General features: G+C 71.9%; 53 protein-coding genes, 1 pseudogene and 1 riboswitch (1 of these 55 running past the window's edge). Of the genes and pseudogenes, 9 read left to right on the top strand and 45 right to left on the bottom strand.

Going from position 1 to position 57,077, the window contains the following annotated elements; genetic code table 11:
- From J5X86_RS17690 to J5X86_RS17680, 3 genes are all read left to right on the top strand, one after another.
- A protein-coding gene (locus J5X86_RS17690; RefSeq protein WP_208517738.1) for an ABC transporter ATP-binding protein crosses the window boundary here: on the top strand, positions 1–219 show its final stretch. It extends 507 nt beyond the left edge of the window; the window shows 219 of its 726 coding nt (coding positions 508–726); its start codon lies beyond the left edge, outside the window; its stop codon occupies positions 217–219.
- Positions 201–1,454 (top strand): hypothetical protein, encoded by a 1,254-nt coding sequence (locus J5X86_RS17685; RefSeq protein ID WP_208517737.1) that lies wholly within the window; start codon positions 201–203, stop codon positions 1,452–1,454. Before J5X86_RS17690 ends, J5X86_RS17685 begins: the two co-directional genes overlap by 19 nt.
- A 105-nt stretch (positions 1,455–1,559) precedes the next feature.
- Complete coding sequence (locus tag J5X86_RS17680; protein WP_208517736.1) at positions 1,560–2,657, top strand: LOG family protein; 1,098 nt, start codon at positions 1,560–1,562, stop codon at positions 2,655–2,657.
- 133 nt (positions 2,658–2,790) lie between these two features.
- Here the strand turns inward: J5X86_RS17680 and J5X86_RS17675 are convergent, their stop codons facing one another.
- From J5X86_RS17675 to rpsB, 9 genes are all read right to left on the bottom strand, one after another.
- Positions 2,791–3,828 (bottom strand): ABC transporter ATP-binding protein, encoded by a 1,038-nt coding sequence (locus J5X86_RS17675; protein WP_119991641.1) that lies wholly within the window; start codon positions 3,826–3,828, stop codon positions 2,791–2,793.
- The gene (locus J5X86_RS17670) at positions 3,829–5,442 is read right to left on the bottom strand and encodes an iron ABC transporter permease (protein ID WP_208517794.1); all 1,614 of its coding nucleotides are present in this window, start codon (positions 5,440–5,442) and stop codon (positions 3,829–3,831) included.
- Between the two features lie 95 nt (positions 5,443–5,537).
- Positions 5,538–6,611: a thiamine ABC transporter substrate binding subunit gene (locus J5X86_RS17665; protein WP_208517735.1), complete on the bottom strand. Its 1,074-nt coding sequence runs from the start codon at positions 6,609–6,611 to the stop codon at positions 5,538–5,540.
- A riboswitch (TPP riboswitch) is annotated at positions 6,607–6,711 on the bottom strand. Its footprint overlaps the gene before it by 5 nt.
- 73 nt (positions 6,712–6,784) lie before the next feature.
- On the bottom strand, positions 6,785–7,891 hold the full coding sequence (rlmN, locus tag J5X86_RS17660) for a 23S rRNA (adenine(2503)-C(2))-methyltransferase RlmN (RefSeq protein ID WP_208517734.1): 1,107 nt from the start codon (positions 7,889–7,891) through the stop codon (positions 6,785–6,787).
- 71 nt (positions 7,892–7,962) lie between these two features.
- The gene (locus J5X86_RS17655; RefSeq protein ID WP_208517733.1) at positions 7,963–9,141 is read right to left on the bottom strand and encodes a phosphatidate cytidylyltransferase; all 1,179 of its coding nucleotides are present in this window, start codon (positions 9,139–9,141) and stop codon (positions 7,963–7,965) included.
- The gene (frr, locus tag J5X86_RS17650; protein ID WP_059144208.1) at positions 9,141–9,698 is read right to left on the bottom strand and encodes a ribosome recycling factor; all 558 of its coding nucleotides are present in this window, start codon (positions 9,696–9,698) and stop codon (positions 9,141–9,143) included. Before frr ends, J5X86_RS17655 begins: the two co-directional genes overlap by 1 nt.
- 104 nt (positions 9,699–9,802) lie before the next feature.
- Positions 9,803–10,585: a UMP kinase gene (pyrH, locus tag J5X86_RS17645; protein WP_208517732.1), complete on the bottom strand. Its 783-nt coding sequence runs from the start codon at positions 10,583–10,585 to the stop codon at positions 9,803–9,805.
- A 155-nt stretch (positions 10,586–10,740) separates the two neighbouring features.
- On the bottom strand, positions 10,741–11,577 hold the full coding sequence (gene tsf, locus J5X86_RS17640; protein ID WP_014055205.1) for a translation elongation factor Ts: 837 nt from the start codon (positions 11,575–11,577) through the stop codon (positions 10,741–10,743).
- 110 nt (positions 11,578–11,687) lie between these two features.
- Positions 11,688–12,677 carry a 30S ribosomal protein S2 gene (rpsB, locus tag J5X86_RS17635; RefSeq protein ID WP_208517731.1) on the bottom strand — a complete coding sequence of 330 codons (990 nt, stop codon included), beginning with the start codon at positions 12,675–12,677 and terminating at the stop codon, positions 11,688–11,690.
- Positions 12,678–12,991: 314 nt separating this feature from the next.
- Between rpsB and J5X86_RS17630 the strand changes: the two are divergent.
- Positions 12,992–13,474: pseudogene (locus J5X86_RS17630) on the top strand (peptidoglycan DD-metalloendopeptidase family protein); the annotation flags it as partial.
- A gap of 276 nt (positions 13,475–13,750) precedes the next feature.
- Here the strand turns inward: J5X86_RS17630 and J5X86_RS17625 are convergent.
- From J5X86_RS17625 to proS, 18 genes are all read right to left on the bottom strand, one after another.
- The gene (locus J5X86_RS17625) at positions 13,751–14,290 is read right to left on the bottom strand and encodes a TetR/AcrR family transcriptional regulator (protein WP_208517793.1); all 540 of its coding nucleotides are present in this window, start codon (positions 14,288–14,290) and stop codon (positions 13,751–13,753) included.
- 93 nt (positions 14,291–14,383) lie between these two features.
- Positions 14,384–15,217 (bottom strand): RNA polymerase sigma factor WhiG, encoded by an 834-nt coding sequence (whiG, locus tag J5X86_RS17620; protein WP_014055202.1) that lies wholly within the window; start codon positions 15,215–15,217, stop codon positions 14,384–14,386.
- Between the two features lie 129 nt (positions 15,218–15,346).
- Positions 15,347–16,750, bottom strand: a complete 1,404-nt coding sequence (gene dprA, locus J5X86_RS17615) for a DNA-processing protein DprA (RefSeq protein ID WP_208517730.1) — start codon at positions 16,748–16,750, stop codon at positions 15,347–15,349.
- Entirely contained in the window at positions 16,750–18,372 is a 1,623-nt protein-coding gene (locus tag J5X86_RS17610) for a YifB family Mg chelatase-like AAA ATPase (RefSeq protein WP_208517729.1), read from the bottom strand. The genes dprA and J5X86_RS17610 overlap by 1 nt, the downstream gene beginning before the upstream one ends.
- Positions 18,372–18,731: a YraN family protein gene (locus J5X86_RS17605; protein WP_208517728.1), complete on the bottom strand. Its 360-nt coding sequence runs from the start codon at positions 18,729–18,731 to the stop codon at positions 18,372–18,374. The genes J5X86_RS17610 and J5X86_RS17605 overlap by 1 nt, the downstream gene beginning before the upstream one ends.
- 93 nt (positions 18,732–18,824) lie before the next feature.
- A complete protein-coding gene (locus tag J5X86_RS17600; protein WP_004944840.1) occupies positions 18,825–19,133 on the bottom strand; it encodes a DUF2469 domain-containing protein in 309 nt (102 codons plus the stop codon).
- A gap of 39 nt (positions 19,134–19,172) precedes the next feature.
- Positions 19,173–19,703 carry an NUDIX hydrolase gene (locus J5X86_RS17595; protein ID WP_208517727.1) on the bottom strand — a complete coding sequence of 177 codons (531 nt, stop codon included), beginning with the start codon at positions 19,701–19,703 and terminating at the stop codon, positions 19,173–19,175.
- Positions 19,696–20,466 (bottom strand): signal peptidase I, encoded by a 771-nt coding sequence (lepB, locus tag J5X86_RS17590; RefSeq protein WP_208517726.1) that lies wholly within the window; start codon positions 20,464–20,466, stop codon positions 19,696–19,698. The genes J5X86_RS17595 and lepB (J5X86_RS17590) overlap by 8 nt, the downstream gene beginning before the upstream one ends.
- 96 nt (positions 20,467–20,562) lie before the next feature.
- Positions 20,563–21,399, bottom strand: a complete 837-nt coding sequence (gene lepB, locus J5X86_RS17585) for a signal peptidase I (RefSeq protein ID WP_208517725.1) — start codon at positions 21,397–21,399, stop codon at positions 20,563–20,565.
- Between the two features lie 46 nt (positions 21,400–21,445).
- On the bottom strand, positions 21,446–22,636 hold the full coding sequence (gene lepB / locus J5X86_RS17580; RefSeq protein ID WP_208517724.1) for a signal peptidase I: 1,191 nt from the start codon (positions 22,634–22,636) through the stop codon (positions 21,446–21,448).
- Positions 22,629–23,465 (bottom strand): signal peptidase I, encoded by an 837-nt coding sequence (lepB, locus tag J5X86_RS17575; protein ID WP_208517723.1) that lies wholly within the window; start codon positions 23,463–23,465, stop codon positions 22,629–22,631. The genes lepB (J5X86_RS17580) and lepB (J5X86_RS17575) overlap by 8 nt, the downstream gene beginning before the upstream one ends.
- A gap of 72 nt (positions 23,466–23,537) precedes the next feature.
- A complete protein-coding gene (gene rplS / locus J5X86_RS17570) occupies positions 23,538–23,888 on the bottom strand; it encodes a 50S ribosomal protein L19 (protein WP_014055193.1) in 351 nt (116 codons plus the stop codon).
- A gap of 132 nt (positions 23,889–24,020) precedes the next feature.
- Positions 24,021–24,851: a tRNA (guanosine(37)-N1)-methyltransferase TrmD gene (gene trmD / locus J5X86_RS17565; RefSeq protein ID WP_208517722.1), complete on the bottom strand. Its 831-nt coding sequence runs from the start codon at positions 24,849–24,851 to the stop codon at positions 24,021–24,023.
- Positions 24,848–25,495, bottom strand: a complete 648-nt coding sequence (rimM, locus tag J5X86_RS17560; protein ID WP_208517721.1) for a ribosome maturation factor RimM — start codon at positions 25,493–25,495, stop codon at positions 24,848–24,850. The genes trmD and rimM overlap by 4 nt, the downstream gene beginning before the upstream one ends.
- Positions 25,496–25,576: 81 nt before the next feature.
- Positions 25,577–25,816, bottom strand: coding sequence for an RNA-binding protein (locus J5X86_RS17555; RefSeq protein WP_003980229.1), 240 nt, complete (start codon positions 25,814–25,816; stop codon positions 25,577–25,579).
- Positions 25,817–25,818: 2 nt separating this feature from the next.
- Positions 25,819–26,262: a 30S ribosomal protein S16 gene (rpsP, locus tag J5X86_RS17550; RefSeq protein WP_078643988.1), complete on the bottom strand. Its 444-nt coding sequence runs from the start codon at positions 26,260–26,262 to the stop codon at positions 25,819–25,821.
- 155 nt (positions 26,263–26,417) lie between these two features.
- Positions 26,418–27,011 (bottom strand): hypothetical protein, encoded by a 594-nt coding sequence (locus tag J5X86_RS17545; RefSeq protein ID WP_014055189.1) that lies wholly within the window; start codon positions 27,009–27,011, stop codon positions 26,418–26,420.
- A gap of 159 nt (positions 27,012–27,170) precedes the next feature.
- Positions 27,171–28,586 carry a proline--tRNA ligase gene (gene proS, locus J5X86_RS17540; RefSeq protein ID WP_208517720.1) on the bottom strand — a complete coding sequence of 472 codons (1,416 nt, stop codon included), beginning with the start codon at positions 28,584–28,586 and terminating at the stop codon, positions 27,171–27,173.
- A gap of 307 nt (positions 28,587–28,893) precedes the next feature.
- Between proS and J5X86_RS17535 the strand changes: the two genes are divergently transcribed.
- Complete coding sequence (locus tag J5X86_RS17535; protein WP_208517719.1) at positions 28,894–29,802, top strand: methyltransferase domain-containing protein; 909 nt, start codon at positions 28,894–28,896, stop codon at positions 29,800–29,802.
- Between the two features lie 94 nt (positions 29,803–29,896).
- Here J5X86_RS17535 and ffh read toward each other — a convergent pair whose 3' ends face one another.
- From ffh to J5X86_RS17510, 5 genes are all read right to left on the bottom strand, one after another.
- Positions 29,897–31,441: a signal recognition particle protein gene (gene ffh, locus J5X86_RS17530; protein ID WP_208517718.1), complete on the bottom strand. Its 1,545-nt coding sequence runs from the start codon at positions 31,439–31,441 to the stop codon at positions 29,897–29,899.
- Positions 31,442–31,774: 333 nt separating this feature from the next.
- Complete coding sequence (locus tag J5X86_RS17525; protein ID WP_208517717.1) at positions 31,775–34,363, bottom strand: [protein-PII] uridylyltransferase; 2,589 nt, start codon at positions 34,361–34,363, stop codon at positions 31,775–31,777.
- A gap of 98 nt (positions 34,364–34,461) precedes the next feature.
- Positions 34,462–34,800, bottom strand: coding sequence for a P-II family nitrogen regulator (locus tag J5X86_RS17520; RefSeq protein WP_014055184.1), 339 nt, complete (start codon positions 34,798–34,800; stop codon positions 34,462–34,464).
- Positions 34,797–36,083, bottom strand: a complete 1,287-nt coding sequence (locus J5X86_RS17515) for an ammonium transporter (RefSeq protein WP_208517716.1) — start codon at positions 36,081–36,083, stop codon at positions 34,797–34,799. The genes J5X86_RS17520 and J5X86_RS17515 overlap by 4 nt, the downstream gene beginning before the upstream one ends.
- Before the next feature lie 207 nt (positions 36,084–36,290).
- Positions 36,291–37,805, bottom strand: a complete 1,515-nt coding sequence (locus J5X86_RS17510) for a hypothetical protein (protein WP_208517715.1) — start codon at positions 37,803–37,805, stop codon at positions 36,291–36,293.
- A gap of 451 nt (positions 37,806–38,256) precedes the next feature.
- Here J5X86_RS17510 and J5X86_RS17505 point away from each other — a divergent pair, with 451 nt between their 5' ends.
- Positions 38,257–38,928: a bifunctional DNA primase/polymerase gene (locus tag J5X86_RS17505; RefSeq protein ID WP_208517714.1), complete on the top strand. Its 672-nt coding sequence runs from the start codon at positions 38,257–38,259 to the stop codon at positions 38,926–38,928.
- Positions 38,929–39,091: 163 nt separating this feature from the next.
- Here J5X86_RS17505 and ftsY read toward each other — a convergent pair whose 3' ends face one another.
- The 5 genes from ftsY to J5X86_RS17480 all read right to left on the bottom strand — a co-directional run bounded on the left by ftsY (position 39,092) and on the right by J5X86_RS17480 (position 44,233).
- Positions 39,092–40,312: a signal recognition particle-docking protein FtsY gene (gene ftsY, locus J5X86_RS17500; protein ID WP_208517713.1), complete on the bottom strand. Its 1,221-nt coding sequence runs from the start codon at positions 40,310–40,312 to the stop codon at positions 39,092–39,094.
- A gap of 34 nt (positions 40,313–40,346) precedes the next feature.
- Positions 40,347–40,997: a response regulator transcription factor gene (locus J5X86_RS17495; protein ID WP_119991630.1), complete on the bottom strand. Its 651-nt coding sequence runs from the start codon at positions 40,995–40,997 to the stop codon at positions 40,347–40,349.
- A gap of 258 nt (positions 40,998–41,255) precedes the next feature.
- Positions 41,256–43,388 carry a sensor histidine kinase gene (locus J5X86_RS51975; protein ID WP_279595229.1) on the bottom strand — a complete coding sequence of 711 codons (2,133 nt, stop codon included), beginning with the start codon at positions 43,386–43,388 and terminating at the stop codon, positions 41,256–41,258.
- Between the two features lies 1 nt (position 43,389).
- The gene (locus J5X86_RS17485) at positions 43,390–43,698 is read right to left on the bottom strand and encodes a hypothetical protein (RefSeq protein WP_014055177.1); all 309 of its coding nucleotides are present in this window, start codon (positions 43,696–43,698) and stop codon (positions 43,390–43,392) included.
- Between the two features lie 136 nt (positions 43,699–43,834).
- A complete protein-coding gene (locus tag J5X86_RS17480; RefSeq protein WP_208517712.1) occupies positions 43,835–44,233 on the bottom strand; it encodes a hypothetical protein in 399 nt (132 codons plus the stop codon).
- A gap of 203 nt (positions 44,234–44,436) precedes the next feature.
- Here J5X86_RS17480 and J5X86_RS17475 point away from each other — a divergent pair, with 203 nt between their 5' ends.
- Complete coding sequence (locus tag J5X86_RS17475; RefSeq protein ID WP_208517711.1) at positions 44,437–45,423, top strand: LLM class flavin-dependent oxidoreductase; 987 nt, start codon at positions 44,437–44,439, stop codon at positions 45,421–45,423.
- Between the two features lie 42 nt (positions 45,424–45,465).
- On the opposite strand, the gene J5X86_RS17470 is transcribed toward J5X86_RS17475, so the two are convergent.
- From J5X86_RS17470 to J5X86_RS17455, 4 genes are all read right to left on the bottom strand, one after another.
- Positions 45,466–46,884, bottom strand: a complete 1,419-nt coding sequence (locus J5X86_RS17470; RefSeq protein WP_208517710.1) for a sugar porter family MFS transporter — start codon at positions 46,882–46,884, stop codon at positions 45,466–45,468.
- A gap of 217 nt (positions 46,885–47,101) precedes the next feature.
- A complete protein-coding gene (locus J5X86_RS17465) occupies positions 47,102–51,517 on the bottom strand; it encodes an AAA family ATPase (RefSeq protein WP_208517709.1) in 4,416 nt (1,471 codons plus the stop codon).
- Positions 51,518–51,756: 239 nt separating this feature from the next.
- Positions 51,757–51,966 (bottom strand): hypothetical protein, encoded by a 210-nt coding sequence (locus tag J5X86_RS17460; RefSeq protein WP_014055172.1) that lies wholly within the window; start codon positions 51,964–51,966, stop codon positions 51,757–51,759.
- A 372-nt stretch (positions 51,967–52,338) separates the two neighbouring features.
- A complete protein-coding gene (locus J5X86_RS17455) occupies positions 52,339–52,620 on the bottom strand; it encodes an acylphosphatase (RefSeq protein ID WP_208517708.1) in 282 nt (93 codons plus the stop codon).
- 191 nt (positions 52,621–52,811) lie between these two features.
- Here J5X86_RS17455 and J5X86_RS17450 point away from each other — a divergent pair, with 191 nt between their 5' ends.
- Complete coding sequence (locus J5X86_RS17450) at positions 52,812–53,747, top strand: CAP domain-containing protein (protein ID WP_208517707.1); 936 nt, start codon at positions 52,812–52,814, stop codon at positions 53,745–53,747.
- A 146-nt stretch (positions 53,748–53,893) separates the two neighbouring features.
- Positions 53,894–54,367, top strand: coding sequence for a helix-turn-helix domain-containing protein (locus J5X86_RS17445; protein ID WP_208517706.1), 474 nt, complete (start codon positions 53,894–53,896; stop codon positions 54,365–54,367).
- On the opposite strand, the gene mutM is transcribed toward J5X86_RS17445, so the two are convergent.
- The 4 genes from mutM to J5X86_RS17425 all read right to left on the bottom strand — a co-directional run bounded on the left by mutM (position 54,283) and on the right by J5X86_RS17425 (position 56,992).
- The gene (gene mutM / locus J5X86_RS17440; protein WP_208517705.1) at positions 54,283–55,215 is read right to left on the bottom strand and encodes a bifunctional DNA-formamidopyrimidine glycosylase/DNA-(apurinic or apyrimidinic site) lyase; all 933 of its coding nucleotides are present in this window, start codon (positions 55,213–55,215) and stop codon (positions 54,283–54,285) included. The two genes, J5X86_RS17445 and mutM, sit on opposite strands and share 85 nt — an antisense overlap.
- Before the next feature lie 121 nt (positions 55,216–55,336).
- A complete protein-coding gene (gene rnc, locus J5X86_RS17435) occupies positions 55,337–56,173 on the bottom strand; it encodes a ribonuclease III (protein WP_208517704.1) in 837 nt (278 codons plus the stop codon).
- A gap of 19 nt (positions 56,174–56,192) precedes the next feature.
- Positions 56,193–56,366: a 50S ribosomal protein L32 gene (gene rpmF, locus J5X86_RS17430; RefSeq protein WP_009714764.1), complete on the bottom strand. Its 174-nt coding sequence runs from the start codon at positions 56,364–56,366 to the stop codon at positions 56,193–56,195.
- A gap of 2 nt (positions 56,367–56,368) precedes the next feature.
- Positions 56,369–56,992, bottom strand: coding sequence for a DUF177 domain-containing protein (locus J5X86_RS17425; protein WP_208517791.1), 624 nt, complete (start codon positions 56,990–56,992; stop codon positions 56,369–56,371).
- Between the last annotated feature and the right edge of the window lie 85 nt (positions 56,993–57,077).

Raw genomic sequence — 57,077 nt, 5'->3', positions numbered from 1 at the left:
GACGAGCCCACCGCCCCGCTGCACCAGGCCGACCGCGCCCAGGTGCTGCGCACCCTCACCTCGGCGGCCCGCTCCCACGGCATCACGGTCGTCCTCGCGACTCATGACCAGGAGGTGGCCACCCTCGCCGACCGCACCGTCGCCCTGCTCGACGGGCGCCGGGTGGACTCGGACCCCTCCGAGGCGGAAGGCAGGGCCGCGTGCTCAGCCTCCGTCTGACCCGCGGTGCCCGCCCATCGGTGCTGCTGCGGCGGTCGCTGGTCACCGTCGCGGCAGCGGGCGCGAGCTTTCTGCTGCTGAGCGCCCTCGGGTTCGCCTCGGGCCATCCGGCCGACTCGCAGGGCGCGGTGGGGCGGCTGCTGTGGTGCCTCGTGCCACTGGCCGCGACCGTCCATCTGGCCGTCGCCGTGGGCCGCGCCGACCCCAGCACCGGGCCGGGCCCCGGTTTCGCCGCGGCCGGGCTCGGCCCCGCCCGTGCGGCACTGCTCGCGGCGGTCTCGATGGCGGCCGCCTGCGCGCTCGGCGGTGTGCTGGCGCTGCTGGTCTTCCTCCATCTGCGCGGCGACCTCGGCTCCTGGCTGGACTGGGCCGGAAGCGGGGCGGACGGCCGGCAGCTCGGCGGCGGTCGGCCGCTGCCCCTGGCCGGCACCGTGACGCTGCTCGCCCTCGTCCCCGCGCTGGTGGGCGCGGCGTGTGCGGCCGGGCTGTGGCCCCGGCAGCCGCGGGCCGGACACCAGCCGGCCCGCGAACCACGAGGCGCCCGCCGCCCGGCGGTCCCGGCTCCGCCCACCGTCGTGACGGGGCCGGTCGCGCCCTGGCCCCACCGGGCCACCTCCGGCCTCCCGTGGGGCATCGCCCTGACCGCGGCCGGACTCGCCCTGCAGGCATACGCGAGCGGCGACGCGCCCCCGCACCCCGACGCCCTGCTCGCCGTGCCGGGCCGGCTCGGCGGCAACCCGCCCGGTGTGGTGGGCGGCTGGGCCCTGGCGGCGCTCGGGCTGGTGCTGGCCGGGCCCGGCCTCACCCATCTGTGCGGCAGGCTGCTGGCCATCGGGCGGCCCGGCGTGCTGCGACTGCTGGCCGGGCGCATGCTCCAGCAGGAGGCCGGTCTTATCGGACGTCCGGTCGGCGCGCTGTGCGCCCTGGCCTCCGCCGGATACACCGTCCTGGAGCTGTACGGAAGGGCCTCCGGGCCGTCCGGCGCCCATGCCTTCGGCCCGCTCACCGGTCTGGGCGCGGCACTGGTCACGCTGTGCGCCGCGGCCACCACCCTGACCGCGGCCGTGGAGGCGAGGAGCGCGCGCGAGCGCACAACGGCCGCGCTGCTCCGCCTCGGCGCACCGGCCCGGCTGCTCCGCGGGGCGGCCGCGCTGCGCGCGACGGCCCTGCTGGCGCTGCTGGTGCCGCTGGTGTGGGTGGTGGCGCATCTCACGGCGATGCCGTTCCGCCGCTGAAAATCTCGGGTGTTGGTGTCCATGCCTGGATTGTGCGACCAAGCGGCCCGGTCACGTTTGCCTCAATCCACAGCCCCCCACCTCCGGTGTGATTAGCATGTCGGCGTGCAGGAACCAGACCGGGAAATAGAGTCCATCGAGGAGTTCGACCAGGTCGTCGCCCGCGGCACCCTGGCCGGGTTCCGGGTCCAGTCCGTGGACCTGACGAGCCGTACGGCCGCGCTCCTCTCCACCGACACCAGCGAGGCGGTCTTCCTCGGCTGCCCGATGGAGTCCGAGGCGGCCGCGAAGGTCCGGGCCGGGAGTGCGCTGGTGTTCCCGCCGGTGCCGGATCTGCCCTTCGATCCGTACCGCGGCACCCTCTACTCGCCCGCGGAGATCTTCGAGGGCCTCACGGAGCGCGGTTACCCGCGGACGCCGGACGCGCTCGCCTACGCCTGGTTCCAGCGGACCAAGACGGACGGCGACATCTTCGCCTCCATGCTGCGCTCCATCCACGACGACGCGGTCTCCGACGCGCTCGACGAATTCCTCGTCGGGACGCGGGTGGTGGGCGTCATGGGCGGCCACGCGCTGGAGCGCGGCTCCGACGGGTTCGCGGGCGCCGCGCGCCTCGGACGGGCCCTGGCGCGGACCGGTCTCACGGTCGCGACGGGCGGCGGGCCGGGCGCGATGGAGGCCGCGAACCTGGGCGCCTACGCCGCTCCGCACGAGGACCCGATGCTGGACGAGGCGCTCGAACTGCTCGGCAAGACCCCCTCGTTCCGGCCGTCCATCGGGCCATGGGCCGAGGCCGCCTTCGCGGTTCGCGAACGCTGGCCGGACGGCGGGGCGTCGGTCGGCATCCCCACCTGGTTCTACGGACACGAGCCGCCGAGCGCGTTCGCCTCACACATCGCCAAGTACTTCGCCAACGCCACCCGGGAGGACGGGCTGTTGGCGCGCTCGACCGCGGGCGTGGTCTTCCTGCCGGGCGCCGCCGGGACCGTCCAGGAGATCTTCGACAACGCGACGCCGAACTACTACGAGTCGCGCGGTGACCCCACCCCGATGGTGCTGGTGGACCGGGACCACTGGACCCGGCGACTGCCGACCTGGCCGCTGCTCGAAGCGCTCGCGGAGGGACGGTCCATGAAGGCCCGTATCGCACTGGTGGACTCGGTGGACGAGGCACCCGAGGCGCTGCTCTCGCTGCTGGGCTGACCCGACGTCACGAAGGCCCCGGCGTGGGAGAGTTCCCGCGCCGGAGGCCCCAGCATGAGGACCGCACCCCGGCGCGCCGTAGTCCAAGCGTCAGGCCCCCGCCGCAAGCGCCCTGACGCCAGGAACTCGCGTGTCAGGAAGCGGCGTCCAACAGCACCACATCGGCCGGGTCGAAGGCCGCCCCCACCCGGGCCCCCGCCTCCGGGGCGTCCCGCAGGGCGCAGGACGCTTGCAGAGGCGGCGCGGCCAGGTCCGCCGGCCGCAGGATGAGCGCCACATGGTCGCCGCGGAAGGTGCGCGTCTCCACGGTGCACGCCAGCCCCTCCTCGGGGTCCGTCAGCCGCACCCCGGCCGGGCGGACCAGCAGCCTGGTGGGGCCCGGCCGGGAGCCGGGCGGAACGGGCAGCTTGCCCCAGCGGGTGTCGGCGACCTCGCCGTCCACGGTCGCCTCGACCACATTGTCGAAGCCGAGGAAACGGGCGACGAACTCGGTGGCGGGCCGCTGCCACACCTCCAGCGGGGTGCCGGTCTGGGCGATCCGGCCGTTGTCCATCACCACCACCCGGTCCGCGAGCGCGAACGCCTCCCCCTGATCATGAGTGACCGCGAGGACGGTGGTCCCCAGCCGTGCGAAGAGCTCGCGGAGTTCCATCACCAGCCGCTCCCGCAGCCCCCGGTCGAGCTGGCCCAGCGGCTCGTCCAGCATCAGCAGCTTGGGCCGCGGGGCCAGCGCGCGGGCGAGCGCCACCCGCTGCTGCTCGCCGCCGGAGAGCGAGTCGACGGGGCGGCGCTGGGCGCCCGGCAGCCCCACCAGCTCCAGCAGTTCGGCGACCCGGCGATCCGCCTCCGCCCGCCCCACCTTGCGCATCCGCAGCCCGAAGGCGACATTGCCGCCCACGTCCCGTTGCGGGAAAAGCTGGTGGTCCTGGAACATCAGCCCCACCCCGCGCCGGTGCGTGGGCACCCCGTTCTGGTCCTGTCCGGCGAGCCACACCCGGCCGTCGTCGGCGCGCTGCAGCCCGGCCACCACGCGCAGCATGGTGGACTTGCCGCTTCCGCTCGGGCCCAGCACACAGACCGTCTCGTGCTCGGCGACCTCCAGATCCACGGCGTCCAGCGCATCGCGCCGGCCGAACCTTACGGTCACCTCGTCCAGTCGCAGCAGCGTCATTCAGAACTCTCCGGAACGGTCGGTGCGGATGCGCTCGAGTGCCAGCAGCGATCCGGCGCAGACCAGCATCAGGATCGTGCTCAGGGCCATCGCCTGCCCGTAGGTGAGCTGTCCGGCCCGGCCCAGGAAACGGGCGATGGCCACCGGGAGGGTCGGCTGGTCGGGGCGCGCGATGAAGACGGTCGCCCCGAACTCGCCCAGGGAGACGGCGAACGCGAAGCCCGCCGCGACCGCCACGGCCCGCCCGACCAGCGGCAGGTCCACTTCCCGCCAGACCCGCCACGGGGACGCCCCGAGCACGGCCGCCGCCTCCCGGAGCCGGTGGTCCACCGCCCGCAGCACGGGCAGCATGGTCCGTACGACGAAGGGCACGCCCACCAGGGCCTGGGCGAGCGGCACCAGGAACCAGGAGGCACGCAGATCCAGCGGGGGCTCGTCGAGGGCGATCAGGAACCCGAATCCCACGGTGACGGCCGAGGTGCCCAGGGGCAGCATCAGCAGCGCGTCGAAGCCCCGTACCAGCCTGCCCGCCTTACGGGTGAGCGCGGCGGCGGCGAGGCCGCCCACGGCGAGGGCGAAGACGGTGGCGACCGCCGCGAACCGCAGGGAGTTCCCGATGGCCTCCATGGGTGCCACGAAGAAGGTGCCTCCGCTGTCGGCGGCCGACTTGAGCGCCTCGTAGTAGGTGAATCCGTAGCCGTCCGGTCCGTTCAGCGAGCGTTCCACCAGCACCGCGAGCGGTGTCACGATCAGCAGCGCGACCACCGCCAGCACGCCCCACAGCAGCGCCCACTGCGCCGGGCCGTTCGGCCGGCGCGCCGTGCGGCCGGGGTCGACGAGCCGCAGGGCGCTCTCCCGGCGCCTTACGGTCCACGCGTGCAGGGCCAACACGGCCGCGACCGCGGCGAACTGGACGAGGGTGAGCACCGCCGCCGTGGGCAGGTCGAGCAGCTGTGCGGTCTCCCGGTAGATCGCCACCTCCAGGGTGGCGTAGCGGGGGCCGCCGAGGATCTGGATCACGCCGAAGGAGGTGAAGGTGAACAGGAACACCATCAGCGCGGCGGCGGCGACTGCGGGGGCCAGCGCGGGCAGCGTCACCCGGCGCCAGGCCGACAGCCGGCTCGCGCCGAGCACCCGCGCGGCCTCCTCCTGGCGCGGGTCGAGCTGGGCCCACAGCCCGCCGACGGTCCTGACGACGACCGCGTAGTTGAAGAAGACATGGGCCAGGAGGATCGCCCAGACGGAGGTGTCGAGCCGCATCCCCCACAGCTCGTCCAGCAGCCCGCCCCGGCCGAGCAGAGCCAGGAAGGCGGATCCGGCGACGACGGTCGGCAGCACGAACGGCACGGTCACCACGGCCCGCAGCAGCCCCTTGCCGGGGAAGTCGAAGCGGGCGAAGACATAGGCGCCGGGCAGCGCGACCGCGAGCGTGAGGGCGGTCGACGCGACCGCCTGCCAGCAGGTGAACCACAGGACGTCCAGCGTCGCCGGATCGGTGACCACCTCGGCGATCCGGCCGAACCGCCACTGCCCGCCGACGCGCAGCCCCCGGGTGACGATGGCGGCCACCGGATAGGCGAAGAAGACCGCGAAGAAGGCGAGCGGCACCGCCATCAGGGCGAGCCGGAGAGCGAGCGCGCGACGGCCGCCGCCGGCTGCCCTGTCGGCCTTACGGTGGCCGTCGGCCGTCTTACGGTTCTCGCGGGGCTCTACAGGACCAGCGAGGACCATGTCTTGACCCACGGCTCACGGTTCTTGGCGATCTTCTGCGGCGCCAGGGTGGCGGAGTCGGCGATCCTGACCCCGTACCGGGTGAACAGCTCCGGCAGCTTGGCGTCCTCGCGCGCCGGGTTGACGTACATGTTCAGCGGGACGTCCTCCTGGAACCGCTTGCTCAGCAGGAAATCCAGCAGCGCCTTGCCGCCCTTGGTGTTGCCCGCTCCGTTCAGCAGCCCGGCGAACTCCACCTGCCGGAAGCAAGTGCCCGTCGCCACCCCGGTGGGGGCCTTGGCGGGCTTGGTCTTGGCGTCGGCCACCTCGGCGGGCGGGCTCGAGGCGTAGGAGACGACGAGCGGCCGGTCGCCCTTGCCGCCGCCGGCCGAGCCGGAGAACCGGTCGTAGTACGCCTGCTCCCAGCCGTCGACGACCTCGACGCCGTTGGCCCGCAGCTTCTTCCAGTAGCCCTTCCAGCCGTCGTCGCCGTACTTGGCGGCCGTGGCGAGGAGGAAGCCGAGGCCGGGGGACGAGGTGGCCGCGTTCTCGGTGACGAGGAGGTTCTTGTAGGCGGGCTTGGTCAGATCCTCCAGCGTCCGGGGCGGCGCCAGCTTCTTGTCGGCGAAGTACTTACGGTCGTAGTTGACGCAGATGTCGCCGAAGTCGACGGGGGTGACGCGGTGCTCGGCCCGGTCGAGCTGAAGGGCCGTCGGGACCTTGTCGAGGCCCTTCGCCGTGTAGGGGGTGAACAGGTCATTGTCGAGCGCCCGGGAGAGCAGGGTGTTGTCGACGCCGAAGAACACATCGCCCTGGGGGTGGCCCTTGGACAGGATCGCCTGGTTGACGGCGGCTCCGGCGTCGCCCCCGGCCTGCACCCGCACCTTGTAGCCGGTCTCCTTGGTGAACTCCTTGAGGACCGCCTTGGAGGCCGCGAACGAGTCGTGCGTGACCAGGGTGACCGTCTTGGAGTCCGCGCCGCTCTTGGAATCCTCGCCGCAGCCGACGAGCGCGCCCAACGCCAGTGAGCCGAAAAGGGCGGCTGAGATGGCACGCCGAAGCTGGCTGTTCATGGTGATGCTGACTCCCTACGCCGGTATGACCCGGATCAGGTCCGAGGGTCTGCGGCCGTGCCGCACTCTCAGCGCTGTGAGCGCTCCCCTGTCGGAATGTTCACTTGTACGGATGTTCAGTTTTGCGACGATCGCATGATGCGACGATGCTCAGGCACCGTATCAGCCGGTCCTCAGCGCTCCGAAGCCGCCAGCTGCCCGCAGGCCCCGTCGATCTCCTGGCCACGGGTGTCCCGGACGGTCACCGGCACCCCGTGGGCCTCCAGGGCCGCCACGAACGCCTTCTCGTCCTCGGGCCGGGACGCCGTCCACTTGGAGCCGGGCGTCGGGTTGAGCGGAATGAGGTTCACATGCACCCGGCGGCCCTTGAGCAGCCGGCCGAGCAGATCGGCGCGCCACGCCTGGTCGTTGATGTCCTTGATCAGCGCGTACTCGATGGAGACCCGGCGGCCGGACTTCTCCGCGTACTCCCACGCGGCGTCCAGGACTTCGCGCACCTTCCAGCGGGTGTTGACCGGCACGAGGGTGTCGCGCAGCTCGTCGTCGGGCGCGTGCAGCGACACCGCGAGCCGGCACTTGAACCCCTCGTCGGCGAACCGCAGCATCGCCGGCACGAGGCCGACGGTCGAGACGGTGATCCCGCGCTGCGAAAGGCCGAGGCCGTCGGGCTCGGGGTCGGTGAGCCGGCGGATGGCGCCGACGACGCGGTTGTAGTTGGCCAGCGGCTCGCCCATGCCCATGAAGACGATGTTGGACAGCCGGGCCGGCCCACCGGGGATCTCACCGTCGCGGAGGGCCCGCATTCCGTCGACGATCTGGTGCACGATCTCGGCGGTGGACAGATTGCGGTCCAGCCCCGCCTGGCCGGTGGCGCAGAACGGGCAGTTCATCCCGCAGCCCGCCTGTGAGCTGATGCACATGGTGACCCGGTCCGGGTAGCGCATCAGTACGGACTCCACGAGCGTGCCGTCGAAGAGCCGCCACAGGGTCTTGCGCGTGGTGTCGTCGTCGCAGCTGATGTGGCGCACCACGCTCATCAGCTCCGGCAGCAGCCCGGCGGCCAGCTTCTCGCGCGCGGCGGCCGGTATGTCGCTCCACTGTGCGGGGTCGTCGACGTAACGCGCGAAGTAGTGACGCGACACCTGACTGGCCCGGAAGGGCTTCTCCCCGAGGGCGGCGACGGCCTCCCGGCGCTCGGCGGGTGTGAGGTCGGCAAGATGCCGCGGGGGCTTCTTGGCCCCGCGCGGCGCGGCGAAGGTGAGTTCTCCGGGCTTAGGCATGATTCACCCAGTGTCGCAGACGTACGAAGGGCCCCGCGCCATGTGTGGCGCGGGGCCCGTGGGCGGCCTCGTCAGCCGCCGCCCACGAAGATCACCAGCAGCAGCCACGCGACCGGCGCGGTGGGCAGCAGCGAGTCGAGCCGGTCCATGATCCCGCCATGGCCGGGCAGCAGCTTGCCCATGTCCTTGATGCCGAGGTCCCGCTTGATCATGGACTCGCCGAGGTCGCCCAGGGTCGCGCTGACCGCGACGGCGAGGCCGAGCAGCAGGCCCTGCCACCAGACGCCGTCGTCGATGAGGTACTGCATGCACAGCGCGCCCGCGACCATCGCGAAGGTCACCGCGCCCAGCAGCCCCTCGCGCGTCTTGCCGGGGCTGATCCGCGGCGCCAGCGGATGCTTGCCGAAGCGCCAGCCCACCGCGTACGCCCCCGTGTCGCTGACCACGGTCAGCAGCAGGAAGGTGAGGACCCGCCACGGGCCGTCCCCGGTGTCGAGCATGAGCGCCACGAAGGTGGCCAGGAACGGCACGTAGAAGGCGGCGAAGACGCCCGCGGTGACATCCCTGAGGTAGTTGTCGGGCGGTTCGGTCATCCGCCAGACCAGCACCGCGAGCGCTGTGAGCGCCACCGCCACCACCGCGCCCTGGGCACCGCGCACATAGCCGGCGACGATCATGGCGACCCCGCCGACCGCGAGCGGCACCAGCGGGACCCGGATGCCCTTGCGCTCGGTCAGCCGTGAGGTCAGCTCCCAGAGCCCGACCACCACCGCGACCGCTACCACGCCGACAAACACGGGCTTGTAGATGAAGAGCGAGGCCACGATGATCACGCCGAGGCCGATGCCCACCCCTATCGCGGCGCGCAGATTACGGCCCGCGCTCTTCTTCCCCTGCCCGGCACCGGCGCCGCGCGCGCCGCCGTCGGCCGAGGCCGGGTCGGGCGCGGGGTCGGGGGGCGTCGGCGGGCGCCCGGCGGGCGGCCGGGGTCCGGGCTGCGGCTCCCGCTCGTCGCGGAAGAGGGGGCCGCTCAGCCGAGCGGCCCCCCGGTCACGGTCGGCGGCCTCGCCGGAGTCGCCGCCCGCGTGGGGCACGGTGGGCATGGGGCGAGTCTGCGCCGCTTCGCCCACCTCGTGCGCGGGACCCGCCGAAGAAGGCGCCGCCACCCAGCCGTAGCCGGGGGAGGTGCCCTGACCGCCCGGTGCCCGGAATCCGGCGCTTGGTGGGGCCCCCCAGGAAGAGTCGTTCATCAGACCTCGAGCAGCTCGGCTTCCTTGTGCTTGAGCAGCTCATCCACCTGCGCGACATACTTCGCCGTGGTGTCGTCGAGCTCCTTCTCGGCGCGGCGCCCCTCGTCCTCGCCGACCTCGCCGTCCTTGATCAGCTTGTCGATGGACTCCTTGGCCTTGCGCCGGACGCTGCGGATCGAGATCTTCGCGTCCTCGCCCTTGGCCTTGGCGACCTTGATGAACTCCTTACGGCGCTGCTCGGTGAGCTCGGGGAACACCACCCGGATGATGTTGCCGTCATTGCTCGGGTTGACGCCCAGATCCGAGTCCCGGATCGCCTGCTCGATGTTGCGGAGCGCGGTCTTGTCGAACGGCGTGACCACGGCCATGCGCGGCTCCGGCACCGAGAACGACGCGAGCTGATTGATCGGCGTCAGCGCACCGTAGTAGTCCGCCACGATCTTGTTGAACATCGCCGGGTGCGCACGCCCGGTGCGGATCGCGGCGAAGTCCTCCTTGGCGACCACAACGGCTTTCTCCATCTTCTCCTCGGCCTCGAGGAGGGTCTCTTCGATCACCACTTGCTCCTGGTGTTATCAGTAAGCAGAGCCTCGCCCCTGCGTGCGTCTTCTCCTGCACGGTGTCCGACCGGCAGGCCGTTGTCCATCCCCCGTTCGAGCCGTCAGGCCCGGGAGCCCTGGTCGCTCACCAGCGTGCCGATCTTCTCACCCTTCACCGCGCGCGCGATATTTCCTTCGGCCAGGAGCTCGAAGACGAGGATGGGCAGCTTGTTGTCCCGGCAGAGGGTGATCGCGGTGGCGTCGGCGACCTTCAGGTCCCTGGTGATCACCTCGCTGTACTCCAGGGCGTCGAACTTCACCGCATCGGGGTTGCGGGCGGGGTCGGAGTCATAGACCCCGTCCACGCCGTTCTTCCCCATGAGCAGGGCCTGCGCGTCGATCTCCAGCGCCCGCTGGGCCGCGGTGGTGTCCGTGGAGAAGTACGGCATGCCCATACCCGCGCCGAAGATCACCACGCGCCCCTTCTCCAGGTGGCGCACCGCACGCAGCGGAATGTACGGCTCCGCGACCTGACCCATGGTGATGGCGGTCTGGACGCGGGAGTCGATGCCCTCCTTTTCCAGGAAGTCCTGGAGGGCGAGGCAGTTCATGACGGTTCCGAGCATGCCCATGTAGTCCGAGCGGGCCCGGTCCATACCGCGCTGCTGCAGCTCCGCACCGCGGAAGAAGTTACCGCCACCGATGACGATGGCGATCTCGGCACCGTCCCTGACCACGGCGGCGACCTCGCGGGCGATGGCGTGCACGACATCGGGGTCGACACCGAGTCCCCCGCCTCCGGCGAACGCCTCGCCGGACAGCTTCAGCATGAAGCGACCATGCTTGGCCGCACCGTGCGCGTTCTTGTCGTCGGCGGCCTGTTTGGCGTCCGCGCCGTGATTCATTGGAGATCTCCTCGTGCACATACGAAGAAGGCCACTGCCGGACGGGTCCTGTTACGACCTCTGCGGCAATGGCCTCCTCGTCACATCTGCGGCCGACCGGTTGACGGTTGGCTGACTACGACCCTATCGGGGTCGACGGTCATTCGCTGCTCGGCTCAGACGCCGACGCGGAAACGGGCGAAGCGCTTGAGCGAGACACCGGCCTCGTCCAGGACCTTCTGGACGGACTTCTTGTTGTCCTTGGCGAACGGCTGGTCCACCAGGACGTTCTCCTTGAAGAAGCCGGTGACGCGACCCTCGACGATCTTCGGCAGGGCGCCCTCGGGCTTGCCCTCCTCGCGGGCCGTGGCCTCGGCGACGCGGCGCTCGTTCTCGACCGTCTCGGCCGAGATCTCGTCGCGGGTGAGGAACTTCGGGGCGAAGGCGGCGATGTGCTGCGCGACGTCCTTGGCGACCGTGGCGTCTTCCTTGTCCAGCTCGACCAGGACGCCGACCTGCGGCGGCAGGTCCGGGCTGGTGCGGTGCATGTACGCCGCGACGTAACCGCCGGAGAACTGCGCGAAGCGGTCCAGGACGATCTTCTCGCCGAGGGTCGCGTTGGCCTCGTCGACGAACGCCTGAACGGTCTTGCCCGCCTCGATCTCGGAGGAGAGCAGGGCGTCCAGGTCGGCCGGGGAGGTCTTGGCGACGTGGGCGGCGATGGCGTCGGCGACGGCCACGAACTTGTCGCCCTTGGCGACGAAGTCCGTCTCGCACTTCAGCTCGACCAGCACGCCGGAGGTCTTGTCGTCCGCGATGAGGGAGACGACAGCGCCGTTCTCGGCGTTGCGGCTCTCCCGCTTGGCCACGCCCTTCTGGCCCTTGACGCGCAGGATCTCGACGGCCTTGTCGACGTTGCCCTCGGCCTCGTCCAGCGCCTTCTTGCAGTCCATCATGCCGGCGCCGGTCAGCTCACGGAGCTTCTTGACGTCAGCGGCGGTGAAGTTCGCCATGATCTGTAAATCTCTTCTCGAAAGTCGAAAGCTCTACGGGTGAACGGCGGGGGCGGCGCCATCGGCACCGTCCCCCGCCGTCATACACCGTCTGAGTGACGTCTGAGTGGTCAGCCCTGTTCGGTGCCCGCGGCGGGGGCCTCGGCAGGAGTGACGTCCTCGGCGGGCTTGGCGTCCTCAGCGGGCTTGTCCGCGGCGGCCTCGGCGGGCTTGTCCGCAGCGTCCTCGGCAGGCTTGTCCGCAGCGTCCTCGGCAGGCTTGTCCGCAGCGTCCTCGGCAGGCTTGGCGTCCTCGGCGGGCTTGGCCTCGGCGTCGTCGGCCTTCTTCTCACCCTCGAGCAGGTCGCGCTCCCACTCGGCGAGCGGCTCGCCCGCGGCCTTGTCGGCCTTCTCGCCACCGGTGGCGACGCCGGAACGGGAGATGAGGCCCTCGGCGACGGCGTCGGCGATCACCCGGGTGAGCAGGGTGACGGAGCGGATCGCGTCGTCATTGCCCGGGATCTTGTAGTCGACCTCGTCCGGGTCGCAGTTGGTGTCGAGGATCGCGACGACCGGGATCCGGAGCTTGCGCGCCTCACCGACGGCGATGTGCTCCTTCTTGGTGTCGACGATCCAGACGGCGCTCGGCACCTTCTGCATCTCGCGGATACCGCCGAGGGTCTTCTCCAGCTTGGCCTTCTCGCGGGAGAGGACCAGGAGCTCCTTCTTGGTGAGGCCGGAGGCGGCCACATCCTCGAAGTCGATCTGCTCGAGCTCCTTCAGGCGCTGCAGGCGCTTGTAGACGGTCGAGAAGTTGGTGAGCATGCCGCCCAGCCAGCGCTGGTTGACGTACGGCATGCCGACGCGGGTCGCCTGCTCGGCGATGGCCTCCTGCGCCTGCTTCTTCGTACCGACGAACATGATGGAGCCGCCGTGGGCGACGGTCTCCTTGACGAACTCGTAGGCGCGGTCGATGTACGACAGCGACTGGAGCAGGTCAATGATGTAGATGCCGTTGCGCTCGGTGAAGATGAAGCGCTTCATCTTCGGGTTCCAGCGGCGGGTCTGGTGCCCGAAGTGGACGCCGCTCTCCAGCAGCTCCCGCATCGTGACGACGGCCATGGCCGTACTCCTTGAGGTACTCGGTTCCACGGCGGCCGGGCGGCCGCCGCTCCTGACGTCCCGACGCGCCTGCCACGGACGAGGCCCTTTCGGGGGTCGTCCAAGGACCGAGGGGCGCGGCCACCGAGCTGACCGATGCGCGATCGGAGCGTCGGTGGCGGGGCGTGCGAAGTCGATCCGGTGACCCGGATCGCCATAAGAAGTGTACGGGACGGGTACGGTGCCGGGTGACGGCGTTATCCACAACCCGTGAGTAGTCCCCCGATTCCGTCCATGATCCACCCGTTTCGGGTCGCCGGGCCATCGTGGAGGACATGCGAAGGCTTGTGGTGGGGCGGGCTCTTGCCCTGGTGATTCTGGCGCTGCCGGTGCTGTCGATGCTGCCGGAGCCGACGGCGCCTCTTCCGGCGGTACCTCTTTCGGCGGCGCGGGCCGCGGCGGCGGACCCGGGCGCGGCGCCGGGTCCGGGCGGGGAGCGGTCGTGGCCGGTCGACGGTGTGCCGGGCGCGAGGCGGCCGGCCGTGCTGAGGGGCTGGCAGCCGCCTCCGGCTCCCTGGGCGGCGGGGCATCGCGGAGTCGACCTCGCGGCGCGCCCGGGCGAGCGGGTCAGGGCGGCGGGCGCGGGGCGGGTGAGCTTCGTGGGTCCGGTCGCGGGCCGTGGGGTGCTGGTGATCGAGGTGTCCGGGACCGGCTCCCCTCCGCTGCGCACCACCTACGAACCGGTGCGCGCCACGGTGGCCAAGGATGAGCGGGTGGCCGCAGGGCAGGTGGTCGGCGTGGTGGCGCCGGGCCCCTTCCACTGCCGGTCCGGCTGTCTGCACTGGGGGCTGCGGCGCGCGGACCGCTATCTCGATCCCCTGTCGCTGCTGCCGCCGTCGATGCTGCGGGGCGGGCCCTCCCGGCTGCTTCCGGTGTTCGGGGTGCGCGACGCGCCGACGGTCTCCACCCTCGCCTCCCCCGCCGGGGGCACCCGGCTGCCGGCGGCCGCGGTGCTGGCGGCGGCATCCCTCTGGGCCCGGATCCGTCTGGGCCGCACCCCGGGCGCCCGGTGGAGCGGCGGGGACCGGCAGAGGTCAGCCCCGGACGCCGCGCAGGGCCATGGCGACGGCCGCCGCGGTGATCCGCTCGGGGTCCTCGGCCGCGCCGAGCTCGATGCGCCGGACCGCGGCGTCCACCACGCCCTGGAGCAGCACGGCCGAGAGCCGCGGCTGCTCATGTCCGAGGGTCGCGAGGGCCTCGACCACCATGGCGATCAGTCCGCCATGGGCGGCGCGGATCTTCTCCCGCGCGCCCGAGTCCAGCTCACCGGCGGAGATCGCCACGACCGCGCGGTGCCGACGGTCGCCGACGAGCGCCAGCTGCCGGCGGACATACGCCTCGATCTTCGCCTCCGGCCCGTCGGCCCGCTCCATGGCGGCCTCGACCTCGGCGGCCCAGACCGGGAAGTCGACGGCGCACAGCTCCTCGACCACGGCGGCGCGGGAGCGGAAGTACTCATAGACGGAGGACCGTGCGAGTCCCGTGCGCTCGGCGAGGGCGGGGAAGGTCAGCGCCTCCGTGCCGCCCTCGGACAGCAGGGTGCGGGCGGCCTCCAGCAGGGCCGCGCGCTGCATCGTTCGGTGCTCGGCCACTGAGGCCGCTCGAATCCTGGGCACCCGACCACTCTACGGAAGAGGCCACCGGGAGGGCGATGCCGGAGGGACGATTCAGCGGCCGACGTCGGCGAGTTTCGCCCGCAGCTGGAGCACCGATTTGGTGTGAATCTGGCTGACCCTGCTCTCGGTGACGCCGAGCACCTGGCCGATCTCGGCGAGCGTGAGCCCCTCGTAGTAGTAGAGCGTGACCACGGTCTTCTCCCGCTCCGGGAGGGTGTTGATCGCTCGGGCGAGCAGCCTGCGCAGCTCCCGGTCCTCGGCCACCTCGACCGGGTTGTCCGCGGCGGTGTCCTCGAGGGTGTCCATGAGACTGAGCCGGTCGCCGCCCTCGCCGCCGACATGCAGCAGCTCCTCCAGGGCGACCACGTTGGCGAGCGACAACTGGCTGAAAACGCCGTGCAGTTCCTCGATGCTGATGTCCATCTCGGCCGCCACCTCGGCCTCCGAGGGGGTGCGGCGCAGCTGGGCCTCCAGCGTGGCGTACGCCCGCTCCACGGCCCGGGCCTTCTGACGGACCGACCGCGGGATCCAGTCCAGTGCCCGCAACTCGTCGATCATCGCGCCGCGGATCCGGGTGATCGCGTAGGTCTCGAACTTGATGGCGCGCTCGGGGTCGAACTTCTCGATGGCGTCGATGAGTCCGAAGACCCCGGAGGAGACGAAGTCCGCCTGCTCGACATTGGAGGGCAGCCCGACGCTGACCCGGCCGGCCACATATTTCACCAGCGGTGAGTAGTGCAGGATCAGCTGCTCCCGCAGCCGGCCGTCGCCCGTGGTCTTGTACGACCGCCACAGCTCGTCGAGCGATGAGGGCGCGGCAGGGCGCACCGCGCCGCGAGCCGCGGGCGGCGCCGCGCTATCAGACCCGGAGATGTGCTGGGGCATTCGTCGCCTTGAGCCGTTCTGCCATGACATGGGTGAGGACGTACGCTTCCGCCGGAAACCTTGTGAGCGTAGCGTGACTGCGGCGTCGCGGTATGCGAAGGGCTTCGGCTCGGCGGTGTGCGGATACGGTCATCGCCTCAACCCTTTCACCCGATTGCCCCGATTCGGGGGATCGCCTCGCCGTGCGCCGTCGCCCGGGCTCACGGGACGGACCAACTCCCATCGATCGCCCTGACGTTCGACAAAGCCCAGGGCGAGCAGTTCATGGAGCCGGCCCAGGGCCTCGTCGCAGCCGGTCCCGGATTCCCGGGCCACCTTCCGCAAGTCGTTGCCGCCTCGTGCCGACAACGCTTCCAGCACCCGTGCCGTCACGGGATCGAGCAGGTCCCGCTCGACCAGCGGACCCCGCCGCTCCGGGGCGAGGTCTCCGATGCCGCCGATGAGCTCGGCCACTTCGGCGGCATCGGTGACCAGGACCGCCTCACCGCGCAGCAGTTCATGCACCCCGGCGGACAGCCCGCTGGTCACCGGACCCGGCACCCCCATGGTGGACCGCCCGAGCTGTTGTGCCCGGCGCGCGGTGACCAGCGATCCGCTGCGGAACTGGGCCTCGACCACGACCGTGCCTCGGGTGAGCGCGGCGATGACCCGGTTGCGGAGCACGAATCTGGGGCGCGTCGGATGCGCACCGGGCGGCAACTCGGCCAGTACCAGGCCCTGTTCCGCGATGCGCTCGATCAACTCGGTATGCCCTCGCGGATAGGGGACGTCCACACCGGAGGCGAGCACCGCGATGGTGGCCCCGCCCGCGGCGAGCGCCCCTCGGTGAGCCGCGCCGTCCACGCCGTGGGCCGCACCGGAGACGACCACCCATCCCCGCTCGGCCAGCCCGGCGCCGAGCGTCGCCGCGACATGCGCGCCGTAGTCACTGCAGGCCCGCGCTCCCACCACAGCGACCGAGCGCAGCGCCCACATCCGCAAGCCGGCCGGGCCGCGCACCCATAACCCGACCGGGCGAGCGTCCCCGAGATCGTCGAGCTGACCGGGCCAGTCCAGATCCCCGGGGCAGATGAACCGCCCTCCGCGCCGGTCGATCAGCGCGAGGTCGGCGGCCGGGTCCAGCCCGGCCGCCCGCAGCGCGCATCCGGCCAGCCGGTCCCCGGTCGCCCCGGGCGGGGGCTTGCCCTTCCCGGTGAGCGCCCGCCACAGCGCCACCGGCCCCATGCGACGCAGCCAGCGCCCCACCGTCTGGTCCCCGGGCTCCACGAGTCGGGTGAGCGCCGCCCGCGCCAGCCGCTCCTCGTCCGGAACACCCCGTCGCTCGGGGAGCCCCTGCGCCCCGTCCGGGGCACCGTGCCCCGCGTCCACGGCCACGTGCTCTTCGCCCGAGACGCCGTGCCCCGCGTCCGGGACGCCCTGCCCTCCCTCGTCCAGGGCTCTCCGCGCCTCATCCGGGGCGCCCTGCGCCTGCCAGGGCTCGGAGAACAGGGCGGGGACGGCGGCGCCGCGGTCACCCGCCGAAGGAGCGGACATCAGCACTCCCCCGCCGCGACCGGCACCCCGCGGCTGACCCCGGTGCGTAACTGAAGCGCCTGGGCGATGTCCGGCGCCGCGGGCCGGTCGTGCCCGGCCAGGTCGGCGACGGTCCAGGCGACCCTCAGCACCCGGTCGAGCCCTCGCGCGGTGAGCAGCCCGCGCTCCATATCGCGCTCGGCCTCGCGCAGCGCACCGGGGAACGGCTGCCAGCGGGTGCGCAGCTCATGGCCCGGCACCTCGCTGTTCAGCCGCCAGGGGGTGTCCTGGAGGCGGGCGGCGGCCCGCTCCCGTGCCTCCCGGACCCGGGCCGCGACGGACGCGCTGTCCTCCGCCCTGGCACGCGCCCCGGTGAGCTCGGCCCGGCTCACCGCTTCGACATGGACACGCAGGTCCACCCGGTCCAGCAGCGGCCCCGACAGCCTCGCCTGGTAGCGGCGGACCGTGGTGGGCGAGCACTCGCAGACATCGCCCACCAGCCCATAGCGCCCGCAGGGGCAGGGGTTGGCGGCCAGCATCAGCAGGAAACGCGCCGGCATCCGCATCATCCCGCCGGACCGGGCCACCACCACATGTCCCGACTCCAGGGGCTGGCGCAGGGCGTCCAGCGCCTTCCCGCTGAACTCGGGAGCCTCGTCCAGAAAGAGCACTCCGCGGTGGGCGAGCGAGACCGCGCCGGGTCTGGGCAGGCCGTTTCCCCCGCCGACGAGCGCGGCCATGGTGGCCGAGTGATGCGGGGCGCAGTACGGCGGGCTCTCCACCAGCGGCTGGCCCGGCGGGAGGACCCCGGCGACCGAATGGACCGCGGTGACTTCCAGGGCCTCCTGCTGGGTGAGCGGCGGCAGCAGCCCCGGCAGCCGCTCGGCCAGCATGGTCTTCCCGGCGCCCGGAGGCCCGCTGAGGAAGAGGTGGTGCCCACCCGCGGCCGCGACCTCCAGGGCGGTGCGCGCGGCCCGCTGCCCGGCGACCTCGGCCATATCGGGCCGCCCCGCGCCGGTCCCGGGCGCGGCGGCGACACCGGTGCCCATACCGGCGCCGGGCACGGTGAGCCCCGCCAGCATCGGATCGGGGCGGCCCAGCTCCTGCGTCTCCTCCTCCTCGGGCACCGGCTCGTCCGTCAGCACCGCGATCAACTGGCGCAGGCTCCGCACGCCCAGCACCGAGACGCCCGGCACCAGGGCCGCCTCCGCCGCCGTCTGCTCGGGAACCACGACCTGGCGGTACCCCGCCTCGGAGGCGGCGAGCACGGCGGGCAGCACCCCGCGGACCGGCCGGACCCGGCCGTCCAGGCCCAGCTCCCCGATCATCATCAGATCGGCGATCTCACGCGGATCCACACGCTCGGCCGCGCCGAGCACCGCACAGGCCACGGCCAGGTCGAAGCCGCTGCCGCCCTTGGGGACGGATGCCGGGCTGAGCCCGACCGTGAGCTTCTTCTGCGGCCATTCGCAGCCGGAATTGACGACGGCCGCGCGGACCCGGTCCCGGCTCTCCACCAGGCTCTTGTCGGGCAGCCCGACGAGCGTGAAGGCGGCCAATCCCGGCTCAAGATCGGCCTGGACCTCGACCACGACGCCCTCAACTCCGACCAGCGCCACCGAGCAGGTGCGGGCGAACCCCATCAGGCCACCCCTCGCACATGCTCGACCACGGGCGCGCCCCGGCGGGGCAGCACCACCGCCACCACGTCGATCCGCACTCCGCCCGGCGGCGGGCCGCCGTGCCGCTCCAGCCAGCACTCCGCCAGCCGCCGCAGCCGCTCGGTCTTGCCCGGTCCGACGGCCGCCATCGGATGCTCGTAGCCACCCTCGCGGCGCGTCTTGACCTCACACACCACCAGCGCACCGGCATCGAGCGCGACGATGTCGATCTCGCCGTCCCGGCACCGCCAATTGCGCTCCAGGACGGTCATCCCGGCTTCCGCCAGTCTGCGGACCGCCACATCCTCGCCGTAGCGGCCCAGCGCTCCTCGGGCGTTCATTCGGCACCACCTCCGGCACCGACTGTGACGCCCCCGCGCCCCGCTCAGGGATCTTGGAGAATTCCTGTGGACGGACGCCCGGCTGTGGACAACTCAGCCACTCGGAAGGTCGAGGTCGCTCTTGTTCAGCTCCTCGATATTCACGTCCTTGAACGTGAGAACCCGTACCTGCTTCACGAAACGGGCCGGGCGGTACATGTCCCAGACCCAGGCGTCGGCCATCGACACCTCGAAAAAGACCTCACCCTGGACCGAGTGCACCTGCATCTCGTAGTCGTTGGTGAGATAGAAGCGGCGTTCGGTCTCGATCACATATTTGAACAGACCGACGACATCGCGGTACTCCCGGTAGAGCTTCAGCTCCATCTCGGTCTCGTACTTCTCGAGGTCCTCGGCGCTCATGGCATGTTCCCCTTCAGCCGTGCGTCCCCCCATTGTGCGTCAGACGCGCTCAGTCTCCAGGATCACCGGTGCACCCGGGGGTCCCTCGACGAGCAGCGTACGCAACAGCTCCGCCAGCCGTGTCGGGTACACCGGCTCGGTGGCCGTGGCCAGCTCATCGGCCGTCCACCACCGCAGCCCGGCCACACTGCGCCGCTCCAGGTCCGTCAGCCCGCCGCCGGCCCGCGCCGTGGTCTGTTGGGTACGACACAGGTAGTACCACTCGTCCTGGTCCCAGCGCCGCCCGGCGAATGGGAAGGAGCAGATCCGCTGCCACAACAGCGGGCCGAGGCGCACATCGGTGATCCCGGTCTCCTCCGCGAGCTCCCTGAGCGCCGCCTGCTCCCGGCTCTCCTCGCCCTCCAGGCCGCCTCCCGGGGTGAACCACCACGTCGACGAGGGATCGTCCGGTTCGAAGCCGTGCAGCAGCAGGATGCGGTCCTGCGGATCCAGCAGCACCACCCGTGCGACCTTCCGCAGCCGCCGCTCGTCCGCGTCGGTCGGCCCGGCTCCGCCGGCCCCCTCAGCCACGCGCGGCCACCTTTCCCTTCGCCGCCTGGTCCCGCCGTGCGCCGCCGCCCGCCCTGCGCCGGACGACGGGCCCGTAGGCCGCTCCCGCCAGGATCAGCACGGCGCCGGTGACGACCGCGATCAGGATCGGCCCCAGCGGCCCCGGCTGCGAGATCCCGCCCGGCAGCGCCTTGAAGGCGTCGGGCCGCCCCACGGTCCCCCAGGCCCCCAGCGGCCAGGCCGTGGCGTCCACCCGGGCGTCCACCGCGCCCCGCTCCACGGCGCCGCCCGCCTCGTCGGTGAGATGCACCCGTGAGTCGAGGGAGTCGCTGCGGTGGTCGCCCATCAGAAACAGCCGGTCCTTGGGCACGGTGGTGGAGAAGACCGTCGAGGACGCCTGCTCCCCCGAGCGCAGATACGGTTCCTCGAAGACCTTGCCGTTGACCCGCAGCCGACCCTGCTTGTCACAGCACTCGATCCGGTCGCCGCCGACCCCGATGACCCGCTTCACCATGGGCAGATCGCCCCACACCTGGTCGCGGAAGACCACCACATCGCCGCGGCGCACCTCGCCGCCGTCGACCCGCTGCGCCAGCACCCGGGCGCCCTTGGCGATCGTCGGCGCCATGGAGTCGGTCGGGACGGTGTACGGCTTGTAGAGCACCGCGCCCCAGACGAAACCTCCGAGGAACAGCACACACCCGAGGGCCACCGCCACCCCGGACAGCACGCTGCCCGGCGTGCGCCGCGGTGTGCCGCCCCCGCCCCCTTGGGCTCCGCTCATTCCAGTGCTCCCGCCGTACGCAACAGACGTAGAAGATCAGGTTCCGTGTGCCCTGGGGCACACGGGACCGCACCTTACCCGGCGGTACGAGCTCCGTCAGCAGTCGGCGGTCAGCCGATCCGGCCGGACCTCGGCCTCGGCCCGGACCTTGGCGATCAGCCTGCGGCGGCGCCACAGCACGATCGGCAGCGCACCCGCGAGCCCCACGGCCGAAGGGGCCATCGCGGCGGCCGCGCCCAGACCCGGCTGGTCGAAGGTGCTCGGCACCGGCAGGGTGGACCAGCGGTCGATCGGCCAGGCGACGACGAACGCGCGCCCGACGACATCGTCCACCGAGACCGTGCCGTTGTTCAGGTTCTGGTGGTAGCGGGAGTCCAGCGAGTCCTGGCGGTGGTCGCCCATCACCCAGATCCGGCCCTCGGGCACCTTGATCGGGCCGAACGGCTTCTCGTCACAGGGGGTGTTCCCGGGGAAGATGTACGGCTCGTCCAGCGGCTTGCCGTTGACCACGACCTTGCCGCCGCGCTTGCAGGAGACGGTGTCCCCGCCGACCGCGATGACCCGCTTGATCAGGTCCTTCTCCTCCGCCGAAGGCATCAGCCCGATAAAGCTGAGCGCCTTCTGGATGCCCTCGGCGACCGGGCCGGAGTCACTCGTCTGCGTCTCGCCGAGCCAGCCGCCCGGGTCATGGAAGACGACCACCTCGCCGCGCTCCGGCTCGGAGCCGAACCACGGGGTGAGCTTGTCCACCAGCACCCGGTCGCCCCGCTGCAGGGTGTTCTGCATGGAGTCGGACGGGATGGAGAACGCCTGCACCAGGAAGGTCTTGATCAGCAGCGCCAGAGCCAGCGCGATGATGACCAGGATCGGCAGCTCCTTCCAGAAGGAGCGCACCTTCTTCGGCTTCCCGAGCTTCCCGGGCCCGCCGGGCATCCCGGGGCCCGGCTCCGCCGGTGCCCCGTCCTCGGACCCGGACGGGTCAGTGGCGCCGGGTCCGTCCGGGGGGCCGGAGGGATCCTGCCCGCCATCGGCTCCGTGTGGGTCGGACGCCCTGGGGCGGCCAGCCGCCTTGTCCGTGGGTGCACCGGCTTCGGGCGCCTCGTCCGTCCCGTCCGTGGGGTGCTCTCCCGTCGTCCCGGGCTGCCTCTCGGGCTCTTCGTGACCGGATCGTGCGCCGACCGCCAAATCCCCCACATCCACTCCTCACGCCTGACTGCCGCCTGCCCCACGAACGGCGCAGGATCACCACTCCCATAACGAGCGGGAGTTCCGCAGGGGTCGGGAGCTGGACCATTCCTTGCTGATCCATGGGGGACAGCCTATGCGCCGCGCCCTGGGCCTGTGTCGCCCCATTCGGCGCGTCCTTGACGGAAGCGTAGGTGTCCGGCTCCTCGAGCCGCCGCATATGCCCGAACGGCCATGCGATCACCACAGCGCGGCCGACCACCATGTTGTCCGGGACCGTGCCCTGATACGGCTCGTCGAGATGGACACGGGAGTCCGCCGAGTTGGACCGGTGATCGCCCATGACGAACATCCGCCCCTGAGGGACGGTCACCTTGAACTGCCGCTGCGACGGCGGGTTCCCGGGATGCAGATACGGCTCGTTCAGCGGGGTCCCGTTGACGGTGACCTTACCGTTCGTATCGCAGCACGCCACCGTGTCGCCGCCCACCGCGACCACCCGCTTGATCAGGTCCTGCTCGTCGGAGGACGGCAGCAGGCCGATGAAGGTCAGGAACTCCTTGCCCTGCTTGATGACCGGCGGGTCGTCCTTGGGGGGCTTGCGCTCGTCCTCCAGCCAGCCCCCGGGGTCCTTGAACACCACCACATCGCCGCGCTCCGGCTTCGAGCCGAACCACGGGGTGAACTTGTCCACCAGCACCCGGTCGCCGATCCGGATGGTCTGCTCCATCGAACCGGACGGAATGACGAACGCCTGCACCAGGAAGGTCTTCAGGACGAGCGCGATCACCAGCGCCACGCCCACCAGGATCGGTATCTCCTTGACGGCCGAACGGCGCCGCCTGCGCTTGATACGGCGCTGGATCCTGCGCCGCTCCGCGCGCCCGCCCACCCGGCGCTCGCCCGGCGCACGGGCGGCGTCCACACCGGCGGGCGGACCCGCCACCCGGCGCGCCTTGGCACGAGGCCGCCCGCGGCTACCCATGGGCACCACCGGGGGCATCGGAGGGTATGGCGCCGGGCGCCGCGGGCACGCCCGCGAAGGCGTCCGTACGAGGCACACCGGCCCAGCGGCCGAACGGCCAGGCGATCCATGCGGCGCGGCCGATCACCTTGTCGACGGGGACCGTGCCCCCGCCCGGCGCGCCCAGATAGTCGCGTGAGTCCCGGGAGGCGTCGCGGTGGTCGCCCATGACCCACAGCCGCCCCTCGGGCACGACGATGTCGAAGGGCACCCGCGAGGGGCTGTCCCCGGGGTGCAGATAGTGCTCGTCCACCGGCCGGCCGTTCACCTCGATCCTCCCCCGCTTGTCGCAGCAGGTGACCCGGTCACCACCGATGCCCACCACGCGCTTGACGTAGTCGGACTCGGCCGGTTCGGCCAGCCCGACCGCCACGGCAGCCTTGCGCAGCAGACCGGTCACCGGGTTTCCGGACGGCTCCTCCTCGCCGAAGGAACCGGCTCCGTCGAACACGACAACGTCGCCGCGGCGCGGATCGTCCCCGAAACGGTAGGCGAGCTTGTTCACCAGTACCCGGTCCCCGGGACGGAGGGTGTTCTCCATCGAACCGCTGGGGATCAGGAACGGCTGCAGCACAAAGCCGCTCACCAGCAGCACGAGCGCGGCGCAGGCCGCCGCGAGCAGCGCCCCGCGCCGCCATCGCCCGCCGCCGGTCAGCCATTGCGGCAGCCGCCCGGCGGACGAGGGCTCCGCGGCCCGCGCCGGAGCACGCGAAGAGCGCGACCGCCCCTCGCGCTCCTTCTCGGAGCCCGGAGAGCGGTCGCGCTCCGCGAGCTGTCCTTCGGTGTTCATCGGGCCAGAGCCTATCCGGCCCGGCCGGATGATCCGGCGGTAGCTCAGTAGTCGCGCAAAATCGCCGCGATCTCAGTTGTCGCGCTTCTCCTTGATCTTGGCGGCCTTGCCGCGGAGGTCGCGCAGGTAGTACAGCTTCGCCCGGCGCACATCACCGCGGGTGACGACCTCGATCTTCTCGACGATCGGGGTGTGCACCGGGAAGGTGCGCTCCACGCCGACGCTGAAGCTCACCTTGCGGACGGTGAAGGTCTCGCGGACACCGGAGCCCTGGCGGCGGATGACGACGCCCTTGAACTGCTGGACACGGGAGCGGTTGCCCTCGATGACGCGGACGTGGACGTTGACCGTGTCGCCGGGGCGGAAGGTCGGGATGTCGCTGCGCAGCGACGCGGAGTCGACGGTGTCGAGCAGGTGAGACATGATCGTCTGCTTTCCTCGCTGATGCCACAGGTCATCAGCGGCATATCGGATGATGATTCGGAGTACCGCCCTCATCGGGTGGGCGTCGGTCCCCCTGTGGCAGGGGCGCACACCCGGACGTACGGCAGCGGCCTATTCTTCCACGGCGCGGTCCGGCCGCCCAAATCGGGCCCCGCCGGTCCCGGGCAGCTCCTCCCAGCCCAGCTCGGCCAGGAGCGCGCGGTCGTGCTTGTCGAGCGTCGCCGGGTCGCAGCGCTCGATCAGATCGGGGCGGTTCTCGCTGGTACGGCGGAACGCCTCGTCCCGGCGCCAGCGGCCGACCCTGCCGTGGTGGCCGCTGATCAGCACCTCCGGGATGGAGCGGCCGCGCCACTCGGGGGGCTTGGTGTAGACGGGCCCCTCCAGGAGGTCGGCCATCGCGCCGGGGGCGAAGGAGTCGTCGCGATGCGATTCGGCGTTGCCCAGCACGCCCGGCAGCAGCCGGGCCACCGCCTCGGTGATCACCAGCACCGCGGCCTCGCCGCCGGCCAGCACGTAATCGCCGATCGAGACCTCGTGGACCTCGAGCCGCTCGCCGTACTCCTCGATCACCCGACGGTCGATGCCTTCGTAGCGGGCGGGCGTGAAGACCAGCCAGGGGCACTCGGCGAGCTCGACGGCGAGGGCCTGGGTGAACGGACGGCCGCTCGGGGTCGGCACGATCAGCGTGGGCTTGACCAGCCCCTCCGCCTCGCCCGACTCCATGATCGAGTCAAGCGCCTCACCCCAGGGCTCGGGTTTCATGACCATGCCGGGGCCGCCGCCGTACGGGGTGTCGTCGACCGTGTTGTGCCGGTCGTGCGTCCAGCCGCGCAGATCGTGGACCCGCACGTCGAGTTGGCCGCGGGCGCGTGCCTTGCCGACCAGCGAGACGTTCAGCGGCTCCAGGTACTCGGGGAAGATCGTGACGACGTCGAGCCTCATGACGACTCGTCCTCACGGCCGCTCGCGGTGTCGCCCTTACGGCTGCCGTCGGTCTCGCCCGTACGACTGTCGGCGGTCTCGTCCTTACGGCCACCCGCGGTCTCGTCCTTACGGCTGCCCGCGATCTCCGCCTCGGCCTCGTCGAGCAGGCCCGGCGGCGGGTCGATCACGGCGCGCTGCGCCTCCAGATCGATCTCCGGCACGAACTCGGAGACGAACGGGATCATCACCTCACCCCCGTCGGGGCGCTTCACGATCAGCAGGTCCTGGTACGGCAGATGGGAGATCTCGGAGATCCTCCCGACCTCGGTGCCGTCCACGGTGACCACATCGATGTCGATCAGCTGATGGTCGTAGAACTCCTCGGGATCCTCGGGGAGTTCCTCGGGGTCGACCTCCGCGATCAGCAGGATGTTGCGCAGCGCCTCCGCGGCGCTGCGGTCGCGTACGCCCTCGAAGCGCAGCAGCAGCCGGCCGCTGTGCACCCGGCCGGACTCGATGGTCAGCGGCCCGGCCGAGGCGGGCTCGGTGGTCAGCACGGCACCCGGGCCGAGCCGCAGCTCCGGCTCGTCCGTCCGCACCTCGACGGTGACCTCGCCCTTGATGCCATGGGCACGGCCGATCCGCGCGACAACCAACTGCACGATGCGATGTCCCTTCACACACACGGGCCGGGGACGGCCCAAAGCCCTCCCCGGCCCGTGCCGGTGCTCTTTTTGATCGCCTCAGCGGACCTGATCGACGTCGACGAGGTCGACGCGGATCCCGCGGCCGCCGATGGCGCCCACGACGGTGCGCAGGGCGCGTGCGGTGCGGCCGTTGCGGCCGATCACCTTGCCGAGGTCATCGGGGTGCACCCGGACCTCCAGCACACGCCCACGCCGCAGGGTGCGCGAGGCCACCTGCACGTCGTCGGGGTTGTCGACGATGCCCTTCACCAGGTGCTCGAGGGCTTCCTCGAGCATCCTCAGGCCTCAGTCGACGCGGTGGACTCAGCGGAGTCAGCCGCCTCGTCCGACTTCTTCTCGGCCTTCTTCGCCTTCTGGGTGATCGCCTCACCCTTCGGCTCGTCTCCGGCGTCCTTGGCGGCCGCCTCGAACAGGGCGCGCTTGTCGGCCTTCGGCTCGGCGACCTTCATCGGAGCCGGGGCGGGCAGACCCTTGAACTGCTGCCAGTCGCCGGTGACCTTCAGGATGGCCAGCACGGGCTCGGTCGGCTGCGCGCCGACCTTCAGCCAGTGCTGCACACGCTCCGAGTCGACCTCGATGCGCGACGGGTTCTGCACCGGGTGGTACAGGCCGATCTCCTCGATCGCCCGGCCGTCACGGCGGGTGCGGGAGTCGGCGACGACGATGCGGTAGTGAGGCGAACGGATCTTGCCCAGACGCTTCAGCTTGATCTTGACTGCCACGGAAGTGGTGTCTCCTGGTCTTGACGTGGTTGAGCACTGCGACGTGCCGCGTGGGGTTGCGGTACCCGAGTGCCCGATGGACGCGTCAGCCGGAGGAGAGAGGGGTCCTGGTCGACTGTCGAGTACAGCAGACCATTCTGCCACACCGGGACAGGTCAGCCGACCGCGGCCACCGCCTCCGGAATGCGGAAGGGCTTACCGCATCCACCGCACATGATCGGCGCCTGGGCCAGCACCGACGGGACGACCCGGACATTGCGCCCGCAGTCGCACACCGCCTTGACCCGGACCCCGCCACCGGACGAGCCGTGACGCGCGGCGGGCCCGCGGAAGGTGCGGGAGGTCTCGGCGGTGGTCGCCACGGTGTGCGCCTTCAGCGCGCGCTGGAGGCGGTCGATCGTGGTCCGGTACCGCTTTCTCGCCTCGGGGCTGAGGGTGACCAGCGAGAAGCCGCTGCTGGGATGCGGCTCCTCGGGGTGGTCGAGCCCCAGCTCCTCGGCGATCGCCAGGAACCGGCGGTTGTGGTAGCGGCCGGCGCGTGAGGTGTCACGGACACCGCGGGCGGCGGCGATCCCATGGACTGCCTCATGCAGCAGCCGTTCGAAGGAGAGCTCGGCGCCACATGCGGACGACGACTCTCCGATCAGCGATTCGGGCGCGGCGAGATCTGGCAGCTCGGAGTGGTGCCGTTGAATGTCGGCCCACGCCTGCGCCAGCTCTGCGGCGAGAACAGGTGGTGTCGTGCTCACGTCGTGCTAACGAGCAGGACCGGTCCGGTGTTCCGATTCCGGGGCATCCCAAATAATTTGCACGTACCAGTCAGTTCACGGTGATGTACGACGACGAGGGGCGGGTGCGTAAATGTGTGGATGAGCCACGCACCGTGCATCAAGCCGGTACGTACCGCCTCAGTAGGCCCTCGCGACGATTGCGACGTTACCGGGAGCGTCGTCGGCGTCCGGCACCGCCCCGTCCTCGGTGACCAGACACCGGACGGACACGGATCGCTCGGCGAGCGCCGCCTCGCCCTCCGGCCCCAGGTCCGCCCACCGGATACGGGCCCAGCCACCCGCCGCCGCGGCCTCGGCGGCCTCCTCCATGGTCGCCACCTCCGTGGTGCGCGCCTTACGGCGCTCACGGGCCTGCCGCAGCAGCAGCGCCTGGTCCTCCTCCAGGACCTTGGGCAGCAGCTCCGGCAGCAGTTCGGCGCGCACCGGCTCCTTGCCGCCGGGGATCCGCCGGGCCACCATCGCGGTGCCGCCCTCCAGGTCGCGCGGGCCGACCTCGACCCGGACCGGCACGCCCTTGAGTTCCCAGTCGACCGCGCGCCGGCCGAAGGGGGTGTCCGTACGGTCGTCGACGTGGACCCGCACGCCCGCCGCGGAGAGCAGCTCGCCGATCTCGCGGACCTTGGCGAGCACCGCGTCGTCGCCCTTGATCGCCAGCACCACGACCTGGATCGAGGCCAGCCTCGGCGGAATCCGCAGGCCGTTGTCGTCGCCGTGCATCATCACCAGCGCGCCGACCATCCGGGTCGTGCTGCCCCAGGAGGTCTGCCAGACCAGCTCCTGCTCGCCGTCCTTGGACAGATAGCTGGTGTGGAAGGCCCGGGCGAAGTTCTGGCCGAGCTCATGGCTGGTGCCAAGCTGCAGCGCCTTGCCGTCGCCCATCATCCCTTCGAGGGTGAGGGTGTTGAGGGCGCCGGCGAACCGTTCCCGGGCGGTCTTGCGGCCCAGGACCACGTCCATCGCCAGGACGTCCTCCATGAACCGGGCGTAGACCTCGCGGTGGATCCGGGCGGCGAAGTCCCTGGCGTCCTCGTACGACGCGTGCGCGGTGTGCCCCTCCTGCCACAGGAACTCGGTCGTCCGCAGGAACAGCCGCGGCCGCAGCTCCCAACGCACCACATTGGCCCACTGGTTGATCAGCAGCGGCAGATCGCGGTAGCTCTGCACCCACTTGGAGAAGTACTCGTTGACGATCGTCTCGGAGGTGGGCCGGACGACGACCGGCTCCTCGAGCTCCTTACCGCCGCCATGGGTGACGACCGCGAGCTCCGGCGCGAACCCCTCGACGTGATCGGCTTCCTTGGCCAGATACGACTGCGGGATGAAGAGCGGGAAGTACGCGTTCTGGACGCCCACCGCCTTGATGCGGGCGTCCATGTCCTGCTGCATCCGCTCCCACAGCCCGTACCCGTACGGTCGGATCACCATGGTGCCGCGCACCGGGCCGTTGTCGGCCAGCTCGGCCTTGTTGATCACATCCTGGTACCAGCGGGGGAAGTCCTCCGCCCGCGGGGTGAGCACGGGAGTCTTGGCCATGGCGCCGATCGTACGGTGGTGAGGTACCGAACCGTGAATCAAGCAAAACGAGCCGATCATTGCCGGCCATCGCCCAACACCGGCCACCAGCCCGGCGGAGGTCAGGGGGCGGTTCGGGGAGCGAGGGGTACGCACAGGTGTACGGGGGCGCACAAAGGGGGCACGCAAGCACGGCCGTGAAACCTCTGGACGCGGGGACGGATGCGGAGTTCCCTGGCATTTGGGGGTGGGACGTCACAACGCACAACGGCGGATGTGACACCGAATCTGACGACGGCACTGCTCTTCGCTGATTGGGGCCCTTTCGATGACATCTACGCTCGTACAGCGGCACCGCCCGCACCCCTCCTCGTCGCGGACGACGGACGCCCACGCTCGCACCCGCGACTGGGCGGAGATCCAGGAGCGGATGCTGGTCCCGCTGTACGAGGCCGTGTACGAACGGCTGGACGTCGGCGCCGGGACCCGGCTGCTGGGCCTGGGCTGCGGCTCCGGGCTCGCCCTCCTCATGGCGGCCGCGCGCGGCGCCACGGTCTGCGGGGTGGACACGGACGAGCGGCGCCTGGACCTCGCCCGCCAGCGGCTGACGGCCGTGGGCGCGCCGGGCGGCCCGGCACTGCCCGCCCGGCTGGGCCTCGGCGGCCCGGAGAGCCCCTGCGTACGGGAGGCCGCGGCGGAGTCGGCCTTCACGGTGGTGACCGCCTTCGAGCCGCTGTCGGCCCTGGGCGGGATAAGCCCCGGGGCGGAGGTGTCCGTCGCGGCGTCCGCCCTCGCGGCCGCCACGGCGCACACCGAGCGCGGCGGGGCCGTGGTGCTCGCCGGATGGGGGCCGCCGGAGCGCTGCGCCACCTCCGGGGTACTGCGGGTGGGCGCCCGGCTCGCCGATCCGATGGGCTCCCCCGGCCACCACCGGGAGGCTGAGGCGCCCCCTGCCGCGCGCTGGTGGCCGCGCGGCCGCGACGACCTGGAGGAACTGACCGCGTCGGCCGGGCTGCGGCCCGACGGATCGGGCCGGGTGGCCTGCCCGTTCGGCTACGCCGACATGGACAGCGCGGTGCGCGGCCTGCTGTCGACGGGGCTGTTCGACGCGGCGGAGCGGGTCACGGATCCCATCCAGATCCGCAAGGAGATCGCCGAGGCGCTCCATCCGCATCAGCGCGCGGACGGCACGGTGTGGATGCCGAACGTCTTCCGCTATCTGATCTGCCGCCTCTGAACGGGGCCGTCACGTAAGGCCCCTGGAATCCGCCATGCGCGCAGGGGCCTTACGGTTCGTTCGTACGAGGACGCCCCGGGGGGCGCCGGGCGGCTCAGCCCATGAACTTCTTGAACTCGTCGGGGAGTTCGAAGTTCTGTCCGTCCTGTTCGCCACTGGGCAGCCCGAACGCGCCGCCCTGCTCGCGGCGCGCCGCGGCTTCCTGCTCCTGCTGAGCGCGCTTCAACGGATTTCCGCTGCGCTGCTTCCCCTTGGCCTTCTTCTGCTGCTTGCCCTTGCGCTTTCCGCCACCCACGCCCGGCATACCCGGCATCCCGGGCATCCCCGGCATGCCGCCCTGGGCCATCTTCGACATCATCTTGCGCGCGTCGAAGAACCGCTCCACCAGGTTCTTGACCGCGCTCACCTCGACGCCGGAACCGCGGGCGATACGGGCGCGGCGCGAGCCGTTGATGATCGTGGGGTCCTGGCGCTCGCCCGGGGTCATCGACTTGATGATGGCCGCGGTGCGGTCCACTTCCCGCTCGTCCAGGTTGTTGATCTGGTCCTTCATCTGGCCCATGCCCGGCAGCATGCCGAGCAGCTTGGAGATGGAGCCCATCTTGCGGACCTGCTCCATCTGCGCCAGGAAGTCGTCGAGCGTGAACTCCTTGGGGCCCTTCGCCAGCTTGGCCGCCATCTTCTCGGCCTCTTGCTGGCTGAAGGTCTGCTCGGCCTTCTCGATCAGGCTGAGCATGTCGCCCATGCCGAGGATGCGGGACGCCATGCGGTCCGGGTGGAACGCGTCGAAGTCGTCCAGCTTCTCGCCGTTGGAGGCGAACATGATCTGGCGGCCGGTGACATGCGCGATGGACAGCGCGGCACCGCCGCGCGCGTCGCCGTCCAGCTTGGAGAGCACCACACCGTCGAAGCCGACGCCGTCGCGGAACGCCTCCGCGGTGTTCACCGCGTCCTGGCCGATCATCGCGTCGACGACGAAGAGGACCTCGTCCGGGCGCACCGCGTCGCGGATGTCGGCGGCCTGCCGCATCAGCTCCTCGTCGATGCCGAGGCGGCCCGCGGTGTCGACGATCACGACGTCGTGCTGCTTGGTCCGGGCGAACTCGATCGAGTCCTGCGCCACCTTGACCGGGTCGCCGACGCCGTTGCCCGGCTCGGGGGCGAAGACGGCGACGCCGGCCCGCTCCGCGACCACCGAGAGCTGGTTGACGGCGTTGGGGCGCTGGAGGTCACAGGCGACGAGCAGCGGGGCGTGGCCCTGGCCCTTCAGCCAGCGGCCGAGCTTTCCGGCGAGCGTGGTCTTACCGGCACCCTGCAGACCGGCGAGCATGATCACGGTCGGCGGCTGCTTGGCGAAGCGGAGGCGCCGCGCCTCGCCGCCGAGGATGCCGATCAGCTCCTCGTTGACGATCTTGATGACCTGCTGGGCGGGGTTGAGCGCCTGGGAGACCTCGGCCCCGAGGCTCCGCTCCTTGACCTGCTTGATGAACGACCGGACGACGGGCAGCGCCACGTCGGCCTCGAGCAGGGCGATCCGGATCTCGCGTGCCGTGGCGTCGATGTCCGCCTCGCTGAGGCGTCCCTTGCCCCGGAGGTTCTTGAAAGTCGCTGCGAGGCGATCGGAGAGGGTATCGAACACGGTGGTCGCGAATCCTTCGGTCGGATGTCGGGTCGGTGGTCGGCCTCCAAGGGTATCCGCCCGTCGCGGGAACGGTCTGCCCCCGGGCGTGCGACGCCCGGACGGGGTGTCTTTCCCCACCCCGCCCCTTCCCGAACCGGGGCTGCGCCCCGGGCCCCGTTCCGGGGGCTCCGCCCCGGACCCCGCTCCTCAAGCGTCGGACGGGCTGGGAAGTGGCACCTCTCCGTCCCGGACCCGCTCCTCAAGCGTCGGAGAGGCTGGGAAAACGCCGGAGAGGCCAGGAAGCGGCACCTTGGCTGGGCGGCGGCGGACAGCCGCCCGGGGGTCCCCTGCTCAAGCGTCGGACGGGCTGGTCAGCGCTCGCTCGACCTTTTGGGCCACCTCGGCCGCGTGCATGGGCTTCAGGGGGGCGCCGGAGCTGTCCGTGACATAAAACGCATCCACGGCGTTGGCGCCGAGGGTGGAGGCATGGGCGCTGCGCACCGCGACCCCGGTGTCCTCCAGGGCACGGCCGATCCGGTGCAGCAGACCGGGGGCGTCCTGGGCGCGGACCTCGATCACCGTGGCGAGCTGGGAGCTGCCGGGTGCGACCGTCACCCGTGGTGGTGGGGCGTGCACCCCGCGGCGGCGTGGGTACTTGCGGTAGGCGGCCTCGCGCTCGGCTAGGCGGGCGACGATGTCGAGCGAGCCGTCCAGGGCGCGGAGCAGGTCGTTCCGCAGTCGGGCGGCCTGTGGCAGCGAACCGTACTCGGCCGCGACCCGCCAGCTCAGCAGCAACACCCCGGCCGCCGCGCCCGCCGCGTCCAGCTCCGACGGCAGTTCGAGGGCGCGCAGGTCCGCCGCACGCACCGTAAGGCGGTGCAGGGCCAGGACGCCGGCCGCCGTGGGAAGGACGCCGGGCTGGTCGGGGACGGCGATGAGCAGTTCCACGCCGATTGGCTCGGGGCCTGTGGTCCCCTCCTCCGGTGGCCCTTCGGCGGTGCCCGTTAGGCGGCCGTCCGCCTCGCCCGGTGCCAGCGCCTCGGAGCGTGCGTGCAGGGCCAGCACCGGTCCGCCGGTGCGCCATGCCTCGATCGCGAGGCGTTCCTGTTCGGCCGTCGTCTGCTGCGGGGTGGACCAGTCGTCGGCGGGTTCGCCCGCGAGCACCGCCGAGACCCGTTTGACCAGGTCGGCGACGAGGGAGCCGCGCCAGGCGCTCCAGGCCGCGGGGCCGGTGGCGAGCGCGTCGGCCTCGGTGAGGGCGTGCAGCAGTTCCAAAGTGGTGGCGCCGCCGACGGCCTCGGCGACCGAGCGCACCGTGGCCGGGTCGTCCAGGTCGCGCCGGGTGGCGGTCTCGACGAGCAGCAGATGGTGGCGTACGAGGGTGGCGAGGACCGCGACGTCCGCCCGGTCGAAGCCGATGCGGGCGGCGACGTCGCGGGCGATGGTCTCCCCGGCCACCGAGTGGTCGCCGGGCCAGCCCTTGCCGATGTCGTGCAGCAGCGCGGCGACCAGCAGCAGATCGGGGCGGCCGACCCGGCGGCTGAGCGCGCTGGCCCGGACCGCGGTCTCGACCAGATGCCGGTCCACGGTCCAGCGGTGGACGGCGTTGCGCTGCGGACGGCAGCGCACCCGCTCCCAGTCCGGCAGCAGCCGGGTGATCAGCCCCTCGGCCTCCAGTGCCTCCCACACGCCGACGGTGGACTCGCCCGCGCCCAGCAGCGTGATCAGTTGCTCCCTGGCCTCGGGCGGCCACGGCACGGGCAGCGGCCGGGCGGCGGCGGACAGCCGTCTTACGGCGTGCGGCGACAGCGGAAGTCCGGCCTGGGCGGCGGCCGCGGCGGCCCGCAGGGTGAGCACGGGGTCACGGTCGGGGCGCGCGGTGCGGGCCAGCACCACCTCGCCGTCCTGTTCCACGACGCCCTCGGCGAGCGGGCTGCGCTCCCCCGTGTCCGCGCCGCCTCCGGCGCCCCCACGGCCGCCCGGGCGCCCGCCGAGGCCACCGAGCAGTCCGCGCAGCCGGGGCCGGGCGGCCGAGCGGGCGCGCAGCACCCGCTCGACCTCGCGCCAGGTGACATCGCTCGCGTAGGAGATGATCCGGGCGGATTCATAGATCTGGCGCAGCAGGGCGTCGGCGTCCAGCAGCCCGAGGGCGCCCGCGACCTGGTCCTGTTCCTGGAGCGCGAGGCGGTCGGCGGCGCGGCCGGTGGACAGATGGAGCGCGTCGCGGGCGTCCAGCAGCCGGCGCCGCGCGTCGTCGAGGCCCTCGCGGGGGGCGTCGGCGAGCCAGGAGGCGGCGATGGCGCGCAGCGCGGTGGCGTCGCGGAGCCCGCCGCGGGCCTCCTTCAGATCGGGTTCGAGCAGGAATTGCAGCTCACCGTGGCGCTCGGCGCGCTCCTGGCACAGCGCGTGGAGCTCGGGCAGCCGCCGCGGGGCCTGGGCGCGCCAGTCGGCGAGGACGGTGGTGCGCAGATCGGCGGTGAGCGCCTGGTCGCCCGCGATGTGGCGGGCGTCGAGCAGGCCGAGCTGGACCTTCAGCTCCTCGGCGGCGGTCGCGCGGGCCTCGTCGGGGGTGCGCACCGAGTGGTCGAGGGCGAGGCCCATGTCCCAGACCGGGTACCAGACCTGGTCGGCGAGCGCGGCGAGGGCCGAGCGGTCGGCGGAGCCGTCGTGCAGCAGCAGCACATCCAGGTCGCTGCGCGGGGAGAGTTCGCCGCGTCCGTAGCCGCCGACCGCCACCAGGGCGACGCCCTGGCCGATCCCGGCGGTCTGTGCCCCGCCGGTGAGCAGCGCGGCGAGCCACTGGTCGGTGAGTTCGGCCAGGGCGGAACGGCGCGGCGGCCCGGACCGCGACCCCTCCTGGAGGAGTCGCAGCCGGGCCGCCGCGTAGCCGCCGGGCCCCGAGTCGGTGGTGTCGGTCGTGGTCTCGAGGCTTTCCGTCAACTCGGCTCCCTGTCAGCGTGCGACTGGTTGTCCGGCTCGTGCCGGGCCCTCGGAGGGCGCCCGGGCCGCGGCCCTCGGAGGGCGTCCCGGCCCGGCCCTCAGAGGGCGTCCGGGCCGCGCTCCCCGGTACGGACCCGGACGGCGGTCTCGACGGGGACGCTCCAGACCTTGCCGTCCCCGATCTTTCCGGTGCGGGCGGCCTTGACCACGACGTCGACGAGGTCGTCTGCGTCCTCGTCCTCGACCAGCACCTCTATGCGCACCTTCGGCACCAGATCGACGGTGTACTCCGCGCCCCGGTAGACCTCGGTGTGGCCGCGCTGACGGCCGTAGCCGCTGGCCTCGGTGACGGTCAGGCCCTGGACGCCGAACGCCTGCAGCGCTTCCTTGATCTCGTCGAGCCGGTGCGGCTTCACGACTGCGGTGATGAGCTTCACGCGTCCACCTTCTTGTTGTGCGGCTTCTGCGGCGCGGACGCGCCGGTCGCGGCGGGCACCGTACTACGGGCGGACCCGCCCACCGCGCTGAAGTCATAGGCGGTCTCGGCGTGGAACGCCTGGTCGATGCCGCCGAGCTCCTCGTCCTCACTGGCCCGGAAGCCGATGGTCACGTCGATGAGCTTGGCGAGGATCCAGGAGACGACGAAGGAGTAGAGCAGCACCGTGAAGGCGCCGAGCGCCTGCTTGCCGAGCTGGGCCGCGCCGCCGACGCCGTCGGTGGCCAGGACGCCGACCAGGAGGGTGCCGATGACACCGCCGACCAGGTGCACCCCGACCACGTCGAGCGAGTCGTCGTAGCCGAGCTTGTACTTGAGGCTGACGGCCCAGGAGCAGACGACACCGGCCACCAGGCCGATCACGATGGCGCCCCAGGCGTTCACCGCCGCACCCGAGGGGGTGATGGCGACCAGGCCCGCGACCGCGCCGGAGGCGGCGCCCAGCGTGGTGAACGCGCCGTGCCGGATGCGCTCGTAGGCGAGCCAGCCGAGCATCGCGACACCGGTGGCGACCTGGGTGTTGAAGGCCATGTTGGCGGCGGTCTCGTTGGCCGCGAGGGCGGAGCCGGCGTTGAAGCCGAACCAGCCGAACCACAGCAGACCGGAGCCGAGCATCACCAGCGGCAGGTTGTGCGGGCGCATCGGGTCCTTCTTGAAGCCGATGCGCTTGCCGAGCACCAGGGCCACGGCCAGGCCCGCGGCGCCCGCGTTGATGTGGACCGCCGTGCCGCCCGCGAAGTCGATGACCTCCTTCTTGAACAGCCAGCCGTCGGCCTGCCAGACCCAGTGGGCTACCGGGAAGTAGACGACCGTGGTCCACAGGGTGATGAACAGGGCCCAGGCACCGAACTTGACGCGGTCGGCGACGGCTCCGCTGATCAGCGCGGGGGTGATCACCGCGAACATCAGCTGGAAGAGCGCGAAGGCCAGGACCGGGATCGCGTCGGGCTTCTCGCCCCATAGCGAGGTCGGCTCGATGCCCTTGAAGCCGATGTGGTCGAGATTGCCCAGCAGCCCGCCGCCGATGTCATCGCCGAAGGTGAGCGAGTAGCCGAACAGCACCCACAGCAGCGAAACGACGCCGAGCGAGATGAAGGACATCATCAGCATGTTCAGGGCGCTCTTCACCCGCACCATGCCGCCGTAGAAGAAGGCCAGGCCAGGGGTCATCAGCATCACGAGCGCGGCGCTGATCAATACGAACGCGGTATTTGCGCCATTCAATGTGGACGTCTCCTCGAAACGACGGCCCGTGCGGGCAGGACATCGGGGGGCCGGTATTCGCCTCGAGGTTGGCGCAGCACCGTTTCAGCCGATGCCGCCCGATGTTTCACCGCAGTGACGAAGGCCGCGGGAGTGTTACGTGCCGATGAACCGCGGCTGTCAGGGCGGAGCCCTCCGTTACCGTGTCGCAACCACCGCCGGGACCGCTCAGACGGCCTGGCCGGGCCCCGCAGCTCCCGGCGTGTCGGGCATGAGGGTGGCCAGCCGCTCGCCGAGATCGGCGATCTCCGGCACGTCGCCGAACTGGCGCACCGCCGTGTCCACGGTCTTGCGCAGCCGGTTGTTAACCCGCTCCGAGCGCACCCGCTTGGCGAGCGGCAGCGCCAGGCGGGCGACCCCGGCGGCCTGCTCCGGCTCCCTCTGGAGGAGATGGACGGTGGCCATGCCGATCAGGTTGAGCGCATACGAACGCTGGGGGCCCGCGTCGTTCTCCGTCTCCTGGCCGAAGAGCTTCACGGCCTGGCGCATCACCGGGTCGGCCATCTTGGCGTAGGTGGGGCTGCGGCCGGCGACATAGGCGAGATCGCGGTAGGAGTGGGCGTTCTCCGCGTTGAGCTCGGCCTCGGAGAAGAAGCGGATCCAGTCGGGGTCGCCGTCGCCCTTGGCGCAGTCGGCGAAGGTGTCCTCGGCCATCTTCACCGCGCGGTGGCATTTGCTGGGCTGGCCCATATTGGCGTAGGCGCGGGCCTCCATCGCATACAGCATGGCCTGGGTGCGCGGGGTGGCGTTCTCCCGGCTGCCGTACTGCGCGAGGTGGATCAGCTCCAGCGCGTCGTCGGGCCGGCCGACGTGGATCATCTGGCGGCTCATGCCGGAGAGGATGTACGAGCCGAGGGGGCGGTCCCCGGACTCCTTGGCGGCGTGCAGGGCGAGCACGAAGTATTTCTGCGCGGTGGGCTGGAGCCCGATGTCATAGCTCATCCACCCGGCCAGCTGGGCGAGCTCGCCCGCGACCTTGAACAGCCGCCGGGAGACGGCCTCCGGATGCGGCTCCTGGAGCAGGTCGGTGACCTCGTGCAGCTGGCCGACCACCGCCTTGCGGCGCAGCCCCCCGCCGCACTGGGCGTCCCAGGCGCGGAACATCACGATGGTGGACTCCAGCAGCTCCAGCTCCGGCTCGGAGAGCCGGGAGACCCGGCGCGCGCGCCCGGCGTCCGCCGCCTTGGCGCCGCCAAGCTGTCCGCCCGTGGAGGGCACCAGCCAGCGCTGCATCGGCTCGATGAGGGCGGGGCCCGCGGACAGCGAGAGCGAGGTGCCGAGGAAGCCGCGGCGGGCGAGCATCAGGTCGCTGCGGGAGAACTCGCCGATCAGCGCGACCGTTTCGGGCCCGGCCCAGGGAAGATCCACACCGGACACGGACGGTGACCGGTGGACGGCGCGCAGCCCGAGGTCCTCCATGCCGACCACACAGCCGAAGCGCTCGGAGAACAGCTCGGAGAGAATCTGCGGAATCGGCTCCCGGGGCTGCTCGCCGTCCAGCCAGCGGCGCACCCGCGAGGTGTCCGTGCTGATGTGGTGGGCGCCTAACTGCCGCGCTCTGCGGTTGACTTGGCGCGCCAGCTCCCCCTTTGACCAGCCGCTGCGCACGAACCACGACTGCAATTGCGCATTGGGGCGCTTCCCAGCACCGCCGCCGCCGTCACCCACCCGGAACGCCCCCATCCCACGAATCTTCCCGAACCGCCACCAGAATGCCTTCTGTCACGGTCAGTTGTCCCCGGGATGCGACGTATCAACCGTCCCGACAGGGAACCGCCTCATGCCAGGGGCATGTACCGATCCGTACTCCGCCCGTCGTCAGCTCGCGTTCGAGCGAGCACCACATCCAGGGACTGTGCACTGAAAGTAATCCTACGATCACGCCCCCGGCGAGGCGGTTCCCGAAAACGCCACCATTCGCCACCCCTTCGAATGAACCCGGTTACCGGTTCGCACGATTCACTTGACACCGGGGCGACGGGAAACAGGTGAAGGGGTGCAGGCGGGGGCGCACGGGTCGCGCCTCACCACCTCCGTCACATCGGAGCGCACTCTGCCGCGCCTCATCGACGACGGAGCGTCATCGCGACGTTCCGGCTCGTAACCATCCAGAGCGGGACCCGTTGGAGGGGGCATGGGCTTCACGATCGGCGGCAACCGGGACATGCGGTCCGGCTCACGACGCCGCGGCCGTACGTCCGAGTCCACGACGGTGGCGGAGTACACCGGTCTGTGGGGCTGGGACGTGGTACCGGGCGCGCGGGCGGCACGGAGCTCGGGGGGCGGCAGAAACGAATGTTCATGCGGTGACCACGGCTGTCCCTCCCCCGGCGCGCATCCGCTCGCCTTCGCCCCCGGCGTCCCGGCGGGCGCCACGCTGGACGCCGCCGCGGCCGCGTGGGAGCAGGTCCCGGGGGCGGCCGTGCTGCTGCCCGTGGGCCGCTCGTTCGACGTCCTGGAGGTCGCGGAGTACGCGGGCGGACACGCGCTGGTCCGGCTGGAGCGGATGGGGCTGCCCCTCGGCCCGGTGGCCGTCACCCCGCACGGGCGCGCCCAGTTCCTCGTCGCCCCCGGCGCCGCCGCCGAACTCCCCGAGCTGCTGTACCGCATGGGCTGGGACGACGCCGACCTCGATCTGCGCTGTCTGGGCCCGGGCGACCACATCACCGCCCCGCCCTCGGACCTCGGCGGCCTCGGACCGGTCCGCTGGCTGCGCCCGCCGACCCTCGACACCGCGGGCCGCCCGCCGCACGCCCGGCTGGTCCTTGGCACCCTCGCCTATCTGAGCCGCCGGGCCGGGGCCTGAGGCAGCTCCCTCTTACGCGAGCACCCTCAGGCTCCCCTCTTACGCGAGTCTTACGCGAGCGCCCCGTACGCGGACGCCGTGAAAGCCGGACACGAACGCCGGACGGGCCGGGAGTCAACCCCGGCCCGTCCGGCGCGATACGGGTGATCCCCCCACCACGGCCTCAGCCGCCGATCAGCGCGTCGACGAACGCCTCCGGCTCGAACGGCGCGAGATCATCCGCGCCCTCACCCAGCCCCACCAGCTTGACCGGGACCTTCAGCTCACGCTGGACCGCGACGACGATGCCGCCCTTGGCGGTGCCGTCCAGCTTGGTCAGCACGATGCCGGTGATGTCCACGACCTCCGCGAACACCCGCGCCTGCACCAGGCCGTTCTGCCCGGTCGTGGCGTCGAGGACGAGCAGCACCTCGTCCACCGCGCCGTGCTTCTCCACGACCCGCTTGACCTTGCCCAGCTCGTCCATCAGACCGGTCTTGGTGTGCAGCCGCCCGGCGGTGTCGATCAGGACGACATCCGCGCTCTCCGCGATGCCCTCCTTCACCGCGTCGAAGGCGACCGACGCCGGGTCGCCGGCCTCCGGCCCCCGGACCGTACGGGCGCCGACCCGCTCGCCCCAGGTCTGCAGCTGATCGGCGGCGGCGGCGCGGAAGGTGTCGGCCGCGCCGAGCACCACGGACTTGCCGTCCGCGACGAGCACCCGGGCCAGCTTGCCGGTCGTGGTGGTCTTACCGGTGCCATTGACGCCGACGACCATGACGACGCCCGGCTTCTCCTCGCCGTTCGCGCCCACACCGCTCTCGGTGTGCACCGAACGGTCGGCCTCGGTGCCGATGAGGCGCAGCAGCTCCTCACGCAGCAGACCGCGCAGCTCGTCGGGGCTACGTGTGCCGAGCACCTTGACGCGCTCGCGCAGCCGCTCGACCAGCTCCTCGGTCGGCGCCACACCGACGTCCGCGGTCAGCAGCGTGTCCTCGATCTCCTCCCAGGTGTCGTCGTCGAGGTGCTCCCGGGACAGCAGCGTCAGCAGCCCCTTGCCCAAAGTGGTCTGGGAGCGGGACAGCCGGGCGCGCAGCCGGATCAGCCGGCCGGCGGTCGGCTCCGGGACCTCGATCGGCGGGACCTCGGGCGGGGCGGCGGCGGGTGCCTCCGCGGCCGGGGCCTCGGTCCCCGGAAGGTCCACCTCCTCGATGGTTCTGCGTGGTTCCTCACGCGGGGTTTCGGCCTCCTCGCCGACGTGCGGTTCGGCGGGCGGCGCGGTGACGGTGGGGCTGCTGGGCGGGGGCGGGGGCAGCCGCTTCTTCTTGCGGCCGCTGATCACGAGCCCGCTGATCGCGGCGACCGCGACCACAGCGATGACTACGGCAAGGATGAGGTATTCCATAACGCCCCCAGTATCAGCCACGAGGGGGAGCGAGTCATTCGCCTCCCAGCCCGGCCTGCCGGGCACGCACGATCGCCTGGGCGCGGTCGCGCACTTGGAGCTTGGCGAAGATCGAGCCGACGTGATTGCGCACCGTCTTGTCGGTGACCACCAGCCGCTGGGCGATCTGACGGTAGCCGAGACCGGCCGCGAGCAGGTCCAGCACCTCCCGCTCCCGGGCCGTCAGAGTCGGGAACGCCTCCTTGGCGGACGCCGAACCGGAGGCGCCGACCAGCGCGCCGAGCCGCTCGGCCATCCGTGGGCTGAAGACCGCGCCGCCGCGCGCCACGGTGTGCAGCGCCCGCAGGATCTCGTCCCGGCCCGCGCCCTTGAGCAGATAGCCGCGGGCCCCCGCGCGCACGGCGGCCAGCAGGCTGTCGTCGTCCTCGGACATCGTCATGACCAGCACCCGGATCTCAGGGTGATCGCACAAGATCCGCCGCGTCGCCTCCAGACCGGACCGGCCCGGCAGCCCGAGATCCATCACCACCAGATCCGGAGCGGTGCGCACGGCCTCGGTTATCGCCCCGTCCGCGCAGGCCGCCTGCCCGACGACGGCGAACGCGTCATCGAGATTGACGGCGGCGGCCAGACCCTCACGGAAGAGGGGATGATCGTCCACCAGCAGCACCCGCCACTGCGGCACGCTATGACTCCTTCTTTTGTGAGGCTCGGTTCGCCTCCGGGGCGCCTCAGCCTCCCCCAGCTACCGCTGGGAGGTGCCCCCTGTCGAGGTCGACCGTGCTCGGTCGCCCACGCGGCGGAGCCGCATATCGATCGCAGCCCTCGCTCCCTGCGCGCGCTCTCCCTTTCGACAGCGGCGCGCCCATTCGGCTCGCCCCCAGCTACCGCTGGGAGGTGCCCCCGGCCAGAAAACCCCAGCACCCGGAGGCTCCATGCCGCCCTAAGGCGCCCGGCTCATCGGTCTGCCTGTCTTGAGCAGCGCCCGGCACGCCTCGTGCCCCGTGGGCTTCCGGTGCTCCTCGGGGTTCCCGTGTTCGCCCGGTCCGGCGAGCGGCAGTACCGCGTGGACCACCGTGCCGGTCGCCGATCCGGTCACCGAGCAGGAGCCGCCGATCTCCTCGGCCCGTTCGGTGACCGACGCGAGGCCGACCCCGGGCACCGCGGTCTCGCGCAGTCCGCTCCCGTCGTCGGCGACCTTGACCTCAAGGGTGTCCGGGCCCGCGGTCAGCTCGACGCTCACCTGGCGCGCCCTGGCGTGTCGTACAGCGTTGGTCAGCGACTCCGCCGCGATCCGGTACGCGGCCGTCTCGACGCCGGGCGACAGCGGAGGCAGTGCCGCGGGGCGGCTGGCGACGCTGACCCGTAGCCCGGCGACGCCCAGGCGGTGTGCCAGGTCCCGGACCGCACCGGCCAGTCCGCGCTCGGCCAGCGCGGCAGGCGCCAGGCCCGCGGTGATCCGCCGCACCTCGACCAGGGCCTCGGCGAGCGTCTCGGCGGCCTCGCACAGCTGCGGGGTGGCGGGGTGACCGGGCGGACAGGAGGTCTGCGCGATGTCCAGGCGCAGCCTTACGGCGGCCAGTTGGGGGCCGAGTCCGTCGTGGATCTCCCGGCGCAGCCGACGGCGCTCCTCTTCGCGGGCGAGCACCAGCCGTTCCCGGGCGGCTTGAGCCTCCTCGGCCAGGCGCAGCGCGGCGAGTGCGGGTGCGGCCTGGTCGGCGAGGAGGGAGAGCAGTCCGCTGTCGCGTTCCGCCGGGGTGCCGGAGCCGTCGCGGGAGACCTCCAGTCGGCCGACGGTGCGGCCGTGGTGGCGCAGCACGAACGTCTGGACCGGGCCGGTCAGCGGGGCACCCTCGGAGGCCAGCCGCCGGGGCCCGGCGCGGGTGTCGACGCTGACGGCGGCACCCGAGACGCCGAGGTCCTCCACGGCGCTGCGGCAGATCTGCTGGGGCACCTCGCCGGGGTGCGGGGCCTGTTGCAGCCTTACGGCGAGGGCGCTCACGGCTTCGTGCGGGCGGTGCCGGGGACCGTAGAAGGCGCGCTCGACGCAGAGGGTGAGCCAGCGGGCGCTGGGCCGCAGCCCCCAGCCCAGCACCAGGGCGCACCCGGCGGTGACGGTGGTGGCCCCGCTCCGTACGGAGGGGAGTCCGGCCTGGACGGCGACGACCGCGCAGACCACCACGGCCGCCAGTGAGGTGAGCACGAAGGCGCGGGCGAGGCGGTGGCTGGTGGAGCGGTCCAGCCGCCATATGCCGGTGCGGGCGACGCCGAGGCAGATCGCGGCGGCCCATACGGCGCTGCCGACGGTGCGGGCCACGATGGTGGGCACGCCCTCGCCCCACTGGGACAGGAGGAGCGAGACACAGGCGGGATAGGCGGCGGCCAGCAGCGCCCAGTCGCGCCGCTCGGCGCCGCGCGAGAGGGCGGCGCGGCAGCACAGGGCGGCGGTCACGGCCGCCGCGACGCTGCGCAGCACCCAGGGCTCGGCTTCGGCGTAGGTGTCGAGGTGGTCGAAGGCCCACTGGCCGCCCGCGGTGGCGAACGCCGGGTTGAGCACGGAGCCCACCCGGGGCTCGCTGATCAGCCACAGCCCCGAGTACCCCAGCCAGTAGCCGGACGCGCCCAGGCTGATCACCCACCACTGCCACCGCCGGCGCCCGCCCCGCGGGAACAGCCACAGCGGCAGCAGCAGCACGGTCAGCGGGCGGCAGGCCATCTTGGCGGCGGCGAGCAGCAGGGACAGCACGGCGCCCGTGGTGCCCAGGTCGGCCAGGCCCAGCAGACCGGCCGCGGCCGAGGGCAGCAGCCACAGGCCGCCGGCCACCAGCAGGACGCCGCCGTAGCGCCGGGCCTCGCGCTCGGCCAGCAGCAGCACTCCGACGCCCAGCACCGGGACGCCCACGGCGACCCGGGTCAGCACGGTGGCGCCCCGGGGGTGGGGATAGGCGAGCGCGAGCCACTGGTCGTTGACCCTCAGCATCCCGGCCACCCATCCGGCCAGGACCACCACGATCAGTGCCGATACCCCGCCCGCGGCGCGCACGGCGCGGTCCTTCGGCAGTGCGGCATGTCGCATCTCAGCCGGCGGCCGGCCCGGCGGTCAGGGCGCGCGCCGCGCCGGAGCCGCCTCTGGCCCACAGCGTGACGTAGTTGTCGTTGCGGCCGGGGCGGCACTTGTACTCGTCCCACTTGTGCCGCTCGATGCCCGCCTTGCCCGCGCGCTTGCAGGCCGCGGTGGTGTCGTAGTGCCCCGCCTCCCGCCAGGCGGTGTCCTCGGACGTGGCGGCCGGGGAGGAGGCGGTGGCGGGTGAGGCGGCCGCGGTCCACACGACGGCCCCGGCGCTCAGGCCGAGTGCGATCGCCGTGCGGATTCGGGTAGGGCGCATGGTCGTTCTCCTTGGTCTCGCCCGAGCCCTACCCGCCGCCGCGGCCGTGAAGTGCGCGGATGCCGCGCCCCACCCGAACCGGTGACCTCCTAGCACCCCCGTTCCGTATCCCGTCGGCGGCGCCGGGGCTGGATACTCACCAGACGAGCACCAGTACGGCGACGGCGATCGTCTCGGCCTCTTCGTAAGGCAGTCCGAAGCGCATCAGGGCGAGCATGATGGGCTGCGCCGCCCAGACCTCCAGCGTGTCCAGGAAGTTGGCGAGCCGGTGTGCGTACCGGCGCACCATCGCGGTTTCGCGGGGGCTCAGCCGGCTGAGCAGCTTGGCCAGCAGCGCGCCCCCGTGGTGCAGGGCGGTCACCAGCAGCCGCTGCCGGATGAGCCGCGCGGCCTCGGGGTCCGGGGCGGCGCCGGAGAAGAGCGCGGCCTTGGCGGATTCCAGGTCCCCGGGGTCGCCCGCGGTCAGCCGGACCCGGTTGATCAGGTCGTCGATGTCGGCCGCGGTGATGAGTGATTCCCCCGTGCTGATTGTCACGCACCCCTCCTCAGTTGGCGTTGTGGGCTGCGGCCCATGGGGCGGGCCGACCCTTACGATCGGCCGCCCCGCGTCCCAGGCACATGAGTCATCCGTCCCGGCCGTGCCCGGGCGGTGGGCCGAACGGCCCATGCGGGTGGTGATTTGACGGTCCGTCAGTTACGGTCCGGCTGCCGCATCCGCGACGAAGGAGGACATCCGCCATGCCGGTCACGGTCGTACGCCTCAACCTCGTCGATCCCGACGCGACCCCGCGCAGCCTGTCCGAGCGGTACCGTGCCGCCCTCGAGATGGCGGCCTTCGCCGATGAGCGGGGCATCTCCACCCTCCAGACCGAGGAGCACCATGGCTCCCCCGACAACTGGCTGCCCGCCCCGCTGCCCTTCGCGGGCACGCTGCTGGGCGCCACCCGCCGGATCACCGTCACCCTCTCGGCGCTGATCGCGCCGCTGTACGACCCGCTGCGGCTCGCCGAGGACCTCGCCGTGCTGGATCTGGCCAGTGGCGGGCGGCTGATCACGGTGGCGGGGATCGGCTACCGGCCGGAGGAGTACGCGGCCCAGGACAAGGACTGGAAGCGGCGCGGGGCGCTGCAGGACGAGGCACTGGAGACGCTGCTCGCGGCCTGGACGGGCGAGCCCTTCGACTACCGGGGCCGCACCGTCCGGATCACCCCGCGCCCGTACACCCGGCCGCATCCGCCGCTGCTGGTCGGCGGCAGTTCGCAGGCGGCGGCGCGCCGCGCGGCCCGCCTCGGCCTGCCGTTCTTCCCGAGCGCGCATCTGCCGGAGCTGGAGGCGTACTACCACGCGCGGCGGGCGGAGTACGGCACCGAGGGCTGGTGTCTGATGCCCCCGGCGGCCACCCCGCTGCTGCATCTGTCCGAGGACCCGGAACGGGCCTGGGCGCGGTACGGCACCCATCTGCTGTACGAGGCGCGCAGGTACGCCTCCTGGCAGCAGGGCACGGTGCGCTCGGCGGTGCGCTCACGGGCCGAGGACGTGGAGGCGCTGCGCCGCGAGGGCGTCTACCGCATCGTGACCCCCGAGGAGTGCGTCGCGTACGCGGCGGAGGGCGGCGAGCCGGCGAGCCTGGTGCTCCATCCGCTGTGCGGGGGGATGCCGGTCGAGGAGGGCTGGCGGTCCCTGCGGCTGTTCGCGGAACGAGTGCTGCCCCGCCTCAAGGACTGAGGCGGGGCAGTTCTCCTGTGCGAGGAGTGGGCGGCGGGGGGGTTAGCCCATCTCCTCCAACGCCTTGCCCTTGGTCTCCGGCACCCACTTGAGGATGAACGGGATCGAGAGCAGGGCGAAGGCTGTGTACATGACGTACGTGGCCGACAGGTTCCACTCCGACAGGCTCGGGAAGCTGGCGGTGATGGCCCAGTTGGCGATCCACTGGGCGGAGGCGGCGACACCGAGGGCCGCGGCGCGGATCTTGTTCGGGAACATCTCGCCGAGCAGGACCCAGACCACCACGCCCCACGAGAGGGCGAAGAAGAGCACGAAGGCGTGGGCCGCGATCAGCGCGAGGACGCCCTCGGCGTGCGGCAGCTTGCCGTCCACCAGGTGGGCCGAGAAGGCCCAGGCCACCAGGCCGAGGGAGACGGCCATGCCGACGGAGCCGATGAGCGCGAGCGGCCTGCGGCCGACCCGGTCGACGAAGATCATCGCGATCACGGTGCCGAGGATGTTGATGATCGACGTGGTGAAGGAGTAGAAGAACGAGCTGCTCGGGTCGACGCCGACGGACTGCCACAGCGTCGAGGAGTAGTAGAACGCCACGTTGATGCCGACGAGCTGCTGGAAGACCGAGAGCCCGATGCCGATCCAGACGATGGGCAGCAGACCGAACCGGCCGCCGAGGAGGTCCTTGAAGGTCGACTTCTCCTCACTGCGCATGGCCCGGTCGATCTCGGCGACCCGCACATCGAGGTCCACGGTCTTGCCCTCGACCTCTTCGAGGACCTGCTTGGCCTGCTCGGTCCGGCCGGCGGAGATCAGGAAGCGGGGCGACTCGGGGATGGCGAAGGACAGCAGCCCGTAGAGGACGGCGGGGATGACCATGACGCCGAGCATCCACTGCCAGGCCTCCAGACCGGCGATCTGGCCGCGCTGGTCGCCGTCGGCGAGGTTGAGGATGCCCCAGTTGACGAGCTGGGAGATGGCGATGCCGACGACGATCGCGGCCTGCTGGAACGAGGCGAGCCGGCCACGGTAGGCGGGCGGGGCGACCTCGGCGATGTAGGCCGGGCCGATCACCGAGGCCATGCCGATGCCGATACCGCCGAGCACCCGCCACATCGCCAGGTCCCACAGCGAGAAGGGCAGCGCCGAGCCGACCGCGCTGATCGTGAAGAGGGCGGCGGCGATCTGCATGACGCGGATCCGGCCGATCCGGTCGGCTATCCGGCCCGCGGTGGCGGCGCCGATGGCCGAGCCGATCAGGGCGATGGCCACGACCTGGGCGAGGGCCGCGGAGCCGATGTCGTACTTGCCCCGGATGGCTTCGACCGCTCCGTTGATCACCGAGCTGTCGTAGCCGAAGAGAAAGCCACCCATCGCGGCGGCGGCGGTGATGAAGATGACATGGCCGAGGTGGTCCGGCTGGGCCTTGCGGCCCTCGGCTCCCTCTGCCTGCACGGTGGTGGACAACGTGAACTCCTGACGCCCGTCCGGCAACGCTGCCGGACGTGGGGGGGACGGCTGGCCCTTCCAGCGGAGGCTGCTAAGGCGTCGACCACCACTTGAAGGTAAAAGCAACGTTGCAGAGACTATTCCTTCAAGTTTCGAAGTCAATAGAGTGTGACGAAGAAATCGTTGCAGCATGGCGACACGCAGGGGCATGTCTTGACTTCAAGTATTGAATCGGTCACCGCAAGCGCTGACTGATGACCTTTGAGACACCGTCACCCTGCATGGAGACGCCGTACAGCGCGTCGGCGACCTCCATCGTCCGCTTCTGGTGAGTGATCACGATCAACTGGGAAGCCTCCTGCAGCTCCTGCATGATCCGGATCAGCCGCTGCAGATTGGTGTCGTCGAGCGCCGCCTCGACCTCGTCCATCACATAGAACGGGCTCGGCCGCGCCTTGAAGATCGACACCAGCAGGGCCACGGCGGTCAGCGAACGCTCACCGCCCGACAGCAGCGACAGCCGCTTGACCTTCTTGCCCGGCGGCCGGGCCTCCACGTCCACGCCCGTGGTCAGCATGTTCTCGGGGTCGGTCAGCACCAGCCGACCCTCCCCGCCCGGGAACAGCCGTGAGAAGACGCCCTCGAACTCGCGCGCCGTGTCCCGGTACGCCTCCGTGAAGACCTGCTCGACCCGCTCGTCGACCTCCTTGACCACCTGCAGGAGATCGGCCCGGGTCTTCTTGAGGTCCTCCAGCTGCTCGCTCAGGAACTGATGCCGCTCCTCCAGCGCCGCGAACTCCTCCAGCGCCAGCGGATTGACCTTGCCGAGCTGCTGGTACGCGCGCTCCGCCGCCTTCAGCCGCTTCTCCTGCTGCGCCCTCACATACCGCACCGGCTGGTTGCGCGGATGCTCGGGATCCTCCGGCAGCACCTCGCCCTCGGCGGGCGGGGACGGCGGGACGAGCTCGCCGGGGCCGTATTCGGCGATCAGCCCGGCCGGTTCGACCCCCAGCTCCTCCAGCGCCTTGCTCTCCAACTGCTCGATCCGCATCCGCTTCTCCGCCCCCAGCACCTCGCCCCGGTGCACCGAGTCGGTCAGCTTGTCCAACTCGCTCTTGAGGTCGCGCCCCTGGCCACGGGCGGTGTCCAGCTCCCGCTCGCGCTCGGCCTTGGCGCGCTCCGCGGCGTCCCGCTCCTGCCCGGCCCGTACCAGCGACACCTCGACATGCGCGAGCAGCTGACGGGCGCCGGAGGCCACGGCGGAGGCCACCTGGGCCTCATGGCGCAGCCGGGCGCGCAACTGCTCGGCGCGGGCCCGGGCCTCGCGCTCGGCGCGCGCCCCCCGGTCGAGCGCGTCGGCCCGCCCCGCGAGCCCCTTGACACGCTCCTCATGCGTACGGACTTGGAGCCGCGCCTCCATCTCGGTCTGCCGGGCGTTGGCGCCGTCGGCCGCGAGCCGGTCCCGTACGGAGGTGTCGGGCTCTTCCTCACCCGGTTGCTCCTCCGCCACCGCCAGCCGCTCGGCCAGCTCCTCCGCCTCCCCGGTCGCCCGCTCCAGCGCCTCCTCGGCCCTGGCGACGGCCGCGGCCGACCGCTCGGCCTCCCCGGCGGCCCCGCGCGCCTGCCCGGCCAGCCGGCCCAGCGACTGCGCGACCCGCGACTTCTCCCGGTCCGCCGCGCTCCGGCGGCCCCCGAGCTCCTCGACGAGCGCCAGGCACTCGGCCCGCCGCTCCTTCGCCGCGCGCTGCGCCCCGGCCAGCTCCTCGCACCGTACGGCGAGCCGCTCGAGCCGCGCCGCCGCCTCGTCGACGGACGCCTGCACCTCCAGCAGTGTGGGCGCCCCGGCGGACCCGCCCTGTGCGAAGTGCGCCCCGAGCAGATCGCCCTCGGCGGTCACCGTCGTCAACTCCGGCCGCCGAGTGAGCAATTCCTCGGCTTCCTCCAGGGTCCCGACCACCACCATGCCGTCGAGCAACCGCCTTACGGCGGGCAGCAGCGCCGCGGGCCCGGCCACCAAATCCGCCACCCATGGGGATCCTTCGGCCGTCGCGGCCTTACCGGGCTCATCGCGGGTGGCGGCCCCCTCGGGTACGGCACCCGGCACGGTCGCCTCTCCCCCGGCGGGATGCGGCACCCGCGCGGAAACGGCCGACGTGGACGACCCGGACGGCCCACCGACGGCGGCGACCGTGGCGCCGGGCTCCGAAGCGGGTGGGGCGCCGTCAGACGCCGTATGGGGACCGCGGCCCTCGTCCCCGGACGCCTCCGGCCGCGTACTCGGCACCACTGGCCGGCCGGCGCCGGGCCCTGCGGACGCGCTCGCGGCACCCGTGTCACCCCGGCTCGCGGCGTCGGTGCCCGGCGCGCGTGTGCCCGGGGCAGCACCGTCCCCCGCGTCGGGCGACGCCCCCGCGGTATCGGCGCCGGCCTGCGGCGCGCCCGGGCCGCCGGACCCCGACCCGGTGCCCCAGGAGTCCGCCCCGCCCGACGGTTCGCCGATCCCGCCGGGCCGAGAACCGTCATCGGAGCCGGAGGACCCGGCTACCGGACCGTCCGGGGACCGCGTACCCGGTACGGCGGCAGCGCCGTCACCCGCGTCGGTGGACCCACCCGCCCGGCCGTCCGGCGGGGGCGCGGCGGCCGGGGAACCCGCCCCGGCCGTGGGCGCTTCGGCATTCGCACCCAGCGCCCCGCCCGCCTCCGAACCGCCGGGCTCCGGCGCGAAGGGGGGAGCGGGGGAACCGGCCGCTGCCGGGGCGACGGCCGATCGCGGCGGGGTCACCTGGCCCGGCTCGCCCGGCACCGTCCCTTCGGCGCGCGTCCCCGGCACGAGGGCGGCGCCGCCCGGGGCGGGTTCACCGGAGGCGGCGCACGGCGCGCCGGAACCGCCCGGCTCCGAGGCGGCGGCCGGGGGCTCCGCGTGGTCGGGGGCGGCCGTGGTCAGGAGGAGGGCGGCGCGGCCGGCGTCATCGGTGCGCAGGAGGCGGATCGCCTCGGCCGCCGCGCGGGGGCCGGTGACGGCGATCGCGTCGGCGGCGGCGCCCAGGGCCGCGGCGACGGGGACCTCGAAGCCCGGGGTGACGGTAAGGAGTTCGGCGGCGGGGCCCAGGAGTCCGCCAAGGCGGTCGGCGGCGGCAAGCAGGGCGCCCGTGCCGTCCTTACGGCGCAGGCCGAGGGCGAGGGCGTCATGGCGGGCGGAGGTCGCGGCGCGCTCACGCTCGGCGGCCGTCGCGGCCTCGCGGGCCGCGCTCAGCGCGGTCTCCGCCTCGGCCAGCTCGCGCTTGGCGGCCTCATGGCGCTCCGCCAGTTCCGCGTCGTCCGCGTCGAGTCCGTCGACCTCCGCCTTGAGCTGCTCGTACTCCTCCTGCGCGGCGACCGCCCGGGTCTGTGCCTCGTCGCGGGACGCGGCCAGCCGCTCGATCTCGGCACGCGCCGAACCGGCCCGGCTACGAGCCGCGTTCACCTGGCCCTGGAGCCGGGCGAGCCCTTCGCGGCGGTCGGCGATGGCACGCGCCACGTCCTTCAGGCGGCGCTCCTCGTCGGCCAGGCTGCGTTCGAGCTCGGCCCGGTGCGCTACGGTGTCCTCCAGCGCCCGGCTCGCCGCTTCCAGGGCGGCCTCCAGCTCGGCCTCCTGCTCCCGGATGCGGGCCGCCTCGCGCTCCATGTCCTCCGGGTCGCGGCCGCGCCGCTCCTCCCCGGGAGCGGAGGTGGCGCTCTTGACCCGGGCGTCCGCCAGGCTGATCGTGCCGCGCACCCGCTCGGCGAGCTGCGAGAGCTCGTACCAGGTCTGCTGGGCGTCCCGCAGCCGGGGCGCGAGCTGACGCACCTGCTCCTCCAGCGCCGCCTCGCGCTGCTGTGCCTTGCGCAGCTCGGCCTCCGCGGCCTCCTTACGGCGCTTGAGCTCGGCCTCGTCGGCGATCTCGGCGCGCAGCGCCTCGCGCAGGGTCACCAGGTCGTCGGCGAGCAGGCGCAGCCGGGCGTCGCGCAGATCGGCCTGGATGACGGCGGCCCGCCGGGCCACCGCGGCCTGCCGGCCGAGCGGCTTGAGCTGGCGGCGCAGCTCGTCGGTGAGGTCCTGGACGCGTGCGAGGTTGGCCTGCATGGCGTCCAGCTTCCGCAGCGCCTTCTCCTTGCGCTTGCGGTGCTTGAGGACGCCCGCGGCCTCCTCGATGAAGGCGCGGCGGCCGGTCGGGTCGGCGTGCAGCACCCCGTCGAGCTGGCCCTGCCCGACGATGACGTGCATCTCACGGCCGATGCCGGAGTCGGAGAGCAGCTCCTGGATGTCCAGCAGCCGGCAGGTGTCCCCATTGATCTGGTACTCGCTGCCGCCGTTGCGGAACATGATCCGCGTGATGGTGACTTCGGCGTAGTCGATGGGCAGCGCGCCATCCGCGTTGTCGATGGTGAGCGAGACCTCGGCGCGGCCGAGCGGGGGACGGCCGGTGGTCCCCGCGAAGATGACGTCCTCCATCTTCCCGCCGCGCAGGGACTTGGCACCCTGTTCGCCCATGACCCAGGAAAGGGCGTCCACGACATTGGACTTGCCCGAGCCGTTGGGGCCGACGACGCAGGTGATACCCGGCTCGAACCGGAGCGTCGTGGCGGAGGCGAAGGATTTGAACCCTCGCAGGGTCAGGCTCTTGAGATGCACGCCTTTGGACTCTACCCGCCACCCCTCTTCCGGCACCGTCCCGTGACGGTGGCGCCGCGCTCCCGTCCCGGCTTTTTCTCGGTTTCAGCAATGATCGGTTTCACCGCTGGGAGAGAGGGGCACATCAGTCGGTAAGGGTGGCTCGGAGACCACTTGGGGATACGACGAAGGGACGCCGAGGCGTCCCTTGAAGGTTCTCAAGCGGCTGACGATGCAGCCCGACCGGCCCTTGGGCTGGGTCAGGCGAGCGCAGGCTCCGCCTGGGATACGTCGATGCTTTCGAGCAGCGAGTCGCCGTGGTAGTGAGCGGCGGCGGACAGTGCGTCGTTCTCGGCCTGAATCCGGACGAGCTCGGATTCGAGATCCTGGACGCGCTGCTGAAGCCGTCGCATCTCGGCGAGGACTCGGGGGTCGGAACCGCCGACGTAACCGAGAAGCGCCTTTGCCATGATGGATGGTCCTCCACACTGAGTGACCGACCGAAGCGGTCTGGGTCGTGAGGGATTTGCACCCGCGTTGCCTGCCGAATTACTACCGTGCTGTGCGGCAAACAGTTAAGGTGCGCGGGGCTTCCAGCGTCTCACCAATTGGTTTGAGGGTCAACACGATCACATGCCGACGGGGCCGCAGGGGTCGAGAGCACACGGGCGGCGGACTGTGCCCACCCCTCTCCAGAGGACCCATGGCGGTCGGGGATCTTCCGTGACACCGCAGCCTTCCACGGCGCGGCTTCGTTGGCAACCATCAGCCGATTTCTGCTCACCGTGCGCAGGGAAGGCATGGTCAGCGGGGTACCGCGGAGGGTGCCTCCGGTGAGTTGATCAACGGATTTCGAAGGTGCCGTAGCCACCGCGCGGTGTGTCCCAGATCTCGGTGATTCCCTCGACTTTCCCGGGCGTGTCGCCATCCTGCAGCCATTCGAGTAGCTGTTCGCATTCCGCACGCGAGCCCTCCGCGACCACCTGCACCCGCCCGTCGGCGAGGTTGGAGGCAAAGCCGACGAGGCCCCCGATACGCAGCGCGTTGGCCCGGGTGTACCAGCGGAAGCCGACGCCCTGGACATGGCCGCGGACCCACACGGTGAGGCGGACTCTCTCGTTCATACGCGCACGCTAACCCCACCCGCGAGCAGGCGCTAAACCATCCAATTAGCCACTGGGCACGCGCGTTGGGGCCCGAATGGCGTACAGTCCCGGCTCAACGAGACTCACCCACACGAGTGATACATGGCTCGCGCACACGAGTGACACATTTCGAGCGACTTTTGACGCCGAGAACACAAGGAAGGCAGGAGATGGGCCGCCATCGACGATCTGCCCCCGGGGCCGTGGCGCACGAGGCCATCGCAGGCCGCCACCGGGGACCGCACCGGAGCCCCCTCGCTCCGGTCCGGACCGGACTGTTGGGCGTGTCCGCCGCCGTCGCGGTTGGCGCGGTGGCGATGGCCTCCGGACTCGTTCCGGGAGACGGCTACAAACTGGGCGGGGGCAATGACTCCGCCGGACAGGTCCAGGCAGGCGGTCCCACGGACTCGGGCCTGGAGACACAGGGCTCGCAGTCCGCGGCCCCGACCGGCCGCAGCTCGATACCGCCCAGCCGCGGCGACGATCGCCCTCACGCACCCTCCACAACTCCCTCCAAGACCCCTTCCAAGCCCTCCAGCACCCCTTCCACCACACCGCCGGAGCAGCCGGGGTCCTCCGCGCCCTCCGGGAACGGCGGAGACGGCGGAAACGGCCAGGGCAAGGGCAAGGGCAAGGGCAACTCGAAGGGCGGCGGACACGGGAAGCCGTCCCGTACGCCCACGACGGAGCCGACCGCGCCCGCGCCGCCGGCGGAGTCGGCCGGTCCCGAGACCGCCTCGGAGACCGAGGTCCTCACCCTCGTCAACGAGGAGCGCGAGAAGGCCGGCTGCGCCCCCGTGACGGCCGACCCCAAACTCGCCCAGTTGGCCGAGGACTTCAGCGAGGACATGTCCCTGCGCCAGTTCTTCGACCACATCAGCCCCGACGGCGACAGCCCCTGGGACCGCGCCGAGAGCGCGGGCATCCTGGATCTGGGCGGGGAGAACATCGCCCGCGGACAGTCGGACGCGCAGGCCGTCATGGACTCCTGGATGAACAGCTCCGGCCACCGCGCCAACATCCTCAACTGCTCGTTCAAGCGACTGGGCGTCGGCACGCACCTCGGCACCGGCGGCCCTTGGTGGACCCAGGACTTCGGCTACTGAGCCGCTGAGCGGGCAGCCGCCGCAGGTCACCCGCCAAGCCCGGGGCGTACGCACGCGCCCCGGGCTTCGCATGCGCCCGCAGCTGCATACTCACCATGCGAAAGCGCAGCCCGGGAGTCAGCGCTGAGTGCGCGTATGGTGTGTGCATGGACTGTGAACGCACTGGCGCGGCGTCCTCCACGGCGGACGCGGAGAACCTGGCCTTCGACGTGTTCGCCCGCGCCTGCCCCTCGCGCGGCACGCTGGAGCATGTCACCGGAAAATGGGGCGCCCTCATCCTGGGCGCGCTCCATGAGGGCACCTTCCGCTTCAACGAGCTGCGGCGGCGGGTCGACGGCGTCAGCGAGAAGATGCTGTCCCAGACGCTGCACGCGCTGGAGCGCGACGGTCTGGTGCACCGCGAGGCGCAGCCGACCAACCCGCCCCGCGTGGACTACCGGCTGACCCCGCTGGGCAGCGGTGTCGCCGAGCGGCTGCTGGCACTGATCAATCTGGTCGAGGACCGGATGCCCGAGGTGCTGACGGCGCAGGAGCGCTACGACACGGCGCGCGCCGACAGCGGCGAGGCGGCCGGGCGGGACGCCGGCCGGGCCGTGATGGCCGGGCGCGGCGGGCGCTGACAGCGCGGGCAGAAGTAGCTGGAGCGGTTCATCCAGGGGCGGCGGCGCATCGCGGTGCCGCAGCGGCGGCACGGCTCGTTCTCGCGGCCGTACGCGTCCAGGGAGCGCTCGAAGTACCCCGACTCGCCGTTCACATTGACGTAAAGGCTGTCGAAGCTGGTGCCGCCGACGGCCAGCGCCGCGGTCATCACCTCGCGCACATGGCCGAGGAGTTCGGCGGCGCGCGGGCGGGCGAGGGTCGCGGTCGGCCGGTCGTAGTGCAGCCGGGCGCGCCACAGCGCCTCGTCGGCGTAGATGTTGCCGACCCCGCTGATCAGCGACTGGTCCAGCAGGGCGCGCTTGATCGTGGTGCGGCGGCGGCGCAGCGCGGTGTGGAAGGCCGCCTCGTCGAAGGCGGGGTCCAGCGGGTCGCGGGCGATGTGCGCGATGGCGTCCGGCAGCCCCTCCAGATCGCCGGGGACGGTGTCGTGCAGCGAGAGCCCGCCGAAGGTGCGCTGGTCGACGAAGCGCAGCTCGGTGCCCGCGTCATCGGCGAAGCGGACCCGGATGCGCAGATGCTTCTCGTCGGGGGCCTCGGCCGGCTGGACCAGCAGCTGCCCGCTCATCCCGAGATGGGCCAGGACCGCCTCGGCGGCGGCGTCATCGTCGAACGGCAGCCACAGGTACTTGCCGCGGCGGCGGACGATCCCGGTGCGGCGGCCCCTGAGCCGGGCCGCGAAGTCCTCCGGGCCGCCGAGGTGGCGACGGACCGCGCGCGGATGCAGCACCTGGACCTCGGCGACCGTACGGCCGCTGACCCAGCGCTCCAGTCCGCGGCGGACCACCTCGACCTCGGGCAGCTCGGGCAACGGGGGCCTCCTTGGCCTTGAGCCCTCACCGCCCCCGGGCGGAACGGCCGGGCGGGCCGTCCGCCGCGGGGGCGGTGAGAGGTGTTACGGACGTGACGGACGGTACGGCGGGGAAGGCCGATCAGCGTGCCGAGGAGGCCGTGTCGGCGGGGGCTCCGCCGTCCGCCGCCGTGGCGGCGGTTCCGGCGTCGGCCGCCTTGGCCTTCGCCTGAGCCTCGTCGGCAGCCGCGCGAATCGCGCGCCAGGCGGCCTCGGCCGCCTGCTGCTCGGCTTCCTTCTTGCTGCGGCCGGTGCCGGTGCCGTACGCGACACCACCGACGCGGGCAGCAGCCGTGAAGGTCTTCTCGTGGTCGGGACCGGTCTCGGAGACCAGGTACTCCGGGACCCCGAGCCCCTCGGTGGCGGTCAGCTCCTGGAGGCTGGTCTTCCAGTCCAGGCCGGCGCCGAGGTTCGAGGACTTCTCGATCAGCGGGTCGAAGAGCCGGTGCACCAGCTCAGCGGCAGCGTCGAGCCCCCGGTCGAGATAGACCGCGCCGATCACCGCTTCAAGGGTGTCGGCGAGGATGGAAGCCTTGTCCCTGCCCCCGGTGCCCTCTTCGCCCCGGCCGAGCCGGATGAAGGCGCCGAGATCCAGACCGCGGCCCACTTCAGCGAGCGCGCGCGAGTTCACCACCGCGGCCCGCAGCTTGGCCAGCTGGCCCTCGGGCAGGTCGGGGTGGATGCGGTACAGCGTGTCGGTGACCACCAGGCCGAGCACGGAATCCCCGAGGAATTCCAGCCGCTCGTTGGTGGGCAGCCCGCCGTTCTCGTACGCGAAGGAGCGGTGGGTCAGCGCACGCACCAGAAGGGCGGACTCGAGCTGGTACCCGAGCCGCCCTTCCAGGATCGTGTGAGACGAGGCCGTGTCCGCCTGGGACGCTTCACCGCGCTTACGCGGGGGCGTAGTGGCGTCTGACATAGAGCCTGTCACCCGCCGATCAGACCTCGAGGACCTGGCGGCGGTTGTAGGTGCCGCAGCTCGGGCACGCGATGTGCTGCTGCTTCGGCTCGTGGCAGCGCTCGCACGCCACCAGGGTGGGGACCGCAGCCTTCCACTGCGACCGGCGGTGGCGCGTGTTGCTGCGCGACATCTTCCGCTTCGGAACAGCCACGGCTACTTCTCCTGTGGGTCATCCCCGCGCTGGCGGGGTGCGTTTTCCTTCTCGCCGTCCCTCATGGTCTCGGCGAGTCCCTGCAGTGCCGCCCAACGGATGTCGGCGGCATCGTGGTGGTGGTCGGGGTTGTCCGCGAGACGGGCGCCGCATTCGGCACACAGCCCCGGGCAGTCCTCCCGGCACACCGGCTGCAGCGGCAGTGCGAGCACCACCGCGTCACGCAGCACGGGCTCGAGGTCGAACAGGTCGGCCTCGAGGAAGAGCCTGTCCTCCTCCTCGGCGTCGTCGCCGGTATCCGCGTCGCGGCTCCGGTCGTCGGCGTCGGGGTAGGAGTACATCTCCTGGAATTCCGCTTCGAGCTCTCGCTCCAGCGGCTCCAGACACCTTACGCACTCCCCTGTCAGCGGTGCACGGGCGGTGCCTGTGACAAGCACCCCTTCCATGACCGACTCCAGGCGGAGGTCCAGCTCGACGGTCGCGCCTTCCGGCACCCCGATGACCTCGATGCCGAGGTCCTTCGGCGCCGCCACGGAACGGGAGATCCTTTTCAGCGAGCCAGGACGACGGCCCAGCTCGCGCGTGTCGAACACGAGAGGGGCACGGTGGTCGAGGCGGGCGTTCAGGGCTTCCTGCTTTCTACGCTGCGGCGGGCCACCCGATCATTCACTACGAAACGGGCAGCCGAGATCGCGGACGTACACGCGACCG

The organism is Streptomyces sp. NEAU-YJ-81 (assembly GCF_017592595.1).
In the GTDB taxonomy this organism is placed as follows: Bacteria; Actinomycetota; Actinomycetes; order Streptomycetales; family Streptomycetaceae; genus Streptomyces; species Streptomyces hygroscopicus_B.
The sequence above is the reverse complement of the archived record's forward strand: the minus strand, read 5'-3'. Positions and strand labels throughout refer to the sequence as shown.

Coding starts and splice junctions, on each gene's coding strand:
- J5X86_RS17675 (WP_119991641.1), bottom strand. CDS start 3,828: ATGACGCTGCTGCGACTGGACGAGGTGACCGTAAGGTTCGGCCGGCGC.
- J5X86_RS17670 (WP_208517794.1), bottom strand. CDS start 5,442: ATGGCGGTGCCGCTCGCCTTCTTCGCGGTCTTCTTCGCCTATCCGGTG.
- J5X86_RS17665 (WP_208517735.1), bottom strand. CDS start 6,611: ATGAACAGCCAGCTTCGGCGTGCCATCTCAGCCGCCCTTTTCGGCTCA.
- rlmN (WP_208517734.1), bottom strand. CDS start 7,891: ATGCCTAAGCCCGGAGAACTCACCTTCGCCGCGCCGCGCGGGGCCAAG.
- J5X86_RS17655 (WP_208517733.1), bottom strand. CDS start 9,141: ATGAACGACTCTTCCTGGGGGGCCCCACCAAGCGCCGGATTCCGGGCA.
- pyrH (WP_208517732.1), bottom strand. CDS start 10,585: ATGAATCACGGCGCGGACGCCAAACAGGCCGCCGACGACAAGAACGCG.
- tsf (WP_014055205.1), bottom strand. CDS start 11,577: ATGGCGAACTTCACCGCCGCTGACGTCAAGAAGCTCCGTGAGCTGACC.
- rpsB (WP_208517731.1), bottom strand. CDS start 12,677: ATGGCCGTCGTCACGATGCGGGAGCTGCTGGAGAGCGGCGTCCACTTC.
- J5X86_RS17625 (WP_208517793.1), bottom strand. CDS start 14,290: ATGCAGCGCGCGGCCCTGCTGGAGGCCGCCCGCACCCTGCTGTCCGAG.
- whiG (WP_014055202.1), bottom strand. CDS start 15,217: ATGCCCCAGCACATCTCCGGGTCTGATAGCGCGGCGCCGCCCGCGGCT.
- dprA (WP_208517730.1), bottom strand. CDS start 16,750: ATGTCCGCTCCTTCGGCGGGTGACCGCGGCGCCGCCGTCCCCGCCCTG.
- J5X86_RS17610 (WP_208517729.1), bottom strand. CDS start 18,372: ATGGGGTTCGCCCGCACCTGCTCGGTGGCGCTGGTCGGAGTTGAGGGC.
- J5X86_RS17605 (WP_208517728.1), bottom strand. CDS start 18,731: ATGAACGCCCGAGGAGCGCTGGGCCGCTACGGCGAGGATGTGGCGGTC.
- J5X86_RS17600 (WP_004944840.1), bottom strand. CDS start 19,133: ATGAGCGCCGAGGACCTCGAGAAGTACGAGACCGAGATGGAGCTGAAG.
- lepB (WP_208517726.1), bottom strand. CDS start 20,466: ATGAGCGGAGCCCAAGGGGGCGGGGGCGGCACACCGCGGCGCACGCCG.
- lepB (WP_208517725.1), bottom strand. CDS start 21,399: ATGCCCGGCGGGCCCGGGAAGCTCGGGAAGCCGAAGAAGGTGCGCTCC.
- lepB (WP_208517724.1), bottom strand. CDS start 22,636: ATGGGTAGCCGCGGGCGGCCTCGTGCCAAGGCGCGCCGGGTGGCGGGT.
- lepB (WP_208517723.1), bottom strand. CDS start 23,465: ATGAACACCGAAGGACAGCTCGCGGAGCGCGACCGCTCTCCGGGCTCC.
- rplS (WP_014055193.1), bottom strand. CDS start 23,888: ATGTCTCACCTGCTCGACACCGTCGACTCCGCGTCGCTGCGCAGCGAC.
- trmD (WP_208517722.1), bottom strand. CDS start 24,851: ATGAGGCTCGACGTCGTCACGATCTTCCCCGAGTACCTGGAGCCGCTG.
- J5X86_RS17555 (WP_003980229.1), bottom strand. CDS start 25,816: ATGCTCGAGGAAGCCCTCGAGCACCTGGTGAAGGGCATCGTCGACAAC.
- proS (WP_208517720.1), bottom strand. CDS start 28,586: ATGGCCAAGACTCCCGTGCTCACCCCGCGGGCGGAGGACTTCCCCCGC.
- J5X86_RS17535 (WP_208517719.1), top strand. CDS start 28,894: ATGACATCTACGCTCGTACAGCGGCACCGCCCGCACCCCTCCTCGTCG.
- J5X86_RS17510 (WP_208517715.1), bottom strand. CDS start 37,805: ATGGGGGCGTTCCGGGTGGGTGACGGCGGCGGCGGTGCTGGGAAGCGC.
- J5X86_RS17505 (WP_208517714.1), top strand. CDS start 38,257: ATGGGCTTCACGATCGGCGGCAACCGGGACATGCGGTCCGGCTCACGA.
- ftsY (WP_208517713.1), bottom strand. CDS start 40,312: ATGGAATACCTCATCCTTGCCGTAGTCATCGCTGTGGTCGCGGTCGCC.
- J5X86_RS51975 (WP_279595229.1), bottom strand. CDS start 43,388: ATGCGACATGCCGCACTGCCGAAGGACCGCGCCGTGCGCGCCGCGGGC.
- J5X86_RS17485 (WP_014055177.1), bottom strand. CDS start 43,698: ATGCGCCCTACCCGAATCCGCACGGCGATCGCACTCGGCCTGAGCGCC.
- J5X86_RS17475 (WP_208517711.1), top strand. CDS start 44,437: ATGCCGGTCACGGTCGTACGCCTCAACCTCGTCGATCCCGACGCGACC.
- J5X86_RS17460 (WP_014055172.1), bottom strand. CDS start 51,966: ATGGCAAAGGCGCTTCTCGGTTACGTCGGCGGTTCCGACCCCCGAGTC.
- J5X86_RS17455 (WP_208517708.1), bottom strand. CDS start 52,620: ATGAACGAGAGAGTCCGCCTCACCGTGTGGGTCCGCGGCCATGTCCAG.
- J5X86_RS17450 (WP_208517707.1), top strand. CDS start 52,812: ATGGGCCGCCATCGACGATCTGCCCCCGGGGCCGTGGCGCACGAGGCC.
- J5X86_RS17445 (WP_208517706.1), top strand. CDS start 53,894: ATGGACTGTGAACGCACTGGCGCGGCGTCCTCCACGGCGGACGCGGAG.
- rnc (WP_208517704.1), bottom strand. CDS start 56,173: ATGTCAGACGCCACTACGCCCCCGCGTAAGCGCGGTGAAGCGTCCCAG.